At 35.5% G+C, this 57,671-nt stretch carries 60 protein-coding genes and 1 pseudogene (1 of these 61 running past the window's edge); 26 read left to right on the top strand and 35 right to left on the bottom strand.

Annotation, left to right across the window (positions count from 1 at the left end; translation table 11 throughout):
- On the bottom strand, positions 1–320 hold the start of the coding sequence (gene tyrS / locus ES765_RS00300) for a tyrosine--tRNA ligase (protein WP_138110531.1). It extends 976 nt beyond the left edge of the window; 320 of the gene's 1,296 nt are visible here — the first part of the coding sequence; the start codon lies at positions 318–320; its stop codon lies beyond the left edge, outside the window.
- Positions 321–424: 104 nt separating this feature from the next.
- On the opposite strand from tyrS, the gene ES765_RS00295 reads away from it, so the two are divergent.
- On the top strand, positions 425–1,432 hold the full coding sequence (locus ES765_RS00295) for an NAD-dependent epimerase/dehydratase family protein (RefSeq protein WP_138110530.1): 1,008 nt from the start codon (positions 425–427) through the stop codon (positions 1,430–1,432).
- Here ES765_RS00295 and ES765_RS00290 read toward each other — a convergent pair.
- Genes ES765_RS00290 through ES765_RS00280 form a run of 3 tightly spaced genes read right to left on the bottom strand, consistent with a single transcriptional unit; the run spans position 1,413 to position 3,915 of the window.
- On the bottom strand, positions 1,413–1,850 hold the full coding sequence (locus tag ES765_RS00290; RefSeq protein WP_138110529.1) for a DUF4296 domain-containing protein: 438 nt from the start codon (positions 1,848–1,850) through the stop codon (positions 1,413–1,415). The two genes, ES765_RS00295 and ES765_RS00290, sit on opposite strands and share 20 nt — an antisense overlap.
- On the bottom strand, positions 1,847–3,184 hold the full coding sequence (locus ES765_RS00285) for a dihydroorotase (RefSeq protein ID WP_138110528.1): 1,338 nt from the start codon (positions 3,182–3,184) through the stop codon (positions 1,847–1,849). Before ES765_RS00285 ends, ES765_RS00290 begins: the two co-directional genes overlap by 4 nt.
- Positions 3,185–3,186: 2 nt before the next feature.
- Positions 3,187–3,915, bottom strand: a complete 729-nt coding sequence (locus tag ES765_RS00280) for a polyprenol monophosphomannose synthase (protein WP_138110527.1) — start codon at positions 3,913–3,915, stop codon at positions 3,187–3,189.
- A 129-nt stretch (positions 3,916–4,044) separates the two neighbouring features.
- Between ES765_RS00280 and ES765_RS00275 the strand changes: the two genes are divergently transcribed.
- From ES765_RS00275 to ES765_RS00265, 3 genes are read left to right on the top strand one after another with little or no spacing between them, the layout of a single operon-like run.
- Positions 4,045–5,724: an ArnT family glycosyltransferase gene (locus ES765_RS00275; RefSeq protein ID WP_249356156.1), complete on the top strand. Its 1,680-nt coding sequence runs from the start codon at positions 4,045–4,047 to the stop codon at positions 5,722–5,724.
- Positions 5,724–6,377, top strand: a complete 654-nt coding sequence (locus ES765_RS00270) for a DUF4271 domain-containing protein (protein ID WP_138110526.1) — start codon at positions 5,724–5,726, stop codon at positions 6,375–6,377. Before ES765_RS00275 ends, ES765_RS00270 begins: the two co-directional genes overlap by 1 nt.
- Positions 6,378–6,385: 8 nt before the next feature.
- Positions 6,386–7,129 carry a uroporphyrinogen-III synthase gene (locus ES765_RS00265; RefSeq protein WP_138110525.1) on the top strand — a complete coding sequence of 248 codons (744 nt, stop codon included), beginning with the start codon at positions 6,386–6,388 and terminating at the stop codon, positions 7,127–7,129.
- Between the two features lie 55 nt (positions 7,130–7,184).
- Here ES765_RS00265 and pckA read toward each other — a convergent pair whose 3' ends face one another.
- The 4 genes from pckA to ES765_RS00245 form a co-directional block, all read right to left on the bottom strand.
- Positions 7,185–8,801, bottom strand: coding sequence for a phosphoenolpyruvate carboxykinase (ATP) (pckA, locus tag ES765_RS00260; protein ID WP_138110524.1), 1,617 nt, complete (start codon positions 8,799–8,801; stop codon positions 7,185–7,187).
- 230 nt (positions 8,802–9,031) lie between these two features.
- On the bottom strand, positions 9,032–10,186 hold the full coding sequence (locus tag ES765_RS00255; protein ID WP_138110523.1) for a glycerate kinase: 1,155 nt from the start codon (positions 10,184–10,186) through the stop codon (positions 9,032–9,034).
- The gene (locus ES765_RS00250; RefSeq protein ID WP_138110522.1) at positions 10,183–11,652 is read right to left on the bottom strand and encodes an SLC13 family permease; all 1,470 of its coding nucleotides are present in this window, start codon (positions 11,650–11,652) and stop codon (positions 10,183–10,185) included. The genes ES765_RS00255 and ES765_RS00250 overlap by 4 nt, the downstream gene beginning before the upstream one ends.
- A 62-nt stretch (positions 11,653–11,714) precedes the next feature.
- Positions 11,715–12,107 carry a DUF423 domain-containing protein gene (locus tag ES765_RS00245; RefSeq protein WP_138110521.1) on the bottom strand — a complete coding sequence of 131 codons (393 nt, stop codon included), beginning with the start codon at positions 12,105–12,107 and terminating at the stop codon, positions 11,715–11,717.
- 81 nt (positions 12,108–12,188) lie between these two features.
- Between ES765_RS00245 and ES765_RS00240 the strand changes: the two genes are divergently transcribed.
- On the top strand, positions 12,189–13,562 hold the full coding sequence (locus ES765_RS00240; protein ID WP_138110520.1) for a saccharopine dehydrogenase family protein: 1,374 nt from the start codon (positions 12,189–12,191) through the stop codon (positions 13,560–13,562).
- Positions 13,563–13,625: 63 nt separating this feature from the next.
- Positions 13,626–14,096 carry an Lrp/AsnC family transcriptional regulator gene (locus tag ES765_RS00235; RefSeq protein WP_138110519.1) on the top strand — a complete coding sequence of 157 codons (471 nt, stop codon included), beginning with the start codon at positions 13,626–13,628 and terminating at the stop codon, positions 14,094–14,096.
- Positions 14,097–14,147: 51 nt separating this feature from the next.
- Here ES765_RS00235 and ES765_RS00230 read toward each other — a convergent pair whose 3' ends face one another.
- Together ES765_RS00230 and ES765_RS00225 are read right to left on the bottom strand one after the other, a co-directional pair.
- On the bottom strand, positions 14,148–14,843 hold the full coding sequence (locus ES765_RS00230; RefSeq protein ID WP_138110518.1) for a zinc metallopeptidase: 696 nt from the start codon (positions 14,841–14,843) through the stop codon (positions 14,148–14,150).
- A 253-nt stretch (positions 14,844–15,096) separates the two neighbouring features.
- Positions 15,097–18,111: a leucine--tRNA ligase gene (locus ES765_RS00225; RefSeq protein WP_138110517.1), complete on the bottom strand. Its 3,015-nt coding sequence runs from the start codon at positions 18,109–18,111 to the stop codon at positions 15,097–15,099.
- Positions 18,112–18,248: 137 nt separating this feature from the next.
- On the opposite strand from ES765_RS00225, the gene ES765_RS00220 reads away from it, so the two are divergent.
- The 6 genes from ES765_RS00220 (at position 18,249) to ES765_RS00195 (ending at position 23,678) form a co-directional block, all read left to right on the top strand.
- A complete protein-coding gene (locus tag ES765_RS00220) occupies positions 18,249–20,132 on the top strand; it encodes a T9SS type B sorting domain-containing protein (RefSeq protein WP_138110516.1) in 1,884 nt (627 codons plus the stop codon).
- Between the two features lie 63 nt (positions 20,133–20,195).
- Positions 20,196–21,074, top strand: coding sequence for a cell division protein FtsX (locus tag ES765_RS00215; RefSeq protein WP_138110515.1), 879 nt, complete (start codon positions 20,196–20,198; stop codon positions 21,072–21,074).
- Positions 21,075–21,083: 9 nt separating this feature from the next.
- Positions 21,084–21,347, top strand: a complete 264-nt coding sequence (locus ES765_RS00210; RefSeq protein WP_138110514.1) for a DUF3098 domain-containing protein — start codon at positions 21,084–21,086, stop codon at positions 21,345–21,347.
- Positions 21,348–22,145, top strand: coding sequence for an undecaprenyl-diphosphate phosphatase (locus ES765_RS00205; RefSeq protein ID WP_138110513.1), 798 nt, complete (start codon positions 21,348–21,350; stop codon positions 22,143–22,145).
- Between the two features lie 26 nt (positions 22,146–22,171).
- Entirely contained in the window at positions 22,172–22,885 is a 714-nt protein-coding gene (gene truB / locus ES765_RS00200) for a tRNA pseudouridine(55) synthase TruB (protein WP_138110512.1), read from the top strand.
- Between the two features lie 64 nt (positions 22,886–22,949).
- Positions 22,950–23,678 carry a hypothetical protein gene (locus tag ES765_RS00195; protein WP_138110511.1) on the top strand — a complete coding sequence of 243 codons (729 nt, stop codon included), beginning with the start codon at positions 22,950–22,952 and terminating at the stop codon, positions 23,676–23,678.
- Here ES765_RS00195 and ES765_RS00190 read toward each other — a convergent pair.
- Genes ES765_RS00190 through ES765_RS00165 form a run of 6 tightly spaced genes read right to left on the bottom strand, consistent with a single transcriptional unit; the run spans position 23,661 to position 30,339 of the window.
- Positions 23,661–24,296 carry a thioredoxin family protein gene (locus tag ES765_RS00190; protein ID WP_138110510.1) on the bottom strand — a complete coding sequence of 212 codons (636 nt, stop codon included), beginning with the start codon at positions 24,294–24,296 and terminating at the stop codon, positions 23,661–23,663. The two genes, ES765_RS00195 and ES765_RS00190, sit on opposite strands and share 18 nt — an antisense overlap.
- A 31-nt stretch (positions 24,297–24,327) precedes the next feature.
- Positions 24,328–25,206, bottom strand: coding sequence for a YitT family protein (locus tag ES765_RS00185; RefSeq protein WP_138110509.1), 879 nt, complete (start codon positions 25,204–25,206; stop codon positions 24,328–24,330).
- A gap of 20 nt (positions 25,207–25,226) precedes the next feature.
- Positions 25,227–26,630 carry a TolC family protein gene (locus ES765_RS00180; RefSeq protein ID WP_138110508.1) on the bottom strand — a complete coding sequence of 468 codons (1,404 nt, stop codon included), beginning with the start codon at positions 26,628–26,630 and terminating at the stop codon, positions 25,227–25,229.
- 2 nt (positions 26,631–26,632) lie between these two features.
- Entirely contained in the window at positions 26,633–27,985 is a 1,353-nt protein-coding gene (locus tag ES765_RS00175) for an HlyD family secretion protein (RefSeq protein ID WP_138110507.1), read from the bottom strand.
- 7 nt (positions 27,986–27,992) lie between these two features.
- Positions 27,993–29,660, bottom strand: coding sequence for a peptidase domain-containing ABC transporter (locus ES765_RS00170; RefSeq protein ID WP_138110506.1), 1,668 nt, complete (start codon positions 29,658–29,660; stop codon positions 27,993–27,995).
- Positions 29,653–30,339 carry a TetR/AcrR family transcriptional regulator gene (locus tag ES765_RS00165; protein WP_138110505.1) on the bottom strand — a complete coding sequence of 229 codons (687 nt, stop codon included), beginning with the start codon at positions 30,337–30,339 and terminating at the stop codon, positions 29,653–29,655. The genes ES765_RS00170 and ES765_RS00165 overlap by 8 nt, the downstream gene beginning before the upstream one ends.
- Before the next feature lie 227 nt (positions 30,340–30,566).
- Between ES765_RS00165 and ES765_RS00160 the strand changes: the two genes are divergently transcribed.
- Both ES765_RS00160 and cutA read left to right on the top strand, forming a co-directional pair.
- Entirely contained in the window at positions 30,567–30,956 is a 390-nt protein-coding gene (locus tag ES765_RS00160) for a hypothetical protein (RefSeq protein ID WP_138110504.1), read from the top strand.
- A gap of 141 nt (positions 30,957–31,097) precedes the next feature.
- Positions 31,098–31,415 carry a divalent cation tolerance protein CutA gene (gene cutA, locus ES765_RS00155; protein WP_138110503.1) on the top strand — a complete coding sequence of 106 codons (318 nt, stop codon included), beginning with the start codon at positions 31,098–31,100 and terminating at the stop codon, positions 31,413–31,415.
- A 14-nt stretch (positions 31,416–31,429) separates the two neighbouring features.
- Here the strand turns inward: cutA and ES765_RS00150 are convergent, their stop codons facing one another.
- Positions 31,430–32,353 carry a LysR family transcriptional regulator gene (locus ES765_RS00150; RefSeq protein ID WP_138110502.1) on the bottom strand — a complete coding sequence of 308 codons (924 nt, stop codon included), beginning with the start codon at positions 32,351–32,353 and terminating at the stop codon, positions 31,430–31,432.
- 97 nt (positions 32,354–32,450) lie between these two features.
- Here ES765_RS00150 and ES765_RS00145 point away from each other — a divergent pair, with 97 nt between their 5' ends.
- The 4 genes from ES765_RS00145 (at position 32,451) to ES765_RS00130 (ending at position 35,265) form a co-directional block, all read left to right on the top strand.
- Positions 32,451–32,765 carry a hypothetical protein gene (locus ES765_RS00145; protein WP_138110501.1) on the top strand — a complete coding sequence of 105 codons (315 nt, stop codon included), beginning with the start codon at positions 32,451–32,453 and terminating at the stop codon, positions 32,763–32,765.
- 332 nt (positions 32,766–33,097) lie between these two features.
- Positions 33,098–34,060 (top strand): sodium-dependent bicarbonate transport family permease, encoded by a 963-nt coding sequence (locus tag ES765_RS00140; RefSeq protein WP_138110500.1) that lies wholly within the window; start codon positions 33,098–33,100, stop codon positions 34,058–34,060.
- A 35-nt stretch (positions 34,061–34,095) separates the two neighbouring features.
- Positions 34,096–34,659, top strand: coding sequence for a DNA-3-methyladenine glycosylase I (locus ES765_RS00135; protein ID WP_138110499.1), 564 nt, complete (start codon positions 34,096–34,098; stop codon positions 34,657–34,659).
- Positions 34,660–34,677: 18 nt separating this feature from the next.
- Entirely contained in the window at positions 34,678–35,265 is a 588-nt protein-coding gene (locus tag ES765_RS00130; protein WP_138110498.1) for a hypothetical protein, read from the top strand.
- 635 nt (positions 35,266–35,900) lie between these two features.
- On the opposite strand, the gene aat is transcribed toward ES765_RS00130, so the two are convergent.
- Positions 35,901–36,554 carry a leucyl/phenylalanyl-tRNA--protein transferase gene (gene aat / locus ES765_RS00125; protein ID WP_249356153.1) on the bottom strand — a complete coding sequence of 218 codons (654 nt, stop codon included), beginning with the start codon at positions 36,552–36,554 and terminating at the stop codon, positions 35,901–35,903.
- Between the two features lie 118 nt (positions 36,555–36,672).
- Positions 36,673–37,047 (bottom strand): DUF3127 domain-containing protein, encoded by a 375-nt coding sequence (locus ES765_RS00120; protein ID WP_138110497.1) that lies wholly within the window; start codon positions 37,045–37,047, stop codon positions 36,673–36,675.
- A 126-nt stretch (positions 37,048–37,173) separates the two neighbouring features.
- Here ES765_RS00120 and ES765_RS00115 point away from each other — a divergent pair, with 126 nt between their 5' ends.
- Together ES765_RS00115 and ES765_RS00110 are read left to right on the top strand one after the other, a co-directional pair.
- The gene (locus ES765_RS00115; RefSeq protein WP_138110496.1) at positions 37,174–38,322 is read left to right on the top strand and encodes a sensor histidine kinase; all 1,149 of its coding nucleotides are present in this window, start codon (positions 37,174–37,176) and stop codon (positions 38,320–38,322) included.
- A 3-nt stretch (positions 38,323–38,325) separates the two neighbouring features.
- Positions 38,326–38,682 (top strand): hypothetical protein, encoded by a 357-nt coding sequence (locus ES765_RS00110; RefSeq protein WP_138110495.1) that lies wholly within the window; start codon positions 38,326–38,328, stop codon positions 38,680–38,682.
- On the opposite strand, the gene ES765_RS00105 is transcribed toward ES765_RS00110, so the two are convergent.
- Entirely contained in the window at positions 38,669–39,061 is a 393-nt protein-coding gene (locus ES765_RS00105; RefSeq protein WP_138110494.1) for an HIT family protein, read from the bottom strand. The two genes, ES765_RS00110 and ES765_RS00105, sit on opposite strands and share 14 nt — an antisense overlap.
- 75 nt (positions 39,062–39,136) lie before the next feature.
- A complete protein-coding gene (gene greA, locus ES765_RS00100; protein ID WP_138110493.1) occupies positions 39,137–39,613 on the bottom strand; it encodes a transcription elongation factor GreA in 477 nt (158 codons plus the stop codon).
- 131 nt (positions 39,614–39,744) lie between these two features.
- Here greA and ES765_RS00095 point away from each other — a divergent pair, with 131 nt between their 5' ends.
- Positions 39,745–40,182, top strand: a complete 438-nt coding sequence (locus tag ES765_RS00095; RefSeq protein ID WP_171017196.1) for a Rieske (2Fe-2S) protein — start codon at positions 39,745–39,747, stop codon at positions 40,180–40,182.
- A gap of 1 nt (position 40,183) precedes the next feature.
- Here ES765_RS00095 and ES765_RS00090 read toward each other — a convergent pair whose 3' ends face one another.
- The 9 genes from ES765_RS00090 to ES765_RS00055 form a co-directional block, all read right to left on the bottom strand.
- Positions 40,184–40,849 (bottom strand): hydrolase, encoded by a 666-nt coding sequence (locus ES765_RS00090; RefSeq protein ID WP_138110492.1) that lies wholly within the window; start codon positions 40,847–40,849, stop codon positions 40,184–40,186.
- Between the two features lie 226 nt (positions 40,850–41,075).
- Complete coding sequence (locus ES765_RS00085) at positions 41,076–43,238, bottom strand: TonB-dependent receptor (RefSeq protein WP_138110491.1); 2,163 nt, start codon at positions 43,236–43,238, stop codon at positions 41,076–41,078.
- A gap of 74 nt (positions 43,239–43,312) precedes the next feature.
- Positions 43,313–43,471: a hypothetical protein gene (locus ES765_RS21595; protein WP_171017195.1), complete on the bottom strand. Its 159-nt coding sequence runs from the start codon at positions 43,469–43,471 to the stop codon at positions 43,313–43,315.
- Between the two features lie 270 nt (positions 43,472–43,741).
- Positions 43,742–44,047, bottom strand: a complete 306-nt coding sequence (locus ES765_RS00080) for a hypothetical protein (protein WP_138110490.1) — start codon at positions 44,045–44,047, stop codon at positions 43,742–43,744.
- 613 nt (positions 44,048–44,660) lie between these two features.
- Entirely contained in the window at positions 44,661–46,199 is a 1,539-nt protein-coding gene (locus ES765_RS00075) for a DUF4301 family protein (RefSeq protein WP_138110489.1), read from the bottom strand.
- A complete protein-coding gene (locus ES765_RS00070) occupies positions 46,196–46,759 on the bottom strand; it encodes an AAA family ATPase (protein ID WP_138110488.1) in 564 nt (187 codons plus the stop codon). Before ES765_RS00070 ends, ES765_RS00075 begins: the two co-directional genes overlap by 4 nt.
- Positions 46,720–47,352, bottom strand: coding sequence for a nicotinamide riboside transporter PnuC (gene pnuC, locus ES765_RS00065; protein ID WP_138110487.1), 633 nt, complete (start codon positions 47,350–47,352; stop codon positions 46,720–46,722). Before pnuC ends, ES765_RS00070 begins: the two co-directional genes overlap by 40 nt.
- Positions 47,336–47,596, bottom strand: a complete 261-nt coding sequence (locus ES765_RS00060) for a thiamine-binding protein (protein ID WP_138110486.1) — start codon at positions 47,594–47,596, stop codon at positions 47,336–47,338. The genes pnuC and ES765_RS00060 overlap by 17 nt, the downstream gene beginning before the upstream one ends.
- A 28-nt stretch (positions 47,597–47,624) precedes the next feature.
- A complete protein-coding gene (locus tag ES765_RS00055) occupies positions 47,625–48,263 on the bottom strand; it encodes a 4'-phosphopantetheinyl transferase family protein (protein WP_138110485.1) in 639 nt (212 codons plus the stop codon).
- An 82-nt stretch (positions 48,264–48,345) separates the two neighbouring features.
- On the opposite strand from ES765_RS00055, the gene ahcY reads away from it, so the two are divergent.
- Positions 48,346–49,662 carry an adenosylhomocysteinase gene (gene ahcY, locus ES765_RS00050; protein WP_138110484.1) on the top strand — a complete coding sequence of 439 codons (1,317 nt, stop codon included), beginning with the start codon at positions 48,346–48,348 and terminating at the stop codon, positions 49,660–49,662.
- Positions 49,663–49,729: 67 nt separating this feature from the next.
- Here ahcY and ES765_RS00045 read toward each other — a convergent pair whose 3' ends face one another.
- Positions 49,730–50,314, bottom strand: a complete 585-nt coding sequence (locus ES765_RS00045) for a DUF3332 domain-containing protein (RefSeq protein ID WP_138110483.1) — start codon at positions 50,312–50,314, stop codon at positions 49,730–49,732.
- 736 nt (positions 50,315–51,050) lie between these two features.
- Here ES765_RS00045 and ES765_RS00040 point away from each other — a divergent pair.
- Positions 51,051–51,572 (top strand): 5' nucleotidase, NT5C type, encoded by a 522-nt coding sequence (locus ES765_RS00040; protein ID WP_138110482.1) that lies wholly within the window; start codon positions 51,051–51,053, stop codon positions 51,570–51,572.
- Between the two features lie 103 nt (positions 51,573–51,675).
- On the opposite strand, the gene rpmA is transcribed toward ES765_RS00040, so the two are convergent.
- The 3 genes from rpmA to ES765_RS00025 all read right to left on the bottom strand — a co-directional run bounded on the left by rpmA (position 51,676) and on the right by ES765_RS00025 (position 53,178).
- The gene (gene rpmA, locus ES765_RS00035) at positions 51,676–51,936 is read right to left on the bottom strand and encodes a 50S ribosomal protein L27 (protein WP_138110481.1); all 261 of its coding nucleotides are present in this window, start codon (positions 51,934–51,936) and stop codon (positions 51,676–51,678) included.
- Between the two features lie 36 nt (positions 51,937–51,972).
- Complete coding sequence (rplU, locus tag ES765_RS00030; protein WP_138110480.1) at positions 51,973–52,635, bottom strand: 50S ribosomal protein L21; 663 nt, start codon at positions 52,633–52,635, stop codon at positions 51,973–51,975.
- Positions 52,636–52,722: 87 nt separating this feature from the next.
- Positions 52,723–53,178, bottom strand: coding sequence for a DUF4199 domain-containing protein (locus tag ES765_RS00025; protein ID WP_138110479.1), 456 nt, complete (start codon positions 53,176–53,178; stop codon positions 52,723–52,725).
- A gap of 178 nt (positions 53,179–53,356) precedes the next feature.
- On the opposite strand from ES765_RS00025, the gene ES765_RS00020 reads away from it, so the two are divergent.
- Together ES765_RS00020 and ES765_RS00015 are read left to right on the top strand one after the other, a co-directional pair.
- Entirely contained in the window at positions 53,357–54,679 is a 1,323-nt protein-coding gene (locus ES765_RS00020; protein WP_138110478.1) for a M16 family metallopeptidase, read from the top strand.
- A 7-nt stretch (positions 54,680–54,686) separates the two neighbouring features.
- Entirely contained in the window at positions 54,687–56,759 is a 2,073-nt protein-coding gene (locus tag ES765_RS00015; RefSeq protein WP_138110477.1) for an insulinase family protein, read from the top strand.
- Between the two features lie 72 nt (positions 56,760–56,831).
- On the opposite strand, the pseudogene ES765_RS00010 reads toward ES765_RS00015, so the two are convergent.
- A pseudogene (locus tag ES765_RS00010) lies at positions 56,832–57,143 on the bottom strand (GIN domain-containing protein); the annotation flags it as partial.
- A 118-nt stretch (positions 57,144–57,261) separates the two neighbouring features.
- Between ES765_RS00010 and ES765_RS00005 the strand changes: the two are divergent.
- On the top strand, positions 57,262–57,671 hold a 410-nt coding region (locus ES765_RS00005), incomplete at its 3' end, for a transposase (protein ID WP_317131382.1).

The raw sequence follows: 57,671 nt of genomic DNA, 5'->3' as shown, positions 1-57,671 counted from the left end.
CGCGACAATTGCTCCTTTAAGGCATTCTCATTATGCCGTAAGGTCTTCTCATCAAGCAAATTACGCTCAGAAGATTTACCAGATGGATCTCCTATCATACCTGTAGCACCGCCAATAAGTGCATATGGCTTATGACCAGCCAACTGAAAGTGACGAAGCATCATAACCCCTACCAAGTGACCAATATGTAACGAGTCTGCCGTAGGGTCTATACCTACATAAGCAGCCTGCATTCCCTCCATTAAATGTTCCTCTGTTCCTGGCATGGCATCATGTAACATTCCGCGCCATTCTAACTCCTTGACAAAATTTGTTGTCATCGTATTCTGAATTTTATTTGAGTTGCAAATATAAATGGAATTCTTACCAGTACCCAGTAGATCAAAGCAGGAATTTATCCACCTGTATTTCCTAACTTTGAAACATGGTATTAGTTACGGGAGGCACAGGTTTAGTAGGGTCACATTTGTTACTGAAATTAGCCATGGACAATAGTAAAGTTCGTGCGCTCTATAGAACTCCCGAAAAACTAGCGCAAGTTAAAAGAACATTCTCCTACTACACCTCAGATGCTCATTCGCTTTTTAACAAAATAGATTGGGTAAAGGGTGATATTTTAGATATTCCTTCCTTAAAATCGGCATTTCAACAAGTCACTCATGTGTATCATTGCGCCGCTTATATATCTTTTAGTCCTTCGGATTTTAAAAAATTAGAGCGCGTAAATAGAGAAGGTACCGCCAATATTGTAAACATGTGTATTGCGGAAGGTGTTAAAAAAATATGCTATGTGAGTACGATTGGTACAATTGGTAGAACTGTTACCGATGAAGAAGCCGATGAAGAAACAGAATGGAGCAGACAACATACCAACCCATATGCAATAACAAAATATTTAGCAGAAATGGAGGTTTGGCGCGGTGCCCAAGAACAGTTGCAAGTAGTAATCGTGAATCCTGGTGTTATTTTAGGACCTGGGTATTGGGAAAACGGAAGTGGCACTTTTTTTAAAACTGCTCATAAAGGTTATTCGTATTACCCACCTGGTGGTTCTGGGTTTGTTTCTGTTGCTGATGTTATCACTATAATGGTCAACCTTATGGATTCGGATATTAACGGTGAGCGATTTATTACCGTTGCAAAAAACATTTCCTATAAACAAATATTGGATAGAATATCACGTTCAATGGGAAAAAAACCTCCACAAAAGAGATTAAAGCTATGGCAACTTCAATTAGGAAAGTTTGCTGATCAGATAAGACATGTAGTAACAGTAAAACCTAGAACTATAACCAACAACACTATTTATGGACTTATACATCCTACCACATTCGATAGCACTAAAATAAAACGTGCTTTAGAATTTGAATTTGAGCCGTTAGACGCAATAATAGAATTATCTGCTAAGCTATTTATTGCGGAACATTCTTAGACAGCACAGAATCCTTAGCCTTTACATCTATATCCTTTTTTGGAGTATTCTTTACCGCGTTGAGACTATCCTTTGATTTTTTCGCTGCCTCTAATTGTACCCTATCATTTTCTAAACCAGATTCAACCTTCTTATACAACGTTTCATATACCAATGGTAATGAGGCATAATAGCGGTCACTATCTACAAATTGAGCACTATCAATTTCATATTTTTTAAATACAAACCTGGTTGGCTCTATACCATTATCCTTCAACTTCCCAAGGTTGGTTCCTTTTGCTGCATGGACAATGGCCATCTCTTTAAGAATTAAAACCATTTTGTCTTCTGTTATTAATTTTTCTGGCTTTTCTATCAAATGTTCAGCACATGAAAAAAGTAGTAGCATCACTATGATAATTATTATGCTATTTTTCATGGCCTATTATACGTTAATCTTTTGGCATTCCGTGTTTCTGAGAATTTGCCATTACTATACCCTAAATGCCCATTAATTATCGTGTGCACAACTTTCGCAGAAAAAGTAACCTCTTCGAAAGGAGACCATTTACACTTATAGGCTATATTTTCTTTAGTAACAGTCCATGGACTATTTAAGTCCGTTATTACCAAATCGGCGTAATATCCTTCCCGTATATATCCACGTTTTTCAATTTGGAATAAAATTGCCGGATTGTGACACATTTTCTGTACCATTTTTTCCAACTTAATCGTTCCATCCTTAACCTTTTCTAACATCGCAGGAAGTGCATGCTGTACCAACGGGCCACCAGAAGGTGCCTTGGTATAGATGTTATCCTTTTCTTCTAATAAATGCGGAGCATGGTCGGTAGCAATCACATCGATTCTATCATCCAATAACGCTTTCCATAATAAATCTCGATCATTGGCTGTTTTAACTGCAGGATTCCATTTAATCAATGTTCCCTTTTCGGCATAGTCGGCATCAGAAAACCAAAGGTGATGAATACACACTTCAGCCGTTATTTTCTTTTCTTGTAACGGAATGTCGTTTCGAAACAAATCCGTTTCCTTACCTGTAGACACATGGAATACATGTAACCGAGCACCCGTTTTCTCAGCTAAAGTAATCGCTCTTGAAGATGACAAATAACAAGCCTCTTCACTTCGAATAATGGGATGATATTTTAATGGAATATCCTCTCCAAATTCAGCTTTATAGGCAACCAAATTTTTACGAACCGTAGTTTCATCTTCACAATGGGCAGATATAACCATTTCTGTATTTCTGAATATACTCTCTATGACCTTTTCATCATCAACCAACATATTACCTGTAGATGATCCTAAAAATAATTTGATACCAGAACAGGCATTTTTATCCAATCGTTTTAGCTCCTCGAGATTATCATTAGTACCACCAAAAAGAAAAGAATAATTTGCAAACGATGAACGTGCACCGACACTAAATTTTTCCTCTAGTTTCTCTATCGTTGTTGTTTGCGGTGTTGTATTGGGCTGCTCCATATAGGTGGTTATGCCACCGGCAAGCGCTGCCCTACTCTCTGTCGCTATAGTTCCTTTATGCGTTAGACCTGGTTCTCTAAAATGCACTTGGTCATCTATTATACCCGGTAATATATGCATGCCTTTTACATCTATAACCAATGCATCGGCATCAGTGATATCTTTGGCTATTTTCACAATTAAGTCATCTACGATAAGAATATCATTCTCTTGAATGACTCCCTCATTGACCATTGTGCCGTTTTTTAATAGAATTTTACCCATATTTAAAATTTATTTTTTAGAAATAGGCTTCTCATTTTCATCACCAATACGCCCCAAATTGCTTCACTAATGATAGAGGAACTCATTTTTGATTTCCCTAGTACACGGTCTCTAAAAATAATGGATACTTCCTCAATCTTGAATTTTTTCAAATAGGCCCTAAACTTCATTTCTATTTGAAATGCATACCCTACAAAACGAACAGAATCCAAATCAATAGCTTCCAAAACTTCCCTTTTGTAGCATACAAATCCAGCTGTTGGATCATGCACTCGCATACCGGTTATAATCTTTACATAGAAAGAAGCACCGTAAGAAAGTAATACTCTGTACAATGGCCAGTCAACTACATTCACCCCTTTTTTATACCGCGAACCTACCACTACATCTGCCCCATTGATACAGGCTCTTTGCAACCTAATCAAATCTGAAGGGGTATGCGAAAAATCGGCATCCATTTCAAAAATATAATCATAAGCTCTATGAATCGCCCATTTGAAACCATGTATATATGCTGTACCCAAACCAGATTTTTCAGTCCTGGTTTCTAAAAAAAGTACCTCTTTAAATTCTTCTTGAAGACCTCTTACGCAATCGCCCGTTTTATCGGGTGAATTATCATCTACAATAAGCACATGAAAATCTTTTTGCAAATCAAATACTGCCCTTATTATGGCCTCAATATTTTCAATCTCATTATAGGTGGGTATGATTACAAGACTACTTGCCATATGTTATTAGAAGGTATTTATACAAAAGTAAGGTTTTAATAATCGTCTTAAAACGAGCGACAATACCTTTATGATATTTTTAAACTAGGTACATAACCTTAAATTTGTAATTTTGCTTACAAGTATCCTATGCGAATGTTGACTAAAATTCCCAAGCAGTTCTACTTTTTTCTTGCTGCAATTTTTATTCTTAACCTTATTCAATCCAATTTTACGCAGCTCATATTTGATGAGGCCTATTATTGGTACTACAGCCAGCAAATGGCTTGGGGCTATTTTGACCACCCACCTATGGTGGCATTAATGGTCAAAATAAGTAGCTATTTTTTTGATGGCGAACTCGGCGTGCGCTTTATTAGCTGCTTGCTTTCTACGATTAATATTTTGCTGCTATGGTTAATGATAGACAGTTCAAAAAAGAATGACTACATCACCCATTTTTTTGTATTAGTTTTTTCCATGACATTACTAAATGCCTATGGCTTCTTCACATTACCAGACACTCCATTGCTCTTTTTTACAAGTTGTTTCCTATTAACCTATAAGCACTTTATAAAAAATCAATCCCTTAGTCTAGCGTTTTTACTAGGTATATGTATGGCCGCGTTAATGTATAGTAAGTACCATGCCGTTTTAGTTATATTCTTTGTTTTGCTGTCTAATCTTAAATTGGTTCGCAATAAACATGCATGGTTTGCCGTACTAGTTGCTCTATGCTGTTACGCTCCACATTTTTATTGGCTCTATGATAATGATTTCGTTTCCATTAAATACCATCTATACGAAAGACCCAATGGCGCGTATAGCTTTGAAAAATACACCCTAGGTTTTTTCGTGAATTTAGTAGCCATATTTGGCCTTACTTTTCCTTTTATCTATAAAGCACTCTTAAAAACCAAAGGCAGCGATTTGTTTAACAAGGCTCTCATTTACCTCACTTATGGAGTAATCGCCTTCTTTTTCATTTCTAGTTTTAATAGAAGGGTACAAACCCAATGGATTATCCTTATTTGCATTCCCTTGGTGGTCATTGCATTTAATTATATGCTCAGCAACAAACAAGCATTAACCTGGATCTTTCGCTTAGGCCTTATCAATACCGTATTGATTATTTATTTAAGAATGGGCCTTGCGTACCAACCCCTTTTATTCGACTTTTATTACGAAAGCCATGGTAATAAAGAATGGGCCCAAGCTATAAAGGATGAGGTAGGTGACCTTCCTGTTGTATTTGAAAATTCATATAGAAATGCCCCTATGTATTCCTTCTACACGAATGGAACGCCTACTTTTTCATTGAATAATTTTATGTATCGTAAAAATCAGTATTCAATTGATGATTCTGAAGAAAAGGTACGAGGTAAGGATATAGCCTATATCTCAAAATACATTAATGATAATTCATTCTCATATGAAAGAGCCGATGGTGGACTTTACAAAGGCAAATACATCTCAAGTTTTGAATCTTTCCGTAAAGTGGAATGTATACTAGATGATCAAGAAGTTTCTTTAAATTCTGATAAAAATTTAGATTTAAAAATTTTCAATCCGTATAAAAAGCCTATCGATTTGAATAAATTGAAATTTGCGGTTACCTATATGGATGGTTATAAAATACCTCAGCAAACTATAGGAATAGTGCTAGAAGCGTTTGAACCAAACACATTGACCTTACAATCACAAGACACAACAAATTTTATATTTCGGTTACCAAAGACAAAAAAAGAAAACATTGGTTACTTTAGGCTCGTCATTTCTGAGAACAATCTGTTATACGGATTAAACGGGAAACCTATACCAGTTAATTAATGGAACCTATCACCAGAACATTTGCACAAACGGATTGGATTACATTAACATTAGTGTTTAGTCTTCTATTTCCGTTAATCGCAAAAAGTTTTTATTATTCCCGCTTTTTTAGCTTTATAATTCTTCCTTTTAATGACAAGTACGTTACCATGTACAGAAAGAAGGAAAAATTATTCAATGGGTTCCATATCCTATGGAGTATTTTTCAAATAATAAATACTAGCTTATTTATATTTTTTATTTGGCGTCGTGATTTACTGCCATCGGAAATAAAAAACCCTTTCATTTTCCCCACACTTCTCGCCGGAGTTTTCTTTTTCCTTTCTATCAAAACTATAGTACAACTAGTCAATGCATTTGTCTTTAATTCCTATAAAACGTTGAGTGATTTGATTTTCAGAAAATTGACATACCTAAATTATTCTGGAATTGTTTTATTCATAGGCAATGTACTTTTGACCTATGTTTACATTGATTCAAAAACCGTTATTCTAATTGCACTAATTTTCTTCTTGGCCATAAATATAATAGGCTGGGTGACAGTGCTCAGGAATTACCGAAATTTTATAAGCTCTTATTTTTTCTATTTTATTTTGTACCTTTGCGCTCTCGAAATTTCACCATTAGTTATAATGGGAAGCTTTCTTAAATAGTGCAGCGTATGAAAGTAAAAACAATTCTGGTCTCTCAACCAGAGCCAAAAATGGACAATTCCCCCTATTCCAAACTTATTGATAAAGAGAAAGTAAAGGTTGATTTTAGACCTTTCATTCATGTAGAAGCGGTTGATGCAAAAAATGTGCGTCAGCAGAAGATAGATTTGAATGATTTTACTGCAATTATTTTAACTAGTAGAAATGCAGTGGATCATTTTTTTAGAATCGCAGAAGAAATGCGCTTCAAAGTTCCAGATTCAATGAAATACTTTTGTCAATCTGAAGCCGTTGCCTATTACTTACAAAAATACGTTGTCTATAGAAAACGCAAAATTTATGTAGGCAAAAGGTTATTTACGGATTTAGTCCCGTTGATTAAAAAATATAAGGACGAAAAATTCCTACTTCCTTCATCTGATGCTCTTAAATCAGATGTACCCGAAACTTTAGAATCTTTGGGTATTAATTGGAAAAGGGCTATTTTTTATAAAACTGTAATCAGCGACCTTTCCGATTTGAGAGATGTTTCTTATGATATACTAGTTTTCTTTAGTCCGTCTGGGATTGAATCTCTTTTTCAGAATTTTCCAGATTTTGAACAAAACGAAACCAGAATTGCCGTTTTCGGTAATTCTACGGTAGATGCTGCGAATGGTGCAGGCCTAAGAATTGATATTAAAGCGCCTACTCCAGAAACACCATCAATGACTATGGCGCTTCAAAAATATATTACAAGTGTGAACAAATAACACACTCATAAAATACCATAAAAAAAGCCTTGCAATGCAAGGCTTTTTTTATGACTTAAAACGCGTACCGTTGTGGTCCGCCCCTTCGTATTTCTTCACTAGCATAACTTTCATACTTTTTAAAGTTTTCCCTAAAGGCATTTGTTAATTTAAAAGCTGTGGTGTAATATTTGTCATCATTGTTCCAAGTTGACCTCGGACTCAAAACAGAGGAAGGTACACCAGGGCATTCCCTAGGTTGTGCTACTCCGAAAACAGAATGAATATGGTACTTATCATATGAATACAAGCCTAAATCCCCGTTAAGAGCAGCAGTTATCATCGCTCTTGTATACTTTAACTTCATTCGCGTTCCTATACCATATGGTCCACCTGTCCAACCCGTGTTTACTAACCAAACATCTACACCAGACTCCTTCATCTTCTTACTCAGCATTTCAGCATATTTGGTTGGATGTAAAGGCATAAACGGCGCACCAAAACAAGCTGAAAAAGAAGGTTGTGGCTCTACTACGCCAGTTTCTGTACCAGCAACCTTGGCTGTATAACCCGATATAAAATGATATGCAGCTTGGCTAGGGGTAAGTTTTGATATCGGAGGCAACACTCCGAAGGCATCCGCTGTTAAGAAGAAAATATTCTTGACATTTTTACCAATTGATGGTTGCTGTATATTATCGATATGATGAATAGGATAACTAACCCTTGTATTCTGGGTTATCGAAGTATCGGCAAAATCTACATTACTTTGATTATCCAACACCACATTTTCTAAAATAGCACCTGGCTTTATAGCTCCAAAAATTTCTGGCTCTTGCTCTTCAGATAGATTGATTACCTTGGCATAGCAACCACCTTCAAAATTGAATACCGTATTTCTACTCGTCCACCCATGTTCATCATCTCCAATCAATTTTCTGTTAGGGTCTGTAGACAAGGTAGTTTTACCTGTACCCGACAGTCCAAAAAAGATTGCAGTATCTCCATCTTCACCTACATTAGCTGAACAATGCATTGGTAAGGTTTCTTTATAAACTGGTAAAATAAAGTTCAAAACAGAGAAAATTCCTTTCTTGATTTCACCTGTATACCCAGTTCCACCAATAAGGGCAATTTTATCAACAAAGTTTAGAATTGCAAAATTGTGTTGTCTTGTTCCGTCCTTATCTGCATCGGCCATAAATCCAGGAGCATTAATAACAGTCCACTCTGGAGTAAAACCCTCTAGCTCAGCCTCAGTAGGTCGTAAAAACATATTATAAGCAAACATGTTAGACCATGGATATTCGTTTATCACCCTAATATTTAATTGATATTCTGGATCAGCACAAGCATAACTATCCCTAACGAAAAGTTCCTTCCCGTTGAGGTAGTCAATTACCTTTGTATATAATGAATCGAATTTTTCTTTTTCAAAAGGAATATTAGTAGTCCCCCACCATACTTTATCTTTCGTTATATCATCTTTAACGATAAACCGATCCATGGGTGATCTACCTGTAAATTCACCCGTGTTAACAGCAAGTGTACCATTACTTGTTTCAACTCCCATATCCATTTCTAGTGTGGCCTTCTGAAGTTGTTCAGGCTCTTCCTGATAATGAAAATTAGCGTGTGTTATCCCGTATTGTTTTAGAGATATGGTGTTCGCATTCGTTGCTGAGCTTTTCATGCTTTAGAAAATTTGTTTCTGTAAAACTAAAAAAATATACCACGAACCCTTTGTGTTCAGAGTTTATTTAGCCCTTATACCCGTCGAAATACGAATTCAACTAAAGAAATGCGAAATATGGAAAATATTCGTAGCTAGTTTATTTGTTTTATTGAATTATATCAATAAATACCTTGTTTGGAATACATTATTATTGATTTTGACTTAAAATTTTAAGAAATAAATAAAATTTAATGATGTTTAATATGTATATCTTTCTGCCTTAGACGGAAGTATTCAGTGGTTTTTTTGACCAATAATTGTCCAGCATTTTGCATATTATAGTCAAGACTTTTCATTGGGTTTTGTATCTCAAAAACATCGAAAACACCTCTTTCTATCAATTCATTTTTAGAAATGTCTAGCTTTCCACAAATAGCAATTACTCGTATATTATACTTCTTACCTAATTTAAGCAAACCCTGTATCAGTTTACCATTTAATGTCTGCTCATCAATTTTACCTTCACCAGTAATTAAATAGTCAAAATTTCCTTTGGTTAAAAGTTTCTCAACACCCGAAAGTTCCAAAATAAAATCTATCCCACTGGTGTAATTTGCACCAAGAAAACTTTTGAGCCCGTAAGCAACACCACCCGCAGCACCAGAACCTGGTAATTGAGCATATTGAACAGTATACTTTTCAGAGACTACTTTATTTAAATTTTCCAGACCCAGATTTAATTCTTTAATCATAGCCTTTGTAGCGCCCTTTTGTGCTGCGTATACATATGCCGCCCCATACATACCAAACAAGGGGTTAGTAACATCATTAACGGCATAAAAATTTACCTTTTTCAAGTTAACAGCAACCCCTGTGTCATCAACGGTTTTTATGTGGTTCAAGCTTGCTCCAGTTGGGGGTAATTTTTTACCCTCATTATCCAAAAATGAATAGCCCAAGGCTTGAGCTATGCCAATTCCACCATCATTGGTAGCACTACCACCCAACCCTATAAAAATGTTTTTTATGCCTTTTTTAACGGCATCCATAATTTGCAGACCAGTACCGAACGTACTAGTGTTCATAGGGTTTCGTTCTGTTACGGTAAGCAACTCCATTCCAGAAGCATTGGCTAATTCTATATATGCCGAATTGGTCTTGTTATTATATAAATAATATGATTGAATAGGTTTACCCAAGGGGTTTTTACTAATAAGCTGCACCGAAACACAAGCCCTATAATTGGCTACAGCATCCATAAAACCCTCGCCTCCATCAGAAGCCCTAATGTAGCGAGAGGTACACTTTATCCCTGCTTTTTCTACCCCGGCCATAAAAGCCTTTGAAACTTCCTCACTTGTTAAGGAGCCTTTAAATTTATCCGGAATTAGCAGTAGTTTCATTTCTTGAGATTTTGCGGGAATCCATCAATAGTAATATCCCATAATTCTGGCAGCACAAAATAGACGAAAAAGGTTAATATAATTATAGATATTACGTTCATAAAGAAGCCCTTCCTCACCATATCAGGAATTCTCAAATAACCAGACCCAAAGACCACCGCGTTCGGCGGCGTAGCTACCGGCAACATAAAAGCACAGGATGCAGCTACGGCAGCACCCACCATTAATACAAATGGATGTACATCTATCGTTAACGCCATGGGTGCCAATACTGGCAGCAACATCGCGGTGGTTGCAAGATTTGAAGTTATCTCAGTCAAGAAGTTAACTGCGGTAATCAAAACTAAAACTAACAGCAAAATTGGCAGACCTTCTAGAGAATTCATCTGGCTACCGATGTAAACAGCTAAACCACTTACTTCAAATCCTTTAGCCAAAGCCATACCGCCACCGAACAATAAAATAATACCCCACGGCATTTTTACGGCCTCTTCCCAATTAATTAGTTGCTCTCCCTTTTTCTTTGAAGGAATCAAAAATAATAGGATAGCAAAAAATATAGCAATTATTGTATCATCTAGGCCAGGTAAAATCTTTTGTAACAGAAACGATCGGGTAATCCAACAAAAAGCGGTCAAGGCGAAGACAAATGAGACTATTTTCTCTTCATAACTAATCTTACCTAGTTTTGTTAATAATCGTTTTATCTCCTCCTTTCCTCCTGGAAAGGATTTTTGCTTAAACGTAAATGCATATTTAGTTAAATATTTCCAAGAGATAAAAATTAGAATAATGGAAATCGGGAGTCCAAAAGCGAACCATTGCATGAATGTTATTTCATAACCATAGGTGTCAAAAACCACCCCTGCCAACACCAAGTTTGGTGGTGTACCAATTAAGGTAGCCAATCCGCCAATAGATGCACTATATGCAATTGCCAACATTAAGGCCTTACCAAAAGTCTGATTTTCATCTTCTATGGTATCAGGATTATCATGCAACTGTTTAATAATCGCCAAACCGATAGGAAGCATCATTACAGAAGTTGCGGTATTCGATATCCACATCGATAAAAAAGCGGTCGCAATCATAAATCCGAGGATGATTTTCCGCACATCAGAGCCTATCAAATTGATGATGTTCAGTGCGATTCTACGGTGTAGATTCCATTTTTCAATGGCTATGGCAATAATAAAACCACCCATATATAAAAACACATACTTATGCCCAAATGACGCAGAGGTGGATGATAAATCCAATCCGCCAGAAAGTGGAAATAATACCAGTGGCAGTAAAGCCGTAACCGCAATCGGTATTGCTTCGGTTATCCACCAAATCGCTATCCATATTGTTGATGCAAGTACCGCATTGGCTTCTTTAGAAAGACCTTCAGGGTGTAAAAATAACAGAATCAACATAAAGGAAACAGGCCCTAAAACAAGTCCCAGCAATTTTGTTTTACTCATATAAATATCATTGTAGGTTGAAAATACAGATTTATAATTGGTAACATACCTTCAGACCTCTTCTATTTCAAAATTTTTGACTTCAAAATTCCAAATCCCAAAAGTGCCCAAGCGGCTATTAAAAATAATCCACCAATTGGCGTAATAATTCCAAAAATCTTAAAATCAAAGTGTACAAGGTCATTCAGTGCTAAAATATAGATGGAAAAAGAGAATAGGATAACACCAATTACTGTACAGATGTAGATTGGTTTTCTCGATTTGATGTAGTTATCGGGCATCAACCCAAGAATAAATAGGAAAAATGCATGAAACATTTGATACCGAACTCCTGTTTCAAAGGTCGTCACAGCATCGGCATCGACCAAATTTTTCAACCCGTGCGCACCAAAAGCACCAAACACTACTGCAAGCATTCCAAACACGCATGCCGTGATAAAAACTGTTTTTTTCATAACTTTTTCTATAACTTTCTTTATAAATGTAACAATTTGATACCTTAGTATTTCATTACCAATCAAAAATACTCAAATCGTATGATGCGAAAAATTCTTGTTATAGGAGCAGGCAAGTCCACTTCTTATTTATTAGATTATCTTTTAGGAAAAGCTGAAGTTGAAAAGTTAGAAATAACCATTGGCGACATCAATCCGCAGGCTATACCTGAACAGATAGCGAGCCATAAGCACTGTTCTGTAATCGCCCTTGATATTTTTAACGACGCCGAAAGAAAAAAAGCTATTGCTAATTCTGATGTCGTTATCTCAATGCTTCCGGCACGATTTCACATCAAGGTAGCTGAAGATTGTGTTGTGCTCAAAAAGCACCTCGTAACCGCATCGTACGTAAGCCCAGAGTTACTTGCCCTTGACAAAAAAGTTAAGGAAAACGGGTTGGTTTTCATGAATGAAATTGGCCTTGATCCCGGTGTCGACCACATGAGTGCCATGCAGGTAATCGATCGTATTCGCGATAAAGGCGGCAAAGTTATTTTATTTGAATCATTTTGCGGTGGATTGGTGGCTCCGGAAAATGACAATAACCTTTGGAATTATAAATTTACCTGGAACCCAAGAAATGTTGTTCTTGCCGGGCAAGGAGGCACCGCTCAGTTTTTACAAGAAGGCACTTACAAATATATACCCTATCACCGACTTTTTAGACGTACCGAATTTTTTAAGATTGAAGGTTATGGCCGATTTGAAGGCTATGCTAATCGTGATTCTTTAGGGTATAGGGAAGCCTATGGCCTGCAAGATGCCTTAACTATATATAGAGGAACGATGCGCCGTGTTGGTTTCTCAAAGGCATGGAATATGTTTATTCAATTAGGGGTGACCGATGACACCTATACGATTGAGAATTCTGAAAAGATGAGTTATAGGGAGTTTATAAATCTATATTTACCCTATTCTCCGACAGATTCAGTGGAATTGAAGCTTAGGCACAATTTAAAATTAGACCAAGATGATATCCGCTGGGACAAATTGCTAGAACTTAACATTTTTGATGATACCAAATATATAAACATCCCAAATGCTACTCCGGCTCAAGCGCTGCAGAGAATACTTGAAGATAGCTGGACCCTTAAAGCAGACGAAAAGGACATGATTGTCATGTACCATAAGTTTGGTTATGAATTGAACGGAGAAAAGAAACAAATAGATTCTAAATTGGTGGTTACTGGCGAAAACCAGACCTATACAGCGATGTCCAAAACAGTAGGATTACCTGTGGCAATGGCAGCTTTAAAAATTCTAAATGGGAAAATCACCACTCCTGGTGTTCAAATTCCTATTTTGAAAGAGGTTTACGAACCCATTCTTGAAGAACTGAAATCATACGGTATCAATTTTAAAGAATACGAGGTTCCTTATTTAGGTTACAACCAACATTCTGTAATTAGTTAACCCCATTTTTAAATCAAATTGAAACCAAATAGGTATTTTTATATTTAATCTGATATGATAAATATGAAAATACCTACTGCCTTGGCAAAGATTGATGGAATCGATAAGAAGATTTTACGGTTCTTAATGAACGATGCTAGAAAACCAGTTCTAGAAATTGCTCGAAGTATAGGTATATCTGGGGCTGCAATACACCAACGATTAAGAAAACTGGAAGCTTCGGGAGTATTAGCAGGTTCTAAATTCGTTATTAACCCGAAATCATTAGGATATACCACCATGGCCTATATTGGCATATATCTTGACAAGGCCATGAGCAATCCTGTGGCGGTAAAACAACTGGAAAAAATACCTGAAATCTTAGAATGCCATTATACCACCGGTAATTGGTCTATCCTTATAAAAGTATTATGCAAGGACAATGAACACCTAATGCAGGTTTTGAATAAAGAAATTCAACAGATTGAAGGAGTTTCTCGAACAGAAACATTCATATCTCTTGCTCAGCAAATTGATAGACAAATCAGTATATAAAAAAACCTCCCTGAAATAGGAAGGTTTTACATCGTTAATGGTTATGAACTTTTAATCTCTTCCACCAAATACTTGAAGCCCCCAGTATACCAATGTAGCCAATGAACCAATTGCCGCAACCAAATAAGTCCGTGCAGCCCATTTTAATGCATCTTCTGAACCTGCATATTCTTTTGGCGTAACTATGTTTTTATTCTTTAACCATGCCAATGCACGGTTACTTGCATCATATTCTACAGGTAAGGTTACGAAACTGAATAACGTAGCCATGCCCATCATTACTAGACCAGCTACAGCGACCCAATACCCTAAACCTATACCAGCTGCTCCACCTAAGACCAAGCCTCCAAAAACTACCCACATAGACATACCAGAAGTTACACTAACTACAGGCACCAATTGTGAACGCAACCCCAACCATTCATACGCTTGGGCATGCTGTACTGCATGGCCACACTCATGCGCAGCAACAGCAGCTGATGAAGCATTTCTTTGGTTATATACGCTTTCACTTAAATTTACCGTTTTGTCCTTCGGGTTGTAATGATCCGTAAGCTTCCCTGGCGTAGAAACAACTTTTACATCACGTATACCGTGATCTGCTAACATTTTTTCAGCAATTTCAGCTCCGCTCATTCCATTTTCCAAATGCACATTGGAATAAAACTTAAACTTACTTTTTAACTTTCTACTTACCAACCAGCTGACCAAAGCGATAGCTCCAATCAATATATAATATCCTATCATACCATTTCAATTTTTAAATCGATTAAATATACTAAAGATTCGCTCTTACTAGAAAATCTATTTTCATTAAAGCAAAAACCCCGCCAAATTCCTTTCGAACCTTGCGGGGTATGCCTTACTGACAAAATGTACGTTTCGTCAATTACTTCGTCATGCTTCCTCATTAAGACGGCATTGCGAGTGTGCATAGCAATCTGTAAAACTCGTGTACCGAACCTGCAGATTACTTCGTCGTGCCGTCTAGTGAAGACGGCTAGCCTACGATGTTTACAATTTTACCAGGCACTACGATTACCTTTTTAGGCGTTCTACCCTGCAATTGTTGTTGGGTCTTTTCATTTGCCATGACAACGGCTTCGATTTCATCTTTGGACAAATCCAACGAAATCTCTATGGTGAACTTCATTTTACCATTAAAGGAAATAGGATATTCCTTACTACTTTCCACCAAATACTTGCCTTCAAATTTCGGAAAAGCTACCCTAGAAATAGATTCTGAATGACCTAGCTTACTCCAAAGTTCTTCGGCGATATGCGGAGCGTATGGCGAAACCAAAATAGCCAAGGGCTCCAAAATCTGTCTGCTTATACATTTCTGTGTAGCAAGTTCATTAACACAAATCATAAATGTAGATACTGATGTGTTGAAACTGAAATTCTCAATATCCTCCTCAACTTTCTTAATTGTTTTATGCAGGGTTTTCCAAGATTCTGTAGAAGGCTCTTCTTCATTAACCATAAAGGAAGCATTTTCAGCTGTATGATACTGTCTCCATAATTTCTTTAAGAATGAATGTGTTCCTGTAATACCAGCCGTGTTCCATGGTTTAGATTGCTCCAAAGGCCCTAAAAACATTTCATACAAGCGTAAACTGTCCGCACCATATTCTTTTACAATATCATCTGGATTAACGACATTGTATTTCGACTTGGACATTTTTTCGACTTCGCGATAAACCTTTACCAAAGATTCTTGAGTCATATTTTCATTGGAAATAATAATTTCTCCATCAAAGAAGTGAGCACTTCCAATCTCTTTTAATCTTGGGTCATCCTTTAAATCTAATATTTTAAATTCATTTCGAATATTGACGTAATCAGCATTAATCTGGGTCGATTTAAATGCTTTAAAATATTTACTATACTCTTCTAAATCAAGATTAAAATCCTGATGTTGTTCTAATCTCTCATTCACAAATTCAGAAAGAAGTTTTGGTAATTTTTCAAGTAAACCCTCCTTTAATTCCAGACTATCATAAAACTGTTTACTAATTATAATCTGACAATAACCACTAACATCATCATTACTCGTTCTTAACCTTCCCTCTATTATATTTACAAAAGCACTTTCACCAGTAATCATCCCTTGATTAATCAGCTTTTTAGCAAACTCCTCTTTAGGCACCAAGCCTTTATCAAACATAAATTTTTGCCAGAAACGAGCATACAACAAATGCCCTGTGGCATGCTCGCTACCGCCAATATATAAATCTACATCTTGCCAATAGTTAATGGCTTTTTGTGAAAACAGCTCTTCGCTATTTTGCGGATCCATATAGCGATTAAAGTACTGGGAACTTCCTGCCCAACCTGGCATCGTATTTAACTCTAACGGCCACACTGTGGCATTATTTATCGCACTGTTGTGTACAATTTTATTAGCAACTGTATCCCATGCCCAAACCTCAGCATTTCCCAATGGTGGCTCTCCGGTTTCAGTCGGCAAATACTTTTCAACTTCAGGAAGTTTTATAGGTAAATGCTCCGCTTCTATCATTTGAGGCATTCCATCCACATAATATACCGGGAACGGTTCACCCCAATACCGCTGACGACTAAATACGGCATCGCGTAAACGGTAATTGATTTTCCCTTTTCCTTGGTTTAATTTTTCCAATTCAAAAATGGCTCGTTTTACTGCTTTCTTATAGGGTAAACCATTTAGAAAATCTGAGTTCGTTATAACCGTTTTGTCCTTATCGGCATAAGCTTCTTCAGAAATATCAACTCCTTCAAAAATATTAGGAATAACAATATTAAAATGCTTTGCAAAATCATAATCGCGCTGATCCCCACATGGAACGGACATCACTGCACCTGTGCCGTAGCCGGCCAACACATAATCCCCAACCCAAATGGGAACTGGTTCTTTCGTAAACGGATGCACTGCATAAGCACCTGTAAAAGCCCCTGTTATCGTTTTCACATCTGCCATACGATCACGCTCAGAACGTTTTGCAGTAGCTTCAATATAGGCTTCAATTTCTGCCTTTTGACCAGCCGTTGTGATTTTAGAAACCAATTCATGCTCTGGTGCCAAGGTCATGAAAGAAACTCCGAAAATAGTATCGGGGCGAGTGGTAAAAACGTCGATAACGGCATCATGCCCATGTACATTAAATACTGCAGAAGCACCTTCACTTCTGCCGATCCAATTAGTCTGTGAATCTTTTAAGGGTTGTGGCCAGTCAATTGTATTCAAACCATCTAACAAACGCTGCGCATAAGCAGATATACGCATGCTCCATTGGGTCATTTTTTTACGAACAACAGGGTGACCACCACGCTCTGAAACTCCGTTGACTATTTCATCATTTGCCAAAACCGTACCCAATGCAGCGCACCAGTTTACTTCGGTATCTGCCAAATACGTCAATCTATATTGTAATAAAATTTCTTGTTTCTTAACCTCTGAAAAAGCGTTCCACTCATCCGCAGAAAAAGATTCAATATCATCATCACATACAGCGTTTACATTTGTATTTCCATCCGTATTAAAAATAGCAGTTAACGTTTTAATATCTTCCGCTTTATCAACATCGGTATTATACCAAGAATTAAAAATTTGGATAAAAATCCATTGGGTCCATTTGTAATATTCGGGACTAGAAGTACGTACCTCTCTACTCCAATCGAACGAAAACCCTAATTGATCTAGTTGTCTTCTGTAGGTCTTAATATTCGCCGCCGTAGTAACTGAGGGATGCTGTCCGGTCTGTATCGCATATTGTTCGGCTGGTAGTCCGAATGAATCATACCCTTGCGGATGCAACACATTAAACCCTTTATGTCTTTTATACCGCGCATAAATATCACTTGCAATATATCCTAACGGATGCCCAACATGCAGCCCTGCCCCAGAAGGGTAAGGAAACATATCCAATACATAAAACTTCTCTTTATCAGAGTCATTTTCTGCCTTGAACGTTTGATGTTCTGCCCAATATTTTTGCCATTTGGCCTCAATTTCGTTGAAATTGTATTGCATGATAGTTGCTTCTTTGCGGTAAGCCGCAAAAATAGGTCGAATCGATGAAAGTTAAAAAGATATTGATGATTAACAGGTTTTGGTATTGAAAACACTCAAAATCATGTCCTTTTATCTAAAATTGCTACCTTCGGATCGTGAAAATTTTGAATCCCAAACCATTCTTCATTTACCTTATTCTGTTCAGTTTTGTTTCTATCGAAGTTACAGCACAACTTGGCTTTTGCGGTGGTAATTCTGGTTACCCTATTTTTACTGAAAACTTTGGGTCGGGAAATACCGATGGCCCTGCGTTGCCTGCTGGGACAACCACCTATAATTTCACTACTAGCACTCCTAATGATGGTGATTATACCATTTCTAGTACAACTAACTATTTAGACTGGATTAATATTCAAGACCATACTCCTGGCGATACAAATGGTAAGTCCCTTATAGTCAATGCAAGCTTTACCGCTGGAGAATTTTATCAAAGACAGGTAACAGGACTTTGTGAAAATACCACTTATGAATTTTCGTCATGGCTCATAAATTTACTTCCCACTATTAATTGTCCATTAGACCCTGAAATACCTGTAAATGTACGTTTTCAAATTTGGGACAAAACAGACACCAACTTACTTGGCAAAGGGGATACAGGTGATATTTTTGCAAGCGAAAATACCAATTGGCAACAATATGCATTAGTATTTAAAACAAAACCTGGGCAAAATTCGGTTATCTTAAAAATGATAAATAATAGAGGTGGTGGTTGTGGAAATGACCTTGCCATTGACGATATCGTTTTTAAATCTTGTGGCGATAATGTAACTGTTTCTACGAATACCGACGAAAGTAATTTAACCGTTTGTGAAGATCAAGGAGCCGTTTCCAGAACCATAACCGCAACGCCCGACAATTCTATATTCAGCACCCATGCCTATCAATGGCAGCAAAGTACAGACCAAGTAGCATGGATTAACATCGCTAATGAAACCAGCAATACCCTTGCTACCCCACCCATAATCTCAACCACCTATTTTAGGGTCAAAATTGCAGAAGATCCTATTAATGTGAACAATGATTTATGTAATGTAGTATCCGATGTTTTTGAAATCACCGTTCTCCCTATTCCGAATGTACCTACCAGTACGGGTGATGTTGCTATTTGCGAAGGTGAAGTTGGAATACTATCGGCTTCAACGGATAGTTCATATACCATAAACTGGTACGATGCCCCAACCGACGGTAATTTGCTTTTAGAAGGAAATAATAATTTTGAAATCGCCACTGCAGGCACGTATTACGCAGAAGCCAATTCCCCAGAAATAGAATGTGCTTCCCTTTCTAGAACAGCTATTACACTAACTGTTAATCCACTACCTGCAGTACCAGATGACACCTATACTTATTTTTGCGAAAACACAACCATCACCATAGATGCAGCACTAGATGATGTAACCTATTTATGGAATACTGGTGAAATTACGAGACGTGTAGAGGTGTCAGAGCCCGGCGAATACATCATTATAGTCACAAATAACAACGGTTGCGCTAACAGCTATACCTTTTTCATAGAGCAAATAGATTTGCCCAAGCTAGAAAGCATCGTATCCGATGGGCCATCTATAATCGTCTCGACATCAAATACTGGTGATTTTGAATTTTCTTTGGATGGATTTTATTTCCAAGATAGCCCAATATTTGAAGCTGTTGAAGGAGGTTTCTACACTGTATATGTTCAAGATAAAACGGATTGCGGTACAGTTACGCAAACTTTTTTTCATTTGGTAATACCCAAGTTTTTTACTCCGAATGGAGATACTATAAACGACCTTTTCGAACTTGATGGATTGGATATTTTCACGAATGTATCCTTTTCAATTTTTGACCGATATGGGAAACTACTGAAATTCGGAAATACAAACTCTTCTTCTTGGGATGGTTCTTTTCAAGGAAAGGATATGCCAGAAGATGATTATTGGTACAACATAGAGGCAGATACCACACAATTTAAAGGTCACTTTAGCTTGAAACGATAACTGAATGAATTTTTAAGTTCCATCTAACAATACTTTCCTATTTTTACTACACTTTTAAGTGCTATGGCGAACTCTTTCGAAAATTATCAAAGACGCAAACTCATCTCCTCGTATTTTTCTGTGGTGCTAAGTATTGCTTTGGTCTTGTTCCTGTTAGGAATTTTAGGCCTCTTGGTGTTGAATACCAAAAAAATGGCAGATCGATCTAAGGAGCAAATCACCATTTCTGTTTTTTTAAAGGAAAACACGAAAGAAATTGAGGTGGAACAGTTGCAAAAGACCCTAGCTATGTCTGACTACACCAAATCATCTACCTATGTGTCTAAAGAAGAGGCAGCTAAACAACATAGTGCAGATATAGGTGAGGATTTTGTAGATTATTTAGGCTATAACCCGCTCAAGAACTCTATCGATGTAAAATTGAACGCAGATTTTGTTACCGCTGAAAAGGCAGAAGAGATTGCAGGGACACTTTCTGAGAAGAGTTTTGTTGACGAAGTAAGTTATGATAAGGTATTAGTGAGCATGGTTGCCAAAAGCGTTGAACAAATAGGTTTTTGGATTCTGGTAGCAAGTGCCATATTTACCTTTATCGCCGTATTATTGATTAATAGTTCTATTCGTCTTTCAATCTACTCCAAACGATTTATTATCAAAACCATGCAAATGGTTGGGGCGACCAAAACTTTTATAAGAAAACCATTTATTTGGCAAAACATTAAATTAGGAATGATCGGGGCAGCTTTGGCTTTAGTGGCCATTGGCGCAGTGGTTTACTACGTAGATACTAATTTTCAAGACTTGGGCTTATTTGATGAGCCCTATATTTTAGTTATTTTATTTGTTAGTGTTTTTCTTTTGGGTATTCTTATTTCGTTCATTAGCACCTATTTCGCGACCCAACGCTTCCTAAATCTTAGAACCGACGAATTATATTATTAAATTTGACGCATGAGTAAAAAGAATAAAGTAGAACAACAACCTAAGCAAGAATTTATTTTTCAGAAGAAAAATTACACATTTATGTTTATTGGTATTGCTTGTATTACCTTAGGTTTCATATTAATGAGCGGTGGCGGTAGCGATGACCCTAATGTTTTTAACCCCGAAATCTATAACTTTAGAAGGATACGATTAGCGCCAACATTAGTACTTATTGGACTAGGAATAGAGATTTACGCCATTTTATTGAACCCACACAAAAAGAAAGTTTAATTGGATACGTTAGATGCTATTATACTTGGAATTATTCAAGGATTAACCGAGTTTCTTCCAGTTTCTTCCAGTGGGCATTTAGAATTGGGAAAAGCCATTTTAGGAGATGATTCCGTTCAGGAAGATAGTTTATTATTTACTGTGGTTTTACATTTTGCTACAGCTCTAAGTACCATTGTAGTTTTTAGAAAAGACATTTGGGAAATTATCAGTGGCCTCTTACAATTTAAATGGAACGAGGAAAGTCAGTTTTCTGTTAAAATTATTATCTCAATGCTACCTGCCGTAGTTGTAGGTCTATTTTTCGAGCATCAATTAGAAGCTTTCTTTGGAGGCAATGTTAGGTTCGTTGGGTTTATGTTAATCATAACAGCTATACTGCTTTATTTTGCAGATAAAGCAAAGGATACAGATAGAAAAGTAAGTTTCGGAAATGCTTTTATTGTTGGTATTTCACAGGCAATCGCTATGCTACCAGGTATTTCTCGTAGTGGAGCTACCATTTCCACCTCTGTGCTTTTGGGCGTTGATAAATCTAAAGCTGCCCGATTCTCTTTCTTAATGGTAGTTCCTTTGATTTTTGGTAAAATCGCAAAGGATCTTATGAGCGGTGAATTGAATTTCAATGGAGAAAATAATCTTGCTATGGGAGCAGGTTTTATAGCTGCCTTTATTGCTGGCTTAGGCGCCTGCACTTGGATGATTCAATTGGTGCGAAAAAGCAAACTTTCTTATTTTGCCTTCTACTGTCTTATCGTAGGACTAATAGCAATCATTTACGGATTTACTAATCCATAGTTCATCCTAAACCTGACCCATTTATCATGGAAAATTTGACCGAAGATGATTTCCTTAACGGGCAAGTACTATTAATAGATAAACCTTTGGGCTGGTCTTCGTTTCAAGCGGTAAACAAATTGAAATGGGCAATCAGAAAAAAATTCAGTTTAAAGAAATTTAAAATAGGACATGCGGGTACGTTGGATCCTTTGGCAACGGGACTACTAATTATCTGTACCGGTAAATTCACAAAGAAAATCAACGAGTACCAAGGTCAAGAAAAAGAATACACAGGTATTATTTCTCTAGGTAGTACAACCCCTTCTTTTGACCTTGAAACAGAAATAGACGAAACCTACCCCACCGAACACATAACTCCAGAATTAATTCACACTGCTACCACTCAATTTACGGGTGAAATAGAACAGACACCACCAGTTTTCTCAGCATTGAAAAAAGATGGGAAGCGCTTATATGAATTGGCAAGGGAAGGTATAACTGTAGATATCCCTAAACGTAAAGTAACCGTTAGTGCTTTTGAAGTTATCAAAGTTGACAACCTTAATGTTCATTTTAGAATTACATGTAGCAAAGGCACCTATATTCGCTCTATTGCTAATGATTTTGGCAAAGCACTTGGCTCTGGCGCACATTTATCGGCCTTGAGAAGAACCAAAATAGGTGATTTCAACGTAGATATAGCTCAAGACCCATTGATCTTTGCAGATACTTTATTGGGGCCTGAGGTCAACGAATAATAAACGATTGTATTCCATATTTCGATGCCCTAAAATATTTTAGCAGTATTAAGGTTATATAACCATGAATCCGAACAGACAACAACTATCATTGCTCATTACTTTCTTTAGCATGGCTATTGTGGTAGTGGTGTTGTTCAGTATTCAGTTAGGTAGTAAAGAAGAAGAAGAAGCAGAAGATTACGTTGTTGAAATGCTGTTGGACCCAGAAGTCTTGGAAGATATATTGGAGGAAGAAAAAGCAAAAGAACAAAATAATGCTGACCCTATTAAAAGTCATTTGGCCTTCAATGAAACTGCCAAACCAAGCTACGGCAATCCTGAGCCTTTAAAAACCTTAGAAGAGTTAATTGAGGAACGTAGTGAAATGATCGAAGGTGAAACTACTGATGATTTGATTTCAGATTCAGGGTATGCCGAAAGAGTAAAAGCCTTGACCAAGAAACGAGAAGAAAAAAAACAGTTGCTAGGTGAAAAGGAAGCTCAAAAAAAGGAGTTTACAAACAACCTTGCCGCAAGAAAAACTTCTGTTTCTTACTCTTTACTAGACAGAAACAATTATAAATTACCACCACCCATATACATCTGTATAGAAGGAGGCAAAGTCGTAATCAACATTGAGGTGAATGCTTTAGGCTATGTCACCGAAGCTGATTTCAACGAAAAGAGTTCTGGCACTTCTAACGGATGCCTTGTAGAAAATGCCATTGCTTATGCTCTTAAAGCGAGGTTCAATTCATCTAACAAAGAAACTCAAAAAGGTACAATTACATACCTATTTCAAGGGAAGTAACCGAAGTAAATCTTCTACTATACTCTGGCCTTTGTCTTTGTTATAAAACACTTGTAAATCTTGTTTAAATTCTGGCGTTAGTTGACCATGTTCTTGCTTATATGCTTCAACCATTAGTATGGCCCTAGTTGACCTTGGCCCCCACATTGCGATTATACGATTTTCTGAAGCGTTCATTGAAATGAGTTTGGGAATGGACATGGCGCCGTTTGTCAAAAACTGATTCATGATATCTAAATGCTCATCACGTATAATAATCGATAAAGATATATTAGGATTCAATTCTGTGATTTTATGCATCACAGGTATGGCCGGAGAAGCATCTCCACACCAACTTTCGGTTAGTACTAACCATGTAATTTTTTGATCGACCGATTTAATTTTCGTCGTGGCCTCATCGCTAAATTTGAGTGTTTTATCCCAGCGTTTCATACGGCGGTCATTTAGCTGCGTATAATCAACCAGATCTTCTGTTTGAAGTATGCCCGTAGTCTTTTTTTCTAGAGCCAATTTTGCTACTAAATCTCGATATTGAGCATAACTCATGGAGCTTGGCAAACTATCTTTGACGAGCTGAACATTTGATTTAGCTTTCACCACTTTATCTTCTGTACTCATAAAAAACTTAGTAGTGTTTAGTGCTAATTCCTTACAAAGAACGTTTTTTTATCATACCACCCCGTGTATCATTTATTTTACCCATCACCACAAAAGCTTTTGGGTCTATTTTTGTTATTTCAATATTTAGACGACGTATTTCTAGCCGTGTAATCACCGTATAAATGACATCATATTCTGTATGCGCACCTTGTTTTCCATATCCTCCTTTTGCTTTATAAATGGTTAATCCGCGGCCCAATTTATCAATGATCATGCGTCTAATTTCTTCACTAGAGTCTGAAATAATGGTTACGCCCGTATATTCTTCAATACCCTCAACGACAAAATCTAAGGTTTTTGATGCGGACAAATAGGTAAGCATAGAATACAAAGCTGTTTCTAAGGACAACATATACGCCGCAGCGGAAAATACCAAAATGTTAACTAGTATTATAATATCTCCAATAGTGGTCCCCAATTTTCGACTTAGAAAGATTGCCAAAACTTCTGTACCATCGAGCACACTACCTCCCCTTATCGACAATCCTATTCCTGCACCTAGAAAGAACCCTCCAAATACAGAAACCAAAAGTTTATCCTGCGTTACCTCTGGGAATTTTACAAATGCAAGAACTAAAGCGAGTCCTAAAATTGCTAAACCCGTTTTTAACGCAAAGCGTTTTCCTACCACCTTATATCCCAAAAATACAAATGGAATATTCACTAAAATTATTAAGATATATAAAGGAACATCTGCAGTTTCTGCAATCAACAGAGAAATACCTGTAGCACCGCCATCAATAAAACTATTAGGAAGTAAAAAACTTTCCAAACCAAACGCAGCAGCAAAAATTCCAGTTACAATAAAAAAAGTATCCTTAGCCAGTAACTTATAATCTACTTGCTCTTTTATTCTATTTGGCTGCATTACGTATCAATTAAGGTTATTTACAAATTCTCTGGGTTCACCGCCAAACTATTGAACAACTTGGCCTTGGTAGTAAAATATTTATTTTCTACTTGATTTTGCTTTAAGACCGCATCTATCAATTTACTCTCCCTCGAATTAATTAAAAAAAGTGAACTCTCACCAAAGCTAAATTTTCGCTCTTCAGCAGACAACAAAGCTTCATAATTAGCAACAATATCATCAATCAATATATTCTGAATTTCAAATGAATCGAGTTCATTATAAATCGCTACTATTTTATTCTGAATTTGAACCTCTGCATTATCAAATTCAAATTGAGCGTCCCTTAATTTCAACTTTGCCAATTTCAAATCACCTCTTTCTTTTCTAAGAAATAACGGAAGTTCAAAATTCAATCCTCCTTTATAATTTTGAGTTTCGAAAGAACTTATAAACTCAGGTGATTCGGTTATGAACTTATATTCCACATCAATTCTTGGGAGCAATTTATTCGTCTTCAAACGTTTATCAACTCGAAGACCATCAATTTTATACCCTAATGATTTAAGTTTAGGATGGTTCTCTATAGAAAAACTATCCAATGGTTTTCCTAAAATCTCCAACGATTGGTCTATTTCCGTATCTAAAGAAACATCTGGAATTACATAGGACTGCAGCTCCATTGGTATGTTCTCTCCCATCCACAAATAATTAGAAAGCTCCAACCTAGTATTTCGTAAAACGACCTTTGCTTGCTCCAGTTCCAAAACTCTATTCTGTACGGCAATTTTTGCTTCAACTGTATCAATAATTGCTATTTCACCCGCTGAGGCGCTACTTACAATACCTTTAAATCTCTTTTGTGCATTTTCCAAAAAACTAGAAAAAACCTGATTATTCCTATATGCTTGCAACCAATTGAAATATGCCAACGATGCATCGAATAGAATTTGGTTTACCAGCAAATCTCTATCGGCTTTAGATTGCTCTCTAAAAAATTTAGCTTTTTTTACAGTTGCCATTCGGTCATTCATCCACGAACCCCTGCCCAATGAAAGTGCCACACCGGCGCTATATAATCCATCTTCGGGCACATTGCGTTCTGGGTTTACATACTCACCCGTATATTGCTCAAAATTCCCCTTCAGCTCAATTCCGTACCAAGTAGGTATCTTAAAGGTTGCGTTGAGCAAATCGTAATATTCAGTTCCTTTAAATTCCTTACCGGAATAATCGACCTCTACTTTTGGATCAAATCCACCTCTGGCCTTCATAAGGTTTGCTTGACCAACATCCAATACCAATGCTGCTTGTTTTGCAATAGGATGGTATTTCTTCACATAGCCCAAATATTCTCGGAAATTCAATTGCAGAGAATCTACATTTTGGGCATTTACAAAACCACCAAGACCTAAACAAAACAGAAATAAAATACTTCTCATTATTATTTCTTTACAGGTTGCACCTGAGCTCCTTCAGGCTGATAATAATTTGGTGGAAAACCGTTCAACTGCCTCCATAATTCATACCAAATCGATACATCTTCTAAAAGTGCAATGGTATTCGCACCCGAACCTACACGAAGCGCATTTGGCCATGGTTGATCCGCATCATCGGGTGACAACAGCACCCTATATTTTCCGTTCGGATTTATAAAGGTTTCAATAGCCACCACCTTACCGGCATAAGTACCGTAAGAAACATTAGGCCAACCACTAAATATAATAGCCGGCCAACCATCAAATTGAATTCTTACTTTTTCACCCAAATGAATTAATGGAAGATCAATAGGCTCAACAAAGGTCTCTACTGCCATGTCGTAATCTGCTGGCATAATACCCACCAGCGGAGTGCCTTCTTTAAAGGTTTCACCAATACCTGCTGTAACAACTGTATTTACATAGCCATTTTGCGGTGCACGAATATAGCGCAAATCATTACGCATTTTATAATTGGTATAATCGTTCTCTAACTTACTTACTTGTGCCTCAGAATCGAATTGATTAGACATTGCTGTAAACTTATCGCTCTGCGCTTTAGAAATCTTATCGGTGTAAGCTGCATAAACACTATTTATTTCAACCTCAGCATTGATGATTTCATTTTTGGCTGCCAATAATTTATTCTCCTGCGAGATTAACTTCGATTGAGTTTCTTGAAGTTTTAATCGTTTTTCCTCAACATCTGTTACTGCTTTTAGTCCTTCACTCTCCAATTGCTCAGTTCGTTTATATTGGCGCTCGGCAATCTTGATATTAGTTTTAGCTGCTTCAAATTCAATACTGTCGCTCTGTGCCTTTAACTTGGCCTGAAGCAATTTGTTTTTCGCTTGTTCAAGCTTCAACCTCCTTTCGTTGAAAAGTGCAGCAACTTGATTATCTAGCGCCTTTACTTTATCGCCATAAGAAGTAACCGATGAACTTTTCGACTTAAGCTGCTGCCCAGTTCGCTCTACTAAATCTGGGTCAAAATATTCCGATTTTATTTCTGAAATAAACAGAATAGTATCACCTTTCTCAACATAATCACCTTCTCTAATATACCACTTTTCGATTCTACCCGGTATTTGAGATTGAATGGTTTGTGGTCGTTGACCAGGCTCTAAAGTGGTTAAAAATCCTCGTGCGTTTATGGTTTGCGTCCAAGGAAGAAACAATATAATTAAACCTACTACGGCAAAAGCAAATAAAAAGCGATTAAAATGCTTATAATGTCTTTGATGAAAAACCTTCTGCACAGATTTAAAACGATCTAAAGAAACCTTTTCATTTAGTTTTTTATGGGATATATTCAGCATCTTTCTCCTATAATTCGTTTATTATTCTTCCTTTTTCCATCGTAATGACTCGTGAGCATTTATTAATCCACTTATCATTTTCACTCACTACCAAAAGTGCCCAACCATTAGATGGGTCGCTTAAAAAGCTTAATATGCGATCAGCCTCATCCGTATTGAACTGCTCTAGCGGATCCTTAAGAATAAGTAGTTTAGGCTTTCTTACAATACTTCTGGCGAGAACGATTTTTTTAGAGACCTTATTGGGAATTTGCTTTCCTTCGGGATAAATAATCGTATTCAACCCCTCTGGCTGTTGTTTCACATATTCCGTTAAGCCCACTTTATCTAGAGCCCAGTAGACTTGCTCGTTTGTAGTATCCTTATCACCAAAGGTGATATTATCTAAAATAGTACCTTCAAATGGTGATTCTTCGGGTAAGGATTGCCCCAAATGTGAACGATAATAATTTATGTTCATGCTTTTTAGTGAGACTCCGTTTACATACACTCCACCGCTATCAGGTTCTAATATACCCGCTACAATTCTTAATAAGGTGTTTTTACCAGACCCACTATTTCCTCGTAATAAAATAGTGCAATGAGGGGTTATGGTTAAATTTAGGTTAGAAATAATCTCTCTTTTCGATTGGGGAACACTATAGGAAATTCCATTTAATTCAACAGTAAATGGTTGATTGTCAGTAAATGGTTTTTCACCGTGTTGAGGCTCCAATTCTTTATCTACCACTTGTCCCATTTTTTCCAGTGAGGTCAATAAATCATAAAACGTCTCTAGGCCTAGAATTAATTTTTCTACGGAATTGATTACCAATAGAATAATAATTTCGGCGGCAACGAACTGGCCAATATTCATTTCTTGATTCAATACCAAAAGTCCGCCAATCAATAAGAGACCTCCTGTAACCAGTACTTTAAAGCCAATCATTTGAATAAATTGGAGAACCACAACCCTAAAATGACTTTCTCGTGCGTTTAAATAGCCCATTACCAGTACATCATTTTTGTCTAAGGCATGAGATGATTTACCCGACAACTTAAAACTCACTATAGAACGCGCTACCTCTTGTAACCAATGGGCTACTTGATATTTACTTTTAGATTCGTCTAAGCTCGTATCCAACCCTCTTTGTGCCGTAAATTTGAACACAACATATATCAGCAACAATAAAAGTATACCATACACAATAAAAAAAGGATGGTAAAAAGAAAGCAACAGCAACCCAAAAATAATCTGCAATAGCGCTGCAGGAAAATCTATAAGCACTTTTGAAAGCGACTTTTGTATCGTTAACGTATCAAAAAACCTATTTGCTAATTCTGGCGGATAATAGTTATGTAGCTCGCTCATCTTTATTTTAGGGAACCTATAGGCAAATTCAAACGAGGACCGGGTAAATATCTTCTGCTGAACATTCTCAATGATTCTTATTTGCATCAACTGCAGTATACCCACAAAAGCAACACCCAGGGTTACAAGAACTACTAAAACGACCCATGAAGTACTTATTTGAGCACCTTGTAGCAGATTAATTATAGCCTGTATACCTAAAGGGAGTGATAGATTGACAATACCAGCAAATATGGCGTAGTAAAACACTTGAAAAACATCTCTCTTATCAAGTTTTAAAAGTCCTATAAAACGCTGCCAAGACGTAAGTAAATTTTTACTCATTAACGTTTTGATTTAGCGTATTAACAACTAGATGTGTTAAATATTGGGTGGGTGTTACGGTTGCGTTACAATCAGTAATGGAGGTGAAATGATCTTTTAAAAAATGTTGATGCAAGGTACTTTCCAAAATTGTACTAGCCAAACTAGAAGGATAAGTATATTCTGGATTAACATCCTTAATCATATCACGCAGTCTACCCACCATTCTCTTATAAATAATAAAGTATCCTTCTTTATTTTCCGCATCAACCTCTTTAGTCAAATAAGATTTGGAATACTCATTAATGACAATCTTATTTAAAAGGACTTCATTAATATGTAAATAGGCAGTATCTTCTATTACCTCTCTAGTTATTATATCTATTGCTTTTAATAATTTTACTTTTGGATTTCCAATACTGTGTGTTGCTAAAACCAAGTGATATTCCATCCAACCCCAATACCATGAGGTTAAATATAGCAGCAACTTGTGCTTATTTTCAAAATAGCGATATATAGAGCTTTCATTTGAACCGATTTGCTTGCCTAACTTTTTGAATGTAAAATTTTCCCAACCTATTTCATTAATCATAAGAATACTCATCCTAATTATATTCTTACCTAGTTCAGAGGATTCTGGATCTTTAACGAATAGCTTATCGTTAATTCTAATTTTTACACCTTGTAATAATTTGTCCATACCAAATCAATTTTAAATTAGCTGCAAATATAATAGTAATACTATCGCTAAGTAATAGTTTAACATTTTTTAACGAAAGTATTACTTTCTTTTTTGTTGAATAGTATTATTTTCGTGATGTAAAAAATACATTATTAATAATCTTTTATTCTCAACTATTAATAGATACATTTTAAAGATAGCAATAGGACGGTTTTGAACAATGTTTACGCTTTATATCAAGTACTATGAAACACACACTATTAATTCTAACCTTCTTATTATTCTCTATCAGCAATTTCAGCCAAGACACCTCTCATAATTTGAAACCTGGTGATGTTCTTTACATCATAAAAAATTCTAATACCCCTTTTCATCATCTCAACTTTCCAAGACCAAATTTCATTATTAAACGCGGTGCTATTGCGAACTTCAAAGGACTGAATGGAATGCGGGTAAAAATTGAAGAAATATTAGATGGTTCTATTGTTAAGCTTACCCCTTTAGACGGAAAGAAGTTTTTTAATAAATTTCCCTATGTTAATGCCAATCTAGAAAAGGCATTGAATAGTAACGAATTAAAACTGCTGAGCAAAAACCACAATTCTTTCGCTCTTGCTTATGAGGCCAAGTATTAATCTTAAATCTATATCTACCATTGAATAAAATAAGTAAATAAATAATCCTAAACCGTAGTACTTTATTTGGACTGCTTAGGGTTTCACAATGGCAATACAACATCATTGTATAATCTAGATTAGTATCTAAAAAGCTGAGTTATGATTTTAGGATATATCGCTGTTAATAATAAGAAACAGGCTAAAGAAATTACAAAATTACTTTTGGAACAAAATTTAATTTTTACCGCAAATATTTCAACCAAAAAGGTTTTTAAGAAAAATAAGATTTCAGGGGTAATTGAAAATCGTAAACAAACTATAATAGAAGGGAAGACAAAGGCACTATTATTTAATACCATCAATAAAATTTTAAGAAAAAAATACCCCAAAAACATGCCTATGTTCTATGCCGTACCTATTATCTATATGGATGATAAACAGACCGAACTTTTACGATCAGAAACAGCAAAAGTTTAAAAGTTAGGTAAACATCAATATGAATTTATCCAGTTAAAATTTGCATGAATAACCTCTACTTTCTCTGCCTTTAAATAATTTAAAAAGGCCTTTGCGGAAGGCGATAATTTTTTTGATTTCAACCAAATTAAATTCCATTTTGTACTAATAGGAAGACCTTTAACCGAAATGATTTGCACATCTTTATTCTTTAGCTCATTTTTTAAACCAATTAAAGGCATTATAGAATAGCCTAAACCAGCTATTACAGCTTGCTTTACCGCTTCATTAGAAGTAAGTTCTATTTTTTTATGAACTTGAAACTTATTCTTTCTAATAAAACTTTCCATTGCCATTCTAGTTGCAGAACCCATTTCCCTATAAATTAATGGCAATTGCTCAAATAATTTTTTTTTGGTTAACGCTATATGATTTGAACCTTGTTTGCCCCCAATTAAAAACAATTTATTCTCCATAAGTTCTATTCGGTCGACCTTTAATTTTTTAGGTAATACCGACACCATAGCAAAATCAACCTTATTCAATTCTAAACTTTCTATAACCTGTGCCCTATTAGTTACATTTATTATAAGGTCTACGCCTTTATTTTTAGTTATGAAATTAGATAGTAAATAAGGTAGTACATATTTGCCTGTGGAAACTACCGAAAATTTTAATCGCCCAACTAATTCTCCTTTATACGCAAGGGTTTTGTAATTAATAGCATCAACCTCATACAATATTTTTTCTGCCGCTTGAGCAATTTCTTTTCCGAAATCTGTCACGTAAAGTTTTCTCCCTACGACCTCTGTTAATGGAATTGAAAATTGGTCTTGAAAATTTTTTAACTGAATAGATACGGCCGGCTGGGTTAAATGCAACTCCACAGAGGCCTTAGTGATACTTTGGTGCTCCGTAATCTTAAGGAAAATATGTAATTGATGCAGTGTATAGTTCATAAATTATTTTAATGCTTTTCATAATAAATATAAATAAAAATTTATAAATAATTATTATAAACTTTGCAGTAGAAATCTTAAAACAGAATTTTTTATTATGAAAGTAGCAGTTAAAAATGAAGTCGCCAACACAAAATTAAAGCAAAATATTCAACTAGTTGATGGGGTGTTTACCGTTTCAGAAGCTTATGATGTTGTCCAATCATTAATTGATGAAAAAATAAATTTTCACAAATTACAGCGGCTATCCTTGTGCGAAGGATCGTTGAAAGCAAACACCAAATTTCCTGACACTAATATTATTAGATTAGAACATGAAAAATTGGTCGCTAAAAAATTCTTCAAACAAGCTAAGCAGAAAGGATTTACCATAAAAATAAATGGAGTTTTAGAAATTTCAATGAATGAATAACACCTGACAGGGTTAGTTCAGTATAACATCAATTCATGAACAAAGGATATAATTTTTTCTAGTCCTAAGCTTTTTATGGTGATATGATAGGTCTAAACTTTTTATAAATGCAATAACCATTTTTGACAAATAATTATTCGCCTGCCTAAGTATATGGTATAATTTGCTAATAAGAACACTAGGTAACCTAAATTGATGTCGTATTTCACTTATAACTTGAACTTAGACCATATCAGAAAAAGGAGTCTTTTTATTTCCAATTAAGCGAAACCTTTGTCCTCAAATCACCCACTCCGATTTTTACTCAATCCTCCTTATTATAGACCATTTTCATGGATTTACATCTGCTGTTAGATAACTTGACCAACCCGGCATTGCTTTTTTTCTTTCTAGGTATTATTGCCGTTCAATTAAAGAGCGACTTAGAAATTCCTCCTAATTCATCAAAATTTATTTCCCTCTACCTTATGTTTTCAATAGGTTTTAAAGGTGGAATGGAACTTTCTCATAGTAATTTAGATTTAGAGATTTTATGGTCGCTTTTATTCGGGGTTTTTTTAGCACTTTCAGTCCCAATATATACTTACTTTATTTTGAGAAGAAAATTCAGTGTGGCAAACTCTGGTGCAATTGCTGCTTCGTATGGATCTGTTAGCGCTGTAACATTCGTAACGGCTGTTTCCTTTTTAGAAATGGAACAAATAGAATTTGGCGGCCATATGGTTGCGGTTATGGCACTAATGGAAGCACCTTCCATTATCATTGGCGTTTTATTAATGTCATACTTTCAAAAAAATAAAAAAAATAAAATTTCATTATATGGTGTCGTTAAACATTCATTAACGAATGGTAGTGTTTTACTAATTATGGGAAGTTTAATTATTGGGTTTTTGACAAGTGATCAGCATGCAAGTGGTATAGAACCTTTTACGACAGATATTTTCAAAGGATTCTTAGCTGTTTTCTTATTGGATATGGGGATTACAAGTGGTAAAAAGTTAGCAGATTTTCTAAAAAAAGGCTGGTTTGTGTTCTTGTTTGCTATAATTATCCCGTTAATTAACGGCAGTTTGGTGGCTGTTATAAGTTCATTATTCACTGATAGTATTGGAGATCGATTTTTGTTTGCCATTCTAGCTGCTAGTGCTTCTTATATTGCTGTGCCAGCTGCTATGAAATTAGCCGCACCAAAGGCGAATCCGAGTTTATATTTACCCATGGCATTGGCTATTACGTTCCCATTCAATATTACTCTTGGCATGCCTCTTTATCTGTATATCGTAAACGCATTTTAATTTGACCGTATACCAATATATATTACTTTTAAATCATGGAAGAAAATCGATGTGGTTGGTGTAAGGGCGATACACTTTATGAAGCTTATCATGATATGGAATGGGGCGTTCCAATAAAAGACGACGACCTTTTTTTTGAGTTTTTAGTCTTAGAAACATTTCAAGCAGGCTTAAGTTGGATTACCATTCTTCGCAAACGTGAAAATTTTAGGAAAGCTTTTGATAATTTCGATTATAAGAAAATTGCTAAATACTCTGAAACAAAAATTCTCGATTTATTGCAGGATGAAGGCATCATCAGAAACAAATTAAAAGTTCGTGCCACCGTAAGCAATGCAAGTGCCTTTATAAAAATCCAAAAAGAATTTGACAGTTTCAGCGAATACATCTGGGGTTTCGTAAACGGTACGCAAATACAAAACAAGGTTCTAAATTATAAAGAAGCTCCTGCAAATACACCACTATCAGATGCCATAAGCAAAGATTTAAAAAAGCGTGGTTTTAAATTTGTAGGCAGCACCATAGTCTATGCCTTTATGCAAGCCACTGGCATGGTCAATGACCATGAGATCAGTTGCTTTAAGTATACCAAAGTCTAATTGCCAATAAAGTAAGATTTGAAAAAAAAATTTATACTCGTTATATTTGCCTCTTTATTTTTCTGCTGTAACTATGGCCTTGCACAATATAAGTATGAACGAGAGTTTCGTATTCGAAAATCGCAGTTTCCACCAGATGCGCTTGTATTAATAAAAGACAACGTTCAGGAATTAAAACGCTTAAAATTTTATCAGGAAACAGATAGCACAAGAGTTAGTTTTGAAGCCAAATTTAAAAAAGATAAACTTAGGTATAGTATAGAATTCAATAGTGATGGAGTTTTGGAGGGTATTGAAATATTGATACAACCTATAGATATTCCCAACGATACCTATACTAATATAGAATCTTATTTGAACAATACTTTCTCGAAATATCGAATTAAATTACTAAAACAGCAATATTGTTCAAACAATGATTCTTTAGAAAAAACTTTCAAAAATGCATTTCAAAATCTTATTCTACCCTCAATCAACTATGAGGTTATAGTCATAGGAAAAAAGGATAAAGGTTATTCGGATTATGAAATTCTATTTGATGCTGAAGGAAATTTAAAAAGTATTAAAACCTCGCTTCCTTCAAATTATAACCATGTTTTATACTAGTAGAAAGGCTTTTAGTTAAATCTTTTAATCTCCATCGCAGGACAATAGCACGGCCTATTTGGAACCCCAAACTACTGTTAATGATAAGGTTTCGCATTATACACACAAAAGTTTTTCTTTGGTCAAACGCAATTATTTGTGCTAGGACCAAAAGACCCAACTAACGGATAGACAAGTAGAACTTACCCATTTTACTTCATTTAAAATAGACCTGAATAAAAGTTTAGGATTTGGTATTCAATATCTATTTAGAGAAGTCTTTGAAACTTTAAAGGAAAATGAATTGAGATTTATCAAACACTACAATGTAACTTAAAAATATAGAGGAGCCCATTTAGATAGTAGGCTTAGGACTGAACAACGCATCTTACCTCAAATACTGCACACCTGTTTTGTTACCGTTTTGCCATGGATATTTCCCTTAATGGCTCGGTATTAAATATTGGAGAACCCCATATGTAAGCCACAACAGAATCTTTACTTTGTATAAGAGAAAGTACAGCCATCGCATTACCTGGCAAATAGTTTGGTCATTATTGAAGAGTTTTAAATTTCAATTCAGACTTCAGAACCAATTGGAGAATTTTACCCAAAACACGCAAGAGGTTTTCTTCTTTTTAAACAGCTTGGTGATTTCACTTTAAATACTTGATAAATTCTTTTCGGGATATTTCATGTGCCCCTAAACTTGCTAAATGTTCTGTATATAATTGACAATCTATAAGCTTACACCCTTTTTCCTGCAGTTCTTCTGCCAACTTAATAAAGGCGAACTTAGAAGCATTTGATGTTAGGCTGAACATACTTTCTCCACAAAAAATATACCCTAAATCGACCCCGTATAAACCACCAACTAAATTGCTGCCTTCCCAAACCTCATATGATGTGGCGACACCTCTTTTGTGTAATTCAATATATGCATTCTTCATATCTTCCGTAATCCATGTGCCATCTTGCCCTTCTCTTTTTACAGAAGAACAATGCTCCAAAACTTTTTGAAAAGATGTATTCTTTGTTAATCTAAACTGCTCGTTTCGAAGAACCTTTCTCATACTTTTCGAGATTTTTATTTGATCAGGATAGAGTACCATTCTCGGATCTGGACTCCACCATAAAATAAGAGAATCAGTATTAAACCATGGGAATATGCCCTTTTGATACGCTGCCAATAAACGATCAGATGAAAGATCACCGCCAACCGCCAACAGACCCTCTGCATTTGCAGTATCTACTGGAGGGAATACGATGGCATCCGTCAAATAAAATAATCGGTGCTGGGGCCTTGTCACTCTTTATTTTTAAATTAATTAAAAAGTCAAAAAACAAAAAACTTGTTTAACCGCTTAAGTTAAACAAGTTTTTATTTATTAAAAGAGCATTAATCTCTCTTATAATCTTCTAAGCCACTTAAAAAGGAAGATCATCATGATCTTCTTCGTTTAACTTGTCAGCTGGTTCAAAAGCCTCCATTGGTGGTACCGGCGGCATCCCTTCTGGTTGCGATTGAGATACGTTCTCTATACGCCATCCTTGAATAGAATTAAAATATTTTACCTGTCCTTGAGGATTAGTCCATTCCCTACCCCTTAAGTTAATGCTGACTTTTACATCTTGTCCTACACCATAGCTATTCAATAGATCACACTTATCCTGAACAAACTCAACCATAATATGTTGTGGATATTGTTCATCTGTAGTCACTACCAATTCTCTTTTTCTAAACCCATTAGAACCAAAGGTTTGGGCTTCTCCAATCAATTTAACTTTTCCTTCTATTTCCATGTTGAACTCTTTTTACAATAAAGGTCAAAAATACATAAAATGATGCGGTTATAAAACTAGCTAGATAGATAACCACACAACAATTATTTACATTTGGGGTTATCCTTAATATTAGAAAGCAATTGGATGAACTTTATTCCTAAAAACAAGATTTCCAACATTTTTCTATTGATAGGCTCCTTTGCTGTAGTGAGTCTCATCTTATGGAACACGAATAGTTTTTTTAAACAGTTTAAGGAAGAAGAACGCTTAAAAATGGAAATTTGGGCTACGGCGCAATCAGAGTTTTTACAATCTTCTGAAACTGTAGATTTGGGAAGCCTGCATTTAAAAGTCTTTCAAAACAACACCTCTACCCCTATGATTCTTATTAATAAGGACAAGTCTATTAGGGTCAATAATTTCCCTCCCACCAAAGTAGATGACTCTCTTTTTATACAAAAACAATTAAACCAATTCAAAAATGAGAACACCCCTATATCTATAGATCAACAAGGAGAACATTTGGCAACACTTTATTATGGTAATTCTGATGTATTGAACAAATTAAAGTTTTATCCCATTGCTTTACTGCTCATTATTTTCCTTTTTGCTGCGGTTATTTACTTCCTCTTCAAAACTACCAAAGCTGCTGAACAAAATAAGCTCTGGGCTGGTATGGCCAAAGAAACAGCCCATCAAATAGGAACACCTTTATCTTCTCTTTTGGGTTGGAATGAATTATTAAAAACTGAATCGATTAACCCGAGTATTACCAAAGAGATTGAAAAAGATATTGATCGACTACTAACGATAACCGAACGGTTTTCTAAAATAGGATCTTTACCTAAATTAGTAGAAAGTGACATTGTCAAAGAAACCCAAGATGCTTACGACTATTTAAAAAGGAGAAGCTCTAAACTGATTCATTTTTCGCTGCAAACAAAGGTGGATAAACTGCCGGTACTGTTAAATAGCTCACTATACAATTGGACTATTGAGAATTTAGTTAAAAATGGAATAGATGCTATGCGTGGTAAAGGTAGTATTGCCATTGAAATTGTACCCGACGGTAAATATGTGAACATTTTGATTGCAGATACAGGACATGGTATTCTTAAAAGCAACTATAGTAGTATCTTTACACCGGGTTTCACCTCTAAAAAAAGAGGTTGGGGTCTTGGTCTTTCTTTAGTTAAGCGTATTGTTGAAGAATATCATGATGGTAAAATAAAGGTGCTATCATCTGGCAAAGAAGGTACCATTATGCAAATATCACTAAAAGTGTTACATTGATTTATGGTAAAGGAAAAACTAATTGTTATTAAGGAAGCAAATCTGAACAACAACTGTCCGGAGTGTTTCAACCAAGATTTAAACCTTACCTTTTATCAAAAACACACCTTCGGAAGCCTATTTCACAAAACTACTGGTGATTTGAGCCATAAATTGGTTTGCAATACGTGCCAAACTACTATTTACCCAGTGAGCTGGACAGAAGATTTAGAACGTATGGTCTCATACTATCAAAAAACAGCAGTACCTGCTGAAAAGTCATCTAAACCAACCTTACTTTTTTATGGATTAATGCTGTTCTTATTAGCATTAGTTACTGGTACTATTTATTTGTTTTTATCTGGTGCTATTCAATTTTAGCATTAATCGCCGTTGCTAAATTGTTGAATTCTTCGTCGGTTAGATTTACTTTATGTTGAAAACTTGCGTCTTTCATTTCGTTTAATGGAATTAAATGCACATGTACATGAGGTACCTCTAAACCTATTACGGTTATACCTACACGTTTGCAGTCAACCGTTTTCTCAAGTGCCTTACCGACCTTTCTTGAAAATAGCATTAGACCCATATAAGTTTCCTCATCTAAGTCCAAAATTTTGTTCACTTCCTTTTTTGGAATACAAAGCGTATGCCCTTTAGCGTTGGGGTTAATATCTAAAAATGCCAAAAAATTGGCATCTTCGGCTACCTTAAAGCAAGGTATTTCTCCATTTATAATTTTGGTAAAAATAGTTGACATAATTTCATGTTTATAACATAAATAAAAAATCCTGTCCTTATATAAGGACAGGATTAAATATAGTTATTTTAAAATCTAACCTCTTGTAATCTCAAGAATTTCAAATTTAATAGCGCCACTAGGCACAATGATTTCTGCAGTGTCGCCCACTTTTTTACCCAATAAACCTTTACCAATCGGAGAATTGACCGAGATTTTCCCCGTTTTTAAATCGGCCTCGCTTTCAGCTACCAATTTATAGGTCATCTCCATACTAGTGTTTTTATTTTTTAACCGCACACTTGAGAGTACCAATACCTTAGAAGTATCTAATTGTGATTCGTCAATCAACCGCGCATTGGCAACGGTATTTTCTAATTTTGCAATTTTCATCTCAAGAAGACCCTGCGCCTCTTTTGCAGCGTCATATTCAGCATTTTCGGAAAGATCACCCTTATCTCTTGCTTCAGCAATTGCTTCAGAAGCCTTAGGTCGCTCTATGTCCCTAAAGTGATTAAGTTCTGCTCTGAGTTTTTTTAACCCTTCAGCAGTATAGTATGATACGTTACTCATAACATCTCGATTTACAAATAAACAAATCCTCTGCAATAGCCTTTTAACAAGGCTTTTTAAGAGAGGATTTAACACAAATATACATAATTTTTACGCACATTTGCTCAAGTTCTCCAAAACAAAATTATAGCATGATTCGTAAATTAAGTATCTTATTTTTATTGATAATCACTGCCTGTAGTAATGATGGTACAATTAGAAATCCGTATTTACAGGAGATAAATTTTCGTTTTGACGCCAATTTAAATCTGCCTAGCTATAACCCACTTACCAATACAGGAAGTGCTGTTTTTGTTAAAAGTGATGGTGTTGGTACACGGGGTGTTTTTATTATCAATGCAGGTTTTGATCAATTTAGGGCTTTTGAGGCCAGTTGCCCAAATCATGCTCCCAACGAATGCTCTACCATGAGTTTAAATGGCCAAGTTGCGACTTGTTCTTGCGAAGAGTATGAATACAGCCTTTTCACGGGACAGCTTTTAAACCGACCAGATGATGGAAAAAGGTATTATGACATGTTGGAATACCGTGCTCGTTTTAGTGGAAATACTGTTATCGTATCTAATTAGATTATTCTTCTAATCGGTACTTTTCCATAATCTCTTTAAACAATTCACCCGTACTCGGTGGGGTGTACGAAATTGCATTTGCACCTGCCTCTATTGCGAGCATTATGGTTTCATCTGTTTTACCACCTGTGGCAATAATTGCAACATCTGAATCTAAATCTCTTATTTTCTTTATAATATCAGCTGTATTTCCTGCCCCTGAAACATTAAAAATATCAACACCTGCCTGTAATCTGCCCTTAATATCATCTTTTTGAGAAACTACGGTAATCGTTACCGGTATGTCTATCTTTTCTTTCAAAAGTCTAATTAGACTATTCGGAGTAGGCTTATTCAATACAACACCCAACGCACCTTGAAACTCTGCATGAATTGCCAATTCTAAAGATCGTAGCCCTGTAGTTATTCCACCTCCTATTCCGCAGAAAATAGGCTTATCTGCAGCTAATATCAATGCATTTGAAATTACTGGTTGCGGGGTAAAAGGATAAACTGCAATGATTGCATTCGCATTGGTATTTCTAAGTATAGCAACATCTGTACTGAAAATGAAGGATTTAATAGATTGACCAAACACCCGTATACCAGAACATTCGGATATCACTTCTGGAACCGTCACAATATTATTTCTTAACCTACTGCCGAAAACTGGAATGGTACGATTCATAACCCAAGAATTTAAAGCCCTAAATTAGAATATTCTTTTTTACGTAAAAGTTAAACATGCCTTAATATTACCCCTTACTTTTTACAAAAAAAATATCATATGTACACTGGTATAACTTCATAGTCAACTCTTAAGTTAACCCCAGAACAAAGTACTAATGATGAGCAGAACCATAAAAGCTCCTGTTTTATGGTTCTGCTCAATTCACTTATTAAGCTTCTTTGTATTAAAAATTAACAGTAGCCCCTAGTAAGAAATTTGTTCCTGCCTGCGGATAATACCCTTGAACTTCAAAAGAACTTCCTGGTGTAGAAAAATCATCTAAATACGTATATCCGTTAGATACATATTTCTCATTTAGAATGTTATTAACCAATCCTGAAAATACTATAGATTTTAAAATTCTATTCATTTTTATCTCATAGGTGATATTGAAATCAGTAGTGAAATAGGCCTCGAGTTTAGATGCTTCTGTATCTGTATTACTTAGATATTGCTCACCTACATACTTTGAAAACAATGACAGGTTTAACGCATGAAATGGTGTATAGCTAAGAATATTACCTGCTATTAAAGATGGTGAAAATGCAATCGTTGTATTACCTAAATCTTGTAATGCGCCATCCCTATTAATAAAATAATCAATATTCCTATTATCGCTTATAGCTACATTCGGGCGAATATTAAACTTATCGTTTAATTTAATGTTAGCATCTATTTCGAGTCCTAATCTATAGCTATCCCCTACATTGGCACGCAAAGGTGCTCCAACATCATTAAGGCCGCCAGTCAACACTAACTGATCCTTGTAGTTCATGTAATATACATTTGTATTCACCTGAACATCGGGCGAAACATACCTCCATCCTAATTCAAAATCATTCAATCGTTCAGGTTTCGGATTTCCACCTTCATAATCATTTCTATTCGGCTCTCTATTCGCTACCGCATATGAAAAATAGAAATTATTGTTGGCATTCAAATCATAAGTAACACCTGCTTTCGGATTGAAAAAATTAAACGTATCATCAACTTTCCCTGTATCCTCTCCATTTGCCTTATACCTAACAGTTCTATATTGAAGGTCACCATATAAAGACCACTGTTCATTCAATTGATAATTCGCTTTCGCATATAAATTAAAATCTATTTTAGTTGAGTTATCATCGTAATAAAGGTCTTGATAATTACTATTACTTGCATACCTAGCCCAGATAATTTCCCCGAAATGATCGCCTTCATACTTATTTAATCCACCACCTATAATTAGACTTAGTTGTTCTTTTTTATAATTAGCAGAAAATACGGCTCCATAAAAGTCATTAGCTAACCAGCGTCGTCTAATAACATCTGTTGTATTTACAACTTCTCCATCCACATTTATTGGCTCAAAACCATAGGTATCAAAATCATCATCTTCTTTATACTGCTCAAAGAAACCTCTACCTCTTGTATAGTGTAATGCTATATTAGTACTCCAATACTCTGAAACCTGTTCGTTCCATAAGAGTTGAGCGTGATCCTGCTTGTAATCATCTACCTCATTATCATAAAACTGGGCATTTCCATTTTCATCAGTATATATTCCTGAAGGATTAAAAGTTCTATCATCTTTTAAGGTTTGGGAGTCTATACCGTACCAGGCTTGATAGGTGATTTCATGGCCACCGAAAAGCAAGGCCTTTATTAAGGTATTGTCGTCTTTATACGCCCCTTGTAAAAAATAAGAATCTAAATCTGACCTAGCTCTATCAACATAACCATCAGAATTAATTTTAGATAGTCTTCCAGAAATTTCTACCTGATTAGATAAAAGTCCGGTGCTAAATTTCAAATTGTTTCTTAATGTATTAAAGCTTCCAAGTGAAGTTGAAATTTGGCCATAGGCATCTTGGGAAAACCCATCTGTCAATACATTTAGACTAGCACCAAAAGCACCAGCACCATTTGTAGAAGTACCCACACCACGTTGCAATTGCAAACTTTCTGTAGAGGAGGCAAAATCTGGCATGTTGACCCAAAACGTTCCTTGTGACTCCGCATCGTTATAAGGTACTCCATTAATTGTCACATTAACTCGAGTTGCATCACTACCCCTTACTCGTATACCAGTATAACCAACACCTGCGCCAGCATCTGAAGTCGTCACAACAGACGGCAAAAAGTTCATCAAAACCGGAATATCTTGACCTAAATTTCTTGATTTAATATCCTCTTTTGTAAGATTAGAAAATGTTACAGGTGATTCTTTTGTGACCCGTATCGCAGAGACAAAAACCTCATCTAGGATTACCTTTTTACCTTGTGTTGAATCTGACTCGCGTTCTTGGGCTTGAATGCCCATAATTAGCGTAAAAAACGCCGTAATTGTGAAAATAGATAGTTTCATTCGTAAATATTATACGAATAAAAGGGGCTATTATTCTAAAGTTTATATTGATTTTAGTTGCCACTAAAACTTATCTAGCACAACAATTGTAACCTAATGGCGACTATCGCCTCCCTTGGCAGCATTACCCGCCCAGGTTCTTTGGGTATAATCTCAGCTTTATACTGAAAAAAATCAGCATTCGGCACCCCTTTGAGATGTTGCAAATGTAATGCAGTAAATTCATCTCTCATAAATAATTTTGTAAAAAAATAATGCTTAATGGCAGCCTCATTGTTAACGATTAGTGTCTACGTAAAAGTTATTCGATTAATTTTTATTCTTCCCAACATATTTTTAAAACTACTGCTATCCTCAAAAATTGAAATTGTAGTAATTAAACTTATAGTGACCATTTGTTTATCAACTTGCTCCACTTATTTAAATACCACTTTTTGTGCCTGGTCACTGTTAAAATAAAAAACCGGTATTTGTAGTTTTTTTAAGAGTACTAGCCCCAAATTTTATTTTTTAGTTATCCAATTACCATGCTGATCTATAAATACGGTTCTTCTTGTTCCGCTTTTAAGAACCATAATCAATTTAAATTCTCCTCTATCATTTTTATAGGCAGCACCTAGCTTTGAAGTAGGATATTGTTTTAATATTTGTTCTACTACAGGAGATGTTAGCTCACTAGATTTTATTTTCACAAATTCATCAGCTATAATAATTTCAGCATTGGTCTCTACTGTTTTTGAGATTGACATTCCTGTTACATTAAACATCACTCCTACAGCCAATAAAATAAGTAATATGTTCTTTTTCATTCTGAAAATTTTAATCGTTAATACTACTTGTATCTTTTCTATTTACGGTGCAAACCTGCATATGGACTATAGGTTAACTAAATATTATAGCTTTTTTGATTCCTAAATTAAAGGGAATATTACATTTCTAACCTAGCTACCTTAGGCATCTGCAAAACGTTCCATTAATGTGCCATCTTCCACTGAAACTTGTAGCTTTTAATCATCCTGCTAATCCACATAGACTTTAATTAATGTCGCTTCTACTAGCCTACCTCTAAAGATTCTATAACTGGGGTGTGGGAACATCAGAAGTTGCTACTTTTTTGTAATCATGTAAAAAATGTCTTCCATAGAACATAATCGCAGTAGCCGCAGTACCTAGTATCAAGCTTCTTATTGCCAGTACTGTCGGGAAAACTAATTTTTTTAATCATTAAGTTTTTTAGATTAAACATTCTTGATACTTCTAACAGAACATTATATCAGAACAATTCAATCAAATAAAAAAACCAATTAACATACTAAATAACAGCGGTTTAAATGTCTTGTATTTTTCTACGATGTGGGTAAAATTGTGTAAACAAAAAAATGTGTAGAAACTACACATTTTTTTATTCTTTTCAACTATTGATTAAACCTGATGTGAATCTTTTAAAAGGTCAATTACACTTTTCACCGGATTGAAGGTCACCAATGGTACTTCTACGAAGATTGTATTCCAAAATGCCATGGCTCCGTTCCAAAGACCTGGAAGCTCCAGTGCCTTTAATTCTTTACCATCTTTTGTTTTACCTGTAATAAACCCTTGTTTGTGATCTACAAACTTGAGCAAGTCATATTTCTCACCTTTATAATTTCGTACTCCACATACCAAATCTACCGGATTAAAATGGGTGGAATTCTTCATAATAACTGCCTGTTGATTGCTATCCATATCTATTTGAGCAGACTCAATAATCTGTAATGAAACTTCGCCTTTGGTATTGGCAACCCAAAACGGACCGCCACCTGGCTCCCCTTCATTTTTCACCATTCCACAAACGCGAATTGGTCTATTGATTTTATTTTTCAAAACTTCTTGCTGCTCCAACGTTGATTTTAAATCGAAGTCGTCACGAAATCTAATATTTAGCCGTTCCTTCAAAAATGATTTTATTTCCAATAGGTCAGCATCTGCCACTTCTCCGTTTTCTAACTGCTCAGCATATTTAAATGCCTTTACCTGTTCTTTCAGAAGTATCCCGGCTAATACCTTTTTGCTGTCAGCTACGGCCTTAGCATCATTCATAACCGCTACGTTATCGATATTTTTTATAAAAATCACATCTGCATCCTGCTCATTTAAGTTTTGAATTAAAGCGCCATGGCCTCCTGGTCTGAATAATACTGTACCATCATCATTTCTAAATGGCTTATTATCCATATCAACTGCCAACGTATCGGTAGATGATTTCTGAAATGAATAGTCTATTTCATATTTCATTCCTGTAGAATCAGAAACTCTAGGTCCAGCCTCTTTAAATTCATTTTTGAACATTTCCTCATGTTGCTCAGAAACGGTAAAATGAATTTTTGCTTTACCATTAGAACCTGCATATAACGAACCTTCTTTAAGATGCTCTTCAAATGGTGTCGCTGCTATATCTTTATAATTGTGAAATGGTAATAATCCCTTAGGATAAAAACCATAATTAAGTGTATTCTCACCAAGTAGCTCTGAAACAAAAAGAAATACCTTTTTACCCTGTGAATCAATGTTTTTAGGTAATCTGTCCATTACTATATCGTAAAATGGTAAACGTTCTAAACCACCGGATAGCACCTTAATATCTTTATCATTCGTCCTTTTTAAATAGGCATCAAGTAATTCCTCTTCTGGTTTATACACCTCCAAAAAATTAAATAAAGCTTTGAACATACGAGAAGCTGCTCCAGAAGCAGGTACAAATTTCAAAATATCTAAATCTTTTAATTTCGAATCATACAATTGAATAAGCTCCTTTTCTTCAGATTCAGAAAATTTAAGTATTCCGTTTCCTATAATCGCTGCGTTTTTTAACTTTACAAAAGGAATACCTTCTCTAAAAGTGCTGACATGGTCCATCACCTTTTCTTTCGTAATACCCTTATCCTTTAATTGCTTTTCGTCGTTCTCTGTAAGTTGTATCATTTATTTAATAACTGATCTATATGGTTAATAGCCTTTTCTAAACGCGTTTTCTTGTCCCCCTTCAAGATAATAAAATTTTTACCGTATTTTTCTAAGGTTCCTTGAAAATAGGAAAACATTTCTTCTCTTTCTCCTGGCTTATCCCTTAAATCATCAGCTTCCCATGGAATATCGATGTACGTTAACAGATAAAGGTCATAACAATTCTGTAATGCATATTTCTCTAGAATCGGGTCACAATCACCTATATAATAAGCTTCAGAATACACCTTGGTTTCTAATAGATCGGTATCGCATATCAGAATTTTAGTTGCTTTTTTAGATAATTCATTCTCTAAGCACATTTGTCCCTCAGCAATAGGGAGCAAATCATCAGGTTCACAGGTTTTACGTTCATTATTCCATTTATCCTGCAAATATTCTCTAGCATATTCAGGTACCCAAACTGTATTATAGTATCTCGCCAGTTGTTCTGAAAGTGTCGTCTTACCAGTTGATTCTGGCCCAAAAAGAACCACTTTTAAGATGTTTGAAGGTTCCTGTCTATATTTTTTTTCCATGCATTATATCCATAAATGGCCAATATTGTAAAAATTAGGTATTGAAAACTAGTAAATGTAAATCCTTTATAAAAATATAGCGGAATTGATATAATATCACCCACTATCCAATATATCCAATTTTCTACTTTTCGTTTGGCCATAAGCCACATACCCACAAAAAATATAGCTGTTGTTATGGTATCAACATATGCTGTCCAGCTATTCCATTTATCAAAAACCTGATAAACTGTAAACACAAAAACAATCGTCCCAAAAAAAATAAATATAGATATTATGTTCTCCTTTTTAGTGACTCTGGTAATTGGTGTAAAATGTTCGGCGTCTATTTTTCTTGTCCAAATATACCACCCATATATACTCATAATAAAATAGTATATATTGATAAGCATATCACCAAGCAAACCCCATTTTAAAAGTAGATATACAAAAATTGAAGTACTAATCAACCCTGTCGGGTACACCCAAATATTATTCTGCTTGGAAAACCAAACAGATAGTAACCCAAAAATCACCGCTACGACTTCAAGTACAATATCTAAAGTTTCATACTCAGCGTATTGCCCAAAGAAATAATCAAAAATGGGGCTCATAGGCGCTTCTATCAGATTTAACGATTTTCATAAACAAAAGCCCCCTATCCATTAGTTCAAAAGCTATTTTGATTTCCTTGTTCAACATTTTCATTACATCCTCATAAGAACCGAAAACTTGGGTACTTAGTGGGTTTTCAATAATAGTTAACCCAGAAGCCCTAATCTTTTTGATGAAGTCTATAATATGTTGTTCAAAATCATCCTGTAATGGTGAAAATGTTAATTCTACTGATATATCCATAGATGCTTGTTTTGGTCTTTATTGATTTTTAACTCTTATCTCTTGTAGCATAAACACATGTAAATTCCTCGAATTCTAGAAAGCGTATATCATAGTTAGATAAATCTCCCATAAAAATTATTTGTGCTGTTGTATTTTTATTATCAAACATGAAATCTTGCACATTTATGTGATGTAAAAAACTTAATCCCCTATGTCCATAAATTTTATAGAGTGATTCTTTTGCCCCCCAAACAATAGTCAGTTTTCTAATAATAGCAGCAGTATTGGCTAACGTTCTATATTCTTCGAAAGGTGTGAACTTGTGTGCTATGCGCAGAATTTTATCCCGCTGCATTTCTATATCAATACCTACTTCCTCAGATTTGCTGATAATTATACCTGTGAAATTATGAGAGTGGGTAATGGAGATAAATTTACCATCACGAAGGTGGGGTTTGCCGTTCAGGTCATAAACTAAATCAGAATCGGTATACCCATATTCGGCCAATAAGTGTCTTATACTTAAAAATGCCCTGCGATGAAGTTCAGATTTCATTCCATCAAATCGCGCTTGACAATGGGGTGTCAATTCTACGTCTTTCCATAACTTATCTTCGGCTTCATCTACCTTCCAAATGGCTAGGGAAGTATCCTCGTTAACTGTTATAGTTTTGTAAACCGCCATGGGATTATTAGGGTTATTCGTACCTTTGCACGAATTAATTTTAGTTTTACACAGATTAACGAAAGTATAAAATATTAAAGATATGAGCACCAAAACTATTCCATATGTGCCTTATAAGGTTAAGGATATTTCCCTTGCTGCCTGGGGAAGAAAAGAAATTGAATTGGCTGAAGCTGAAATGCCAGGTCTAATGGCATTACGTGAAGAGTATAAGGATGAACAGCCTTTAAAAGATGCTCGTATTGCCGGATGCCTTCATATGACCATACAAACAGCTGTGTTAATTGAAACATTAACAACGTTAGGTGCAGAAGTTACTTGGAGCTCTTGTAATATATTCTCAACACAAGATCAAGCAGCTGCAGCAATTGCGACAACAGGCGTACCTGTTTATGCTTGGAAAGGTATGAACGAAGAAGAATTTGATTGGTGTATCGAACAAACGCTATTTTTTGGTGAGGACAGAAAACCATTAAATATGATTTTAGATGATGGTGGTGACCTTACTAACATGGTACTAGACAAATATCCAGAAATGGCAGCTGGAATAAAAGGTCTTTCAGAAGAAACTACAACTGGTGTACACCGTTTATACGAGCGCGTAAAGAAAGGAACACTTCCTATGCCTGCTATCAATGTTAATGATTCTGTAACCAAATCGAAATTTGATAATAAATATGGTTGTCGCGAAAGTGCTGTTGATGCAATTCGAAGAGCTACCGATACCATGCTTGCTGGTAAGCGCGTTGTAGTTGCCGGTTACGGTGATGTGGGCAAAGGAACAGCTGCTTCGTTTAAAGGAGCTGGTTCAATTGTTACTGTTACTGAAATCGACCCAATTTGCGCACTGCAAGCTTGTATGGATGGTTTTGAAGTTAAAAAGTTAGAAACCGTTATTGGTAATGCCGATATTGTGATTACTACTACAGGAAACAAAGATATTATTAGAGCTGAGCACTTCGAGGCGCTTAAGGATAAAGCCATCGTGTGTAATATTGGTCATTTTGATAATGAAATTGATATGGCTTGGTTGAATAAAAACCATGGTCATACCAAGGATGAAATAAAACCACAAGTCGATAAATATACCATTAACGGTAAAGACCTTATCCTTTTGGCAGAAGGTAGATTGGTCAATCTAGGTTGTGCGACTGGCCACCCAAGTTTTGTGATGAGCAACTCATTCACGAACCAAACACTTGCTCAGATTGAGCTTTGGAAGAATAGTGATAATTATGATAATGATGTCTATATGTTGCCAAAGCATTTAGATGAGAAAGTAGCGAAACTACACTTGTCTCGTTTAGGGGCAGAACTCACCGAATTAAAGAAGGAACAAGCCGATTATATCGGAGTTACTGTTGAAGGGCCTTTTAAGCCAGAGTATTACAGGTATTAAATATAGGTTTGTAAAAAAAATGGTCCTGACAAAAAATCAGGACCATTTTTTTTTAAGCTTTTAAGTATCAGTTGTTTTCAGCCAACATACCTTCTAGATAATAGCAATCTGTTTGCTCTTTAATCTGGGCCAATCCTTCTTCTTTAGAACTTAATGGATTAATCTTAATTTCTTTTCCATTTGGTATATAAACAATGTAGAATCCTTCTTCAAAAGATGAAAGTTTTATGATTTCACCATTTGGGCGTACAGCGTTCCATGACTTTTCACTGGGCTTATATATCAAATCAATTTTATTGCCTTTTTTCTGACCTTCCACTACCGTTACCTGCATTCTATTTTTAGTTGCGACCATTTCAAAGGTGTTTCCATCTCTTTCTACCATTTGAGTTTCTTGGTCACCTTCTTCCATTGCTATAGGATTAGACCCACTCCAGAATTCGATAACATTAAAAATAATGGTATCTCCTAAAAAGAAAAGACCATAAACAGGGATAATGTTTAATCCCCAAAAAACAAGGTTATTTACAAATTTACTATCAGATAGTCCTTGGTTCCAATCTTTTAGATTATTAAAAGCACTAAAAGAACCCAAACAGCTAGAAAATAATAAAGTACTAGCCATTGCAACGCAAATGATTGATTTTTTCATGATTAAGATTATTTAAAATTATAGTTTAAAGTAGCTAAAATTATAAAATAAACCTATGCTGTTATACTAATATTATTAACCTTATTCAAGTTACAAACTGATAACTTAAATGTGAACTGACCAAAAATATTAAAGCCTTAGCATATTCAGTAGAATTGGTTCATCCACTGCTATAAAAATATCAATAAAATGAAATAATTGCGATGATAAGTAGTGTCATATTAACATTGTGACACTGAAATTTATATTGTCCTCATTAAGCTAGCCGCTTCCTCTATGTTCTAAACCTTCATACTATCCTCTTATAAACTCATACAACCAGGCGCGTCCCAACCTACGTTCATATAGTAAAACCAGTGATGACTTCATTAAAAACAATCCCAATAACAACACTTATCTTGCATTTCCTTAGTGTACTGAAATTATCATAACCTTCAAGATTAGTTTTATAAATTTTTGCAGAATTTGAAGTTAACGAATAAGAAATAATGTAAGGCAAAATACCTATTCAGCTTAAAATCGATACTATATAAATGAACCAAGTATTGAGCAATTTCTTAGGCTCCATGATAGGTTTGACTTATTTATTAAGGTGTTTGAAAAATGAATTGGAAAGTTCAAAACTTGGTTTTTGATATCGCGATTTTCAAGCCGTGAAATACTATTGATCGCCAAATTTAATAGAATCCCTTTTCTATGTAAAGTGTTTTAGCGTACTTCGTTAAAAATAATTACTATGATACTATTTGTGGATATGGATGAAGTAATTGCTGATACTTATGGCGCCCATATAGCGCTTTATAATATGGAATTCAAAGGTGAACTGACCACGAATTCATGTTCTGGCTCAGAAGTATGGCGAATGGTTCCTGAAGCGCATCAAGATAGTGTTAGAAAACACGCCACTAGACAAGGTTTCTTTAGAAATCTAAAACCCATAGCTGGTAGTCAAGAAGTTTTAGAAAAACTTTCAAGCGTTCACGAGGTCTATATAGCATCTGCAGCCATGCAATTCCCAAATTCATTAGAAGAAAAAAGTGAATGGTTAGATGAACACTTTCCATTTATACCATGGCAAAACCGCATTCTTTGCGGACACAAACACATCTTAAAAGGTGATATTTTAATTGATGATAGAAGCTATAACTTAGAGAGTTTTGAAGGTCGAGGTCTTCAATTTACATCACCACACAATGAAAATACAACTGGTTTTGAGCGCGTAAATTCTTGGTTTGAGATAGGCGAAAAACTATTTTAACGCACATTGCTTATCATCGTCTTTAACCAACATTGCCCAAGTTAAATATAACTAAAAAACCTCTTCATTTCTGAAGAGGTTTTTTAGTTATGCATTATTCAGTTTAAGCTTCGAAAGGCTCAATGGAAACAAATGATTTTCCACCAGCTTTCTTTTTAAACTTAACCATACCATCTATTCGTGCATGTAGCGTATGATCTTTTCCTGCGTAAACGTTTTCACCAGGATTGTGTCTTGTTCCACGCTGTCTAACAATAATGTTACCAGCAATTGCAGCTTGACCACCAAAAATCTTAACTCCTAATCGTTTCGATTCTGACTCTCTTCCGTTTTTCGAACTACCTACACCTTTCTTATGTGCCATTGTCTAAGGTTTTATATATTATACTTAATGGTCAGCTTATTTAGCTACACCACCATCTAATTCATCTTGCCATTTCTGTAACTCGTCCCATTTACCATCTGCAGCTAATTGCGCTTGCTTCGGCCAAGTTTCTGTTACATGATTTCCACGAACGTCAGCAATGATTTCAGAAATCTTAGCTGAATCAGTTTTTGCTAACTCTGCGAAAGATGAAATTCCTGCAGCGATTAATGTTTCGGCTATTTTTGGTCCGATACCTTCAATCTTTTTCAAATCGTCACCTTTTGCTGTAGCTTTTTTCGCTTTTGGCTTAGATGCTACTGAGACTTCAACAGGGGCTGCCTTACCATCTACTTTGTTAGCTTTAGGTTCTGCTTTATTTGCTCCTTTTGAAATAATAGACTCAATTACAATCTCTGTTAGAGATTGACGATGTCCATTTTTCTTTCTGTAACCTTTACGTCTTTTCTTATGAAAAACGATTACTTTGTCACCTCTAAGGTGTTTAACGACTTTAGCCTCTACTGCGGCTCCGTCTATAGCCGGGGCGCCAATAGTAACGTTCGACCCATCAGCCAAAAGAAGTACATTGTCAAAAGTGACTTTTTTACCTTCTTCTACCTGTAAGCGGTGAACGTACACTTTTTGGTCTTTTGCAACTTTAAATTGCTGCCCTGCCATCTCTACAATTGCGTACATATTGTTAAATGTAATAATTAAACCTGATGGATTTTTTCCATAGGCGGGTGCAAATATAATTCTTACTGATGAATTTACAAGCTTTTTTTAAACCTTATTCTTTTTTGGCGTATTTGTGCTTTTAAAAAGCTGCATAAACGTCAAAGTCAAAACTATAGTTGTAGAGAAACCCATTATGGCTACAACAAAGAAAACTATAGCCTCAAAACCTTGATAGGTATTGGCCCATTTGGTGGAAAGTTGCTCTAAAAAACCAGGCTGTAAATCTTCAGAATAAATTGCGAAAAATATGGTAAATATTATAGTAGCAATACCTCCGGTAATTAACCCAGTCTTAAAACCTTCCGTGTAGGTGAATTTATCCCCTTGTTGTAGTTTATGATATTTGATTGCTTCATAAATAGCAAACCCCGTTATAACCCCGTTGAAAATACTGTAAAACACATTAGTATGTAACCCTAAAAGGGATAAAATTAAAAAGTAGGCAATAAGGGATCCACTTGCTGCAATGCCAAATCGTACGGGTAAAGTAAATCTATTCATATTCTTGTCGTTGGTTTGTTTAGCTTATCAAGGTAATCAATAAACAATAGATTATTTAAAATCTATTGTTAAAGAATTTTCGTCATTTAGAGGTTACCCACAAAAAAATATCTTTATTGTAACATTTTCATGAAATTGCACACTGATTTTGTATAACACTTTACTAAACACTTTTTAAATGAAAAAGAATTTACTCTTAGCTACCGCTATACTTTTTTATGGAATTATCGCCTTTGCACAAGAGGTTAATTTTGAAGAGTATACCCTCGAAAATGGCCTTCATGTAATTTTACATCAAGACAAAACAACTCCAATTGTTACGACATCTGTCATGTACCATGTAGGGGGCAAAGACCGAACAGAAGGTAGAACAGGGTTTGCTCATCTATTTGAACATTTATTATTTGAAGGAACCGAAAATATCGAAAAAGGCAAATGGTTTGAAATAGTAGCATCAAATGGCGGTACAAACAACGCAAATACGACGCAAGACCGAACTTATTATTATGAAGTTTTTCCGTCAAATAATTTAAAATTAGGGCTTTGGTTAGAATCTGAACGAATGCTTCACCCTATTATAGAACAAAGCGGTATAGATACCCAAAAAGAAGTAGTCAAGGAAGAAAAGAGATTACGCTATGACAATTCTCCCTATGGTCAGTTTCTTCCTGTTTTAGGAAAAAACCTATTTGACATACATCCATACAAAGATCCCAATATTGGTTACATGAAGGATTTGGATGCAGCAACTCTAGATGACGTTATTGCCTATAATAAAAAATACTATATTCCAAACAACGCAGTACTTGTTGTTGCAGGTGATATCCACCTTGAAAAAACAAAAAAGTTGATTAAGGATTATTTTGGACCCATTCCTAAAGGAAAGGATATTACAAGAAATTACCCAAAAGAAACCCCAATAACCCAACAAAAAAATGCAAAATTCTACGATTCTAATATTCAAATACCTGCCTCTATGATTGCTTATAGAACAGCAGGCTTTAAAGAAAAGGATGCGTATATATTAGATGTAATATCCACCTATTTAAGTGATGGCCCATCTTCAAAACTATACAAAAAAATGGTTGATGACCAGAAACAAGCCTTACAGGTTGGAGCTTTTAATATCTCGCAAGAAGATTATGGAATGTATGTAGTATTTGGTCTGCCTGTTGGTGAAACTACGTTAGATGTTCTTACTATAGAAATGGAGGAAGAAATAGAAAAAGTGAGGACCACTCTAATTTCTGAAAAGGATTATCAAAAATTACAAAACAAATTTGAAAATCAATTTGTTAATTCAAATTCAAACGTTGAAGGCATCGCTAATTCTTTAGCTAAATATTATTTGTTGTATGGCGACACCTCTTTAATTAATAAAGAAATTGACATCTATCGGTCTATTACGAGAGAAGATATTAAAGAAGTAGCACGTAAATACTTGAACCCAAACCAAAGACTCTTACTTGAATATTTACCAGAAGAAAATACGGCAAACTAAAACATTTATGAAAAAGACATATATATTTCTAGCAGCATTTTTTACGATTATTTCCGCACAGGCACAAATAGATCGTACAGTAATGCCAAAAGCAGGTCCGGCACCTGAAATCAATTTAAGCGATCCCGAAAGCTTTAGATTAAACAATGGTTTAAAGGTAATGGTAGTTGAAAACCATAAGTTACCAAGAGTTTCTATTCAACTTTCTATAGACAACCCCCCAATTTTAGAGGGAGAAAAAGCAGGTGTTAGCAGCCTAACCGGAAGTCTTTTAGGAAATGGCTCTAAAAGCATTCCTAAAGATGAATTTAACGAGGAAATCGATTTTCTCGGTACCCGATTAAATTTTGGACCACAAAGTGCGTATGCACAATCATTGTCAAAATATTTTCCTAGGATGATGGAATTAATGGCAGATGCCGCAATTAACCCTAATTTCTCAAAAGAAGAATTTGACAAGGAAAAAAATATATTGATTACCGGACTTAAGTCGGAAGAGAAGGATGTATCAGCAATTTCCGGACGCGTACAACTTGCTTTGGCTTATGGTAAAGACCACCCTTATGGTGAGTTTACTACTGAAACTACTGTAAATAACGTCACCCTTCCGGATGTTGAAGCATTCTACAGGGATTATTTTGTGCCTGCCAACGCCTATTTAATTGTTATTGGTGATGTATCTCTTGAAGAGGTTAAGGTATTGGTAGAAAAGTATTTTACACCTTGGACAAAAGCAGTTCCGCCTAATTTCAGTTACACTAGCCCTAAAAATGTTCCTAATACACAAATAAACTTCGTGGATATGCCCAACGCAGTTCAATCTGAAATAGCGGTACAGAATGTTGTGGAATTAAAAATGAAAGATATAGATTATATTCCTGTTTTAATCGCCAATCAAATTCTTGGTGGCGGTGGAGAAGGCAGGTTGTTTCTTAATTTGCGTGAAGACAAAGGATTCACCTATGGCTCATATTCTTCCGTTAACGAAAATAAATACTCGGCATCAAGGTTTAGGGCCACAGCCTCTGTAAGAAATGCAGTTACGGATAGTTCTGTAGTTGAAATTTTGAAGGAAATAGATCGTATCAACACAGAACCAGTAAGTGAGAAAGAGTTAAAGAATACAAAAGCTAAATATGCTGGTCGTTTTATTATGGCCTTGGAAGATCCGCAAACCGTTGCCCGTTATGCTTTGAATATTGAAACAGAAGATCTTCCTAAAGATTTTTATAAAACTTATTTAGAAAGATTAGACAAGGTCACCATTGAAGATGTCCAGAATGCTGCGCAAAAACATTTTAATTCCTCTAACGCTAGAGTGGTCGTTACGGGCAAGGGAAGTGATGTATTAGAGAACCTTGAAAAAATTACCTATAAAAGCAAAAAATTGCCGATTTTATTCTATTCTAAAACTGCAGAACGAACCGAAACTCCTAATTACAAAGCCTCTATACCTGAAGGTTTAACTGCCGAAGATGTTATTAAAAAACATATTGAAGCCATAGGTGGAAAAGCAAAATTAGAAAGTGTTGATTCATATTCCATGACTGCAGCAGCAGAAATGCAAGGAATGAAATTATACCTTGAAGTAAAAAAAACTGCCAATGATCAATTCATGCAAAACATTAAGATGATGGGGAATTCTATCAGCAAACAAGTGTTGGATGGTAATAAAGGTTACATGATTAATCAAGGGCAACGTAAAGACCTTTCTGATGAAGATATCAATAAGATAAAAGAGGAGTCAGCTCCATTTCCTGAATTAAATTATTTGACCGCTGGCAACATCACATTAGAAGGCACCGAAATGGTCGGGGAAAAGAAGGCTTACAAATTAAAAATAACAGCCAATAAATCCGTTTTTTACGATGCTGAAACTGGCTTGAAGCTACAAGAAGTAACTATTACCGAGATGCAAGGTCAACATATACAAAGCACATTTACATTTGAAGAATACAAAGAGGTATCAGGCATCTTGTTCCCTTTCAAATTAACACAAGCTGTAGGACCACAAAATTTCGAATTTATTGTTTCTGAAATTAAAGTAAATGATGGTGTTTCGGCAGTTGATTTTGAATAAAGCTTACATGTGTATTATAGAAAAACCCGCTAAATAGCGGGTTTTTAACTTTTGTTCTAGAATCTTTTATTACTATCCTATTTTTCTAATTCTCGCTTCGCCAATGATAATACCCTTGTCCACTTCTGGATCTCCCGTATAACTTACATTGGTTTCCCCATAGCAAGTTACTTTCAATCGATCTGAAACATTGACCCTAAAATTACTTTCACCATAAGCAGTTATTTTTGTTTCACCTGCATTCATACCAAGGGTGTTCACTTCACTTTCACCATAAGCTCTAAACACTTGGCGATTTATAGTGCCTTCTGCTATTTCCAAATAGCTGCTTCCATAAATAGCAACCGTAAGCTCATCAATTGAAACAGAATCAAAATAAACCTTTGCCTCACCATATAAACCTGAGTTCGATTAATAATATTTGATTATTATGCAACAAAAAAGATAGATTTTCAGTAAATTAAAGTGTTGAAATTCAATTCATTAATCTAAAAATCTATCTATGGTAATCTACTCTAAAGTTACAGAAATTTTCTGTTTGGTTGATGAGTTCTGCAAAGAATATGCTGAAATAGTCGATAAGGCTCTTATTGGAAACAAAGCAAAACGTCCTTCGATAATGTCCCAAAGTGAAGTAATCACGATAGCGATTATTTTCCAGTTAAGTGGTTTTAGAACTTTTAAACACTTCTATGTTTTCTATGTAAAAAATCATATGAAGAATGATTTCCCTGACACAGTTTCCTATAATAGATTTACAGAACTAATGCAACAGAACTTAATGGCTATGACTTTATTTTTAAAGACCTGCTGTTTGGGTGATTGCTCTGGAATATCTTTTATTGACTCTACTCCGGTGAGGGTCTGCAAGAATAAACGCATACACAATCACAAGGTCTTCAAAGGTATCGC

Source organism: Maribacter sp. ACAM166, assembly GCF_005771495.1.
GTDB lineage: Bacteria > Bacteroidota > Bacteroidia > Flavobacteriales > Flavobacteriaceae > Maribacter.
The sequence above is the reverse complement of the archived record's forward strand: the minus strand, read 5'-3'. Positions and strand labels throughout refer to the sequence as shown.

Excerpts from the sequence above, each read along its gene's own strand:
- ES765_RS00295 (WP_138110530.1), top strand. The coding sequence starts at position 425 with ATGGTATTAGTTACGGGAGGCACAGGTTTAGTAGGGTCACATTTGTTA.
- ES765_RS00290 (WP_138110529.1), bottom strand. The coding sequence starts at position 1,850 with ATGAAAAATAGCATAATAATTATCATAGTGATGCTACTACTTTTTTCA.
- ES765_RS00285 (WP_138110528.1), bottom strand. The coding sequence starts at position 3,184 with ATGGGTAAAATTCTATTAAAAAACGGCACAATGGTCAATGAGGGAGTC.
- ES765_RS00280 (WP_138110527.1), bottom strand. The coding sequence starts at position 3,915 with ATGGCAAGTAGTCTTGTAATCATACCCACCTATAATGAGATTGAAAAT.
- ES765_RS00275 (WP_249356156.1), top strand. The coding sequence starts at position 4,045 with ATGCGAATGTTGACTAAAATTCCCAAGCAGTTCTACTTTTTTCTTGCT.
- ES765_RS00270 (WP_138110526.1), top strand. The coding sequence starts at position 5,724 with ATGGAACCTATCACCAGAACATTTGCACAAACGGATTGGATTACATTA.
- ES765_RS00265 (WP_138110525.1), top strand. The coding sequence starts at position 6,386 with ATGAAAGTAAAAACAATTCTGGTCTCTCAACCAGAGCCAAAAATGGAC.
- pckA (WP_138110524.1), bottom strand. The coding sequence starts at position 8,801 with ATGAAAAGCTCAGCAACGAATGCGAACACCATATCTCTAAAACAATAC.
- ES765_RS00255 (WP_138110523.1), bottom strand. The coding sequence starts at position 10,186 with ATGAAACTACTGCTAATTCCGGATAAATTTAAAGGCTCCTTAACAAGT.
- ES765_RS00250 (WP_138110522.1), bottom strand. The coding sequence starts at position 11,652 with ATGAGTAAAACAAAATTGCTGGGACTTGTTTTAGGGCCTGTTTCCTTT.
- ES765_RS00245 (WP_138110521.1), bottom strand. The coding sequence starts at position 12,107 with ATGAAAAAAACAGTTTTTATCACGGCATGCGTGTTTGGAATGCTTGCA.
- ES765_RS00240 (WP_138110520.1), top strand. The coding sequence starts at position 12,189 with ATGATGCGAAAAATTCTTGTTATAGGAGCAGGCAAGTCCACTTCTTAT.
- ES765_RS00235 (WP_138110519.1), top strand. The coding sequence starts at position 13,626 with ATGAAAATACCTACTGCCTTGGCAAAGATTGATGGAATCGATAAGAAG.
- ES765_RS00230 (WP_138110518.1), bottom strand. The coding sequence starts at position 14,843 with ATGATAGGATATTATATATTGATTGGAGCTATCGCTTTGGTCAGCTGG.
- ES765_RS00225 (WP_138110517.1), bottom strand. The coding sequence starts at position 18,111 with ATGCAATACAATTTCAACGAAATTGAGGCCAAATGGCAAAAATATTGG.
- ES765_RS00215 (WP_138110515.1), top strand. The coding sequence starts at position 20,196 with ATGGCGAACTCTTTCGAAAATTATCAAAGACGCAAACTCATCTCCTCG.
- ES765_RS00210 (WP_138110514.1), top strand. The coding sequence starts at position 21,084 with ATGAGTAAAAAGAATAAAGTAGAACAACAACCTAAGCAAGAATTTATT.
- truB (WP_138110512.1), top strand. The coding sequence starts at position 22,172 with ATGGAAAATTTGACCGAAGATGATTTCCTTAACGGGCAAGTACTATTA.
- ES765_RS00195 (WP_138110511.1), top strand. The coding sequence starts at position 22,950 with ATGAATCCGAACAGACAACAACTATCATTGCTCATTACTTTCTTTAGC.
- ES765_RS00190 (WP_138110510.1), bottom strand. The coding sequence starts at position 24,296 with ATGAGTACAGAAGATAAAGTGGTGAAAGCTAAATCAAATGTTCAGCTC.
- ES765_RS00185 (WP_138110509.1), bottom strand. The coding sequence starts at position 25,206 with ATGCAGCCAAATAGAATAAAAGAGCAAGTAGATTATAAGTTACTGGCT.
- ES765_RS00180 (WP_138110508.1), bottom strand. The coding sequence starts at position 26,630 with ATGAGAAGTATTTTATTTCTGTTTTGTTTAGGTCTTGGTGGTTTTGTA.
- ES765_RS00175 (WP_138110507.1), bottom strand. The coding sequence starts at position 27,985 with ATGCTGAATATATCCCATAAAAAACTAAATGAAAAGGTTTCTTTAGAT.
- ES765_RS00170 (WP_138110506.1), bottom strand. The coding sequence starts at position 29,660 with ATGAGTAAAAATTTACTTACGTCTTGGCAGCGTTTTATAGGACTTTTA.
- ES765_RS00165 (WP_138110505.1), bottom strand. The coding sequence starts at position 30,339 with ATGGACAAATTATTACAAGGTGTAAAAATTAGAATTAACGATAAGCTA.
- ES765_RS00160 (WP_138110504.1), top strand. The coding sequence starts at position 30,567 with ATGAAACACACACTATTAATTCTAACCTTCTTATTATTCTCTATCAGC.
- cutA (WP_138110503.1), top strand. The coding sequence starts at position 31,098 with ATGATTTTAGGATATATCGCTGTTAATAATAAGAAACAGGCTAAAGAA.
- ES765_RS00150 (WP_138110502.1), bottom strand. The coding sequence starts at position 32,353 with ATGAACTATACACTGCATCAATTACATATTTTCCTTAAGATTACGGAG.
- ES765_RS00145 (WP_138110501.1), top strand. The coding sequence starts at position 32,451 with ATGAAAGTAGCAGTTAAAAATGAAGTCGCCAACACAAAATTAAAGCAA.
- ES765_RS00140 (WP_138110500.1), top strand. The coding sequence starts at position 33,098 with ATGGATTTACATCTGCTGTTAGATAACTTGACCAACCCGGCATTGCTT.
- ES765_RS00135 (WP_138110499.1), top strand. The coding sequence starts at position 34,096 with ATGGAAGAAAATCGATGTGGTTGGTGTAAGGGCGATACACTTTATGAA.
- ES765_RS00120 (WP_138110497.1), bottom strand. The coding sequence starts at position 37,047 with ATGGAAATAGAAGGAAAAGTTAAATTGATTGGAGAAGCCCAAACCTTT.
- ES765_RS00115 (WP_138110496.1), top strand. The coding sequence starts at position 37,174 with ATGAACTTTATTCCTAAAAACAAGATTTCCAACATTTTTCTATTGATA.
- ES765_RS00110 (WP_138110495.1), top strand. The coding sequence starts at position 38,326 with ATGGTAAAGGAAAAACTAATTGTTATTAAGGAAGCAAATCTGAACAAC.
- ES765_RS00105 (WP_138110494.1), bottom strand. The coding sequence starts at position 39,061 with ATGTCAACTATTTTTACCAAAATTATAAATGGAGAAATACCTTGCTTT.
- greA (WP_138110493.1), bottom strand. The coding sequence starts at position 39,613 with ATGAGTAACGTATCATACTATACTGCTGAAGGGTTAAAAAAACTCAGA.
- ES765_RS00095 (WP_171017196.1), top strand. The coding sequence starts at position 39,745 with ATGATTCGTAAATTAAGTATCTTATTTTTATTGATAATCACTGCCTGT.
- ES765_RS00090 (WP_138110492.1), bottom strand. The coding sequence starts at position 40,849 with ATGAATCGTACCATTCCAGTTTTCGGCAGTAGGTTAAGAAATAATATT.
- ES765_RS00085 (WP_138110491.1), bottom strand. The coding sequence starts at position 43,238 with ATGAAACTATCTATTTTCACAATTACGGCGTTTTTTACGCTAATTATG.
- ES765_RS21595 (WP_171017195.1), bottom strand. The coding sequence starts at position 43,471 with ATGAGAGATGAATTTACTGCATTACATTTGCAACATCTCAAAGGGGTG.
- ES765_RS00080 (WP_138110490.1), bottom strand. The coding sequence starts at position 44,047 with ATGAAAAAGAACATATTACTTATTTTATTGGCTGTAGGAGTGATGTTT.
- ES765_RS00075 (WP_138110489.1), bottom strand. The coding sequence starts at position 46,199 with ATGATACAACTTACAGAGAACGACGAAAAGCAATTAAAGGATAAGGGT.
- ES765_RS00070 (WP_138110488.1), bottom strand. The coding sequence starts at position 46,759 with ATGGAAAAAAAATATAGACAGGAACCTTCAAACATCTTAAAAGTGGTT.
- pnuC (WP_138110487.1), bottom strand. The coding sequence starts at position 47,352 with ATGAGCCCCATTTTTGATTATTTCTTTGGGCAATACGCTGAGTATGAA.
- ES765_RS00060 (WP_138110486.1), bottom strand. The coding sequence starts at position 47,596 with ATGGATATATCAGTAGAATTAACATTTTCACCATTACAGGATGATTTT.
- ES765_RS00055 (WP_138110485.1), bottom strand. The coding sequence starts at position 48,263 with ATGGCGGTTTACAAAACTATAACAGTTAACGAGGATACTTCCCTAGCC.
- ahcY (WP_138110484.1), top strand. The coding sequence starts at position 48,346 with ATGAGCACCAAAACTATTCCATATGTGCCTTATAAGGTTAAGGATATT.
- ES765_RS00045 (WP_138110483.1), bottom strand. The coding sequence starts at position 50,314 with ATGAAAAAATCAATCATTTGCGTTGCAATGGCTAGTACTTTATTATTT.
- ES765_RS00040 (WP_138110482.1), top strand. The coding sequence starts at position 51,051 with ATGATACTATTTGTGGATATGGATGAAGTAATTGCTGATACTTATGGC.
- rpmA (WP_138110481.1), bottom strand. The coding sequence starts at position 51,936 with ATGGCACATAAGAAAGGTGTAGGTAGTTCGAAAAACGGAAGAGAGTCA.
- rplU (WP_138110480.1), bottom strand. The coding sequence starts at position 52,635 with ATGTACGCAATTGTAGAGATGGCAGGGCAGCAATTTAAAGTTGCAAAA.
- ES765_RS00025 (WP_138110479.1), bottom strand. The coding sequence starts at position 53,178 with ATGAATAGATTTACTTTACCCGTACGATTTGGCATTGCAGCAAGTGGA.
- ES765_RS00020 (WP_138110478.1), top strand. The coding sequence starts at position 53,357 with ATGAAAAAGAATTTACTCTTAGCTACCGCTATACTTTTTTATGGAATT.
- ES765_RS00015 (WP_138110477.1), top strand. The coding sequence starts at position 54,687 with ATGAAAAAGACATATATATTTCTAGCAGCATTTTTTACGATTATTTCC.